Origin of the sequence: Flavobacterium silvaticum (assembly GCF_012911565.1) — a bacterium.
Lineage (GTDB): Bacteria > Bacteroidota > Bacteroidia > Flavobacteriales > Flavobacteriaceae > Flavobacterium > Flavobacterium silvaticum.
The window spans coordinates 57,672-115,342 of record NZ_JAAMPU010000101.1 but is presented as its reverse complement, the minus strand read 5'-3'; the positions used below and the strand labels follow the sequence as shown (position 1 = coordinate 115,342).

Annotated in this window: 50 protein-coding genes and 2 tRNA genes (2 of these 52 cut by a window edge); 17 read left to right on the top strand and 35 right to left on the bottom strand. The window is 45.2% G+C overall.

What is annotated here, in order from left to right:
* The 3 genes from G6047_RS05805 to G6047_RS05795 form a co-directional block, all read right to left on the bottom strand.
* On the bottom strand, positions 1-3,134 hold the 5' portion of the coding sequence (locus tag G6047_RS05805; protein WP_169526540.1) for a TonB-dependent receptor. It extends 130 nt beyond the left edge of the window; only the first 3,134 of its 3,264 coding nucleotides appear in the window; it begins with the start codon at positions 3,132-3,134; its stop codon lies beyond the left edge, outside the window.
* A 104-nt stretch (positions 3,135-3,238) separates the two neighbouring features.
* On the bottom strand, positions 3,239-4,426 hold the full coding sequence (locus G6047_RS05800; protein WP_169526539.1) for a FecR family protein: 1,188 nt from the start codon (positions 4,424-4,426) through the stop codon (positions 3,239-3,241).
* 725 nt (positions 4,427-5,151) lie between these two features.
* Positions 5,152-5,715, bottom strand: coding sequence for an RNA polymerase sigma-70 factor (locus G6047_RS05795; protein ID WP_169526538.1), 564 nt, complete (start codon positions 5,713-5,715; stop codon positions 5,152-5,154).
* Between the two features lie 429 nt (positions 5,716-6,144).
* On the opposite strand from G6047_RS05795, the gene G6047_RS05790 reads away from it, so the two are divergent.
* The 3 genes from G6047_RS05790 (at position 6,145) to G6047_RS05780 (ending at position 10,349) form a co-directional block, all read left to right on the top strand.
* Positions 6,145-6,663, top strand: a complete 519-nt coding sequence (locus G6047_RS05790) for a helix-turn-helix domain-containing protein (RefSeq protein WP_169526537.1) — start codon at positions 6,145-6,147, stop codon at positions 6,661-6,663.
* An 85-nt stretch (positions 6,664-6,748) separates the two neighbouring features.
* Positions 6,749-7,231, top strand: coding sequence for a DUF6252 family protein (locus G6047_RS05785; RefSeq protein ID WP_169526536.1), 483 nt, complete (start codon positions 6,749-6,751; stop codon positions 7,229-7,231).
* Positions 7,232-7,253: 22 nt separating this feature from the next.
* Positions 7,254-10,349, top strand: a complete 3,096-nt coding sequence (locus G6047_RS05780) for a T9SS type A sorting domain-containing protein (RefSeq protein ID WP_169526535.1) — start codon at positions 7,254-7,256, stop codon at positions 10,347-10,349.
* Between the two features lie 801 nt (positions 10,350-11,150).
* Here G6047_RS05780 and G6047_RS05775 read toward each other — a convergent pair.
* The 15 genes from G6047_RS05775 to mraZ all read right to left on the bottom strand — a co-directional run bounded on the left by G6047_RS05775 (position 11,151) and on the right by mraZ (position 27,992).
* Positions 11,151-11,222: transfer RNA gene (locus tag G6047_RS05775), tRNA-Arg, on the bottom strand.
* 23 nt (positions 11,223-11,245) lie between these two features.
* Entirely contained in the window at positions 11,246-11,695 is a 450-nt protein-coding gene (locus tag G6047_RS05770; RefSeq protein ID WP_169526534.1) for a GatB/YqeY domain-containing protein, read from the bottom strand.
* A 90-nt stretch (positions 11,696-11,785) separates the two neighbouring features.
* Positions 11,786-13,732, bottom strand: coding sequence for a cell division protein FtsZ (ftsZ, locus tag G6047_RS05765; protein WP_169526533.1), 1,947 nt, complete (start codon positions 13,730-13,732; stop codon positions 11,786-11,788).
* A 63-nt stretch (positions 13,733-13,795) separates the two neighbouring features.
* Positions 13,796-15,220: a cell division protein FtsA gene (gene ftsA, locus G6047_RS05760; protein WP_169526532.1), complete on the bottom strand. Its 1,425-nt coding sequence runs from the start codon at positions 15,218-15,220 to the stop codon at positions 13,796-13,798.
* An 8-nt stretch (positions 15,221-15,228) separates the two neighbouring features.
* Positions 15,229-15,951 carry a cell division protein FtsQ/DivIB gene (locus G6047_RS05755; protein WP_169526531.1) on the bottom strand — a complete coding sequence of 241 codons (723 nt, stop codon included), beginning with the start codon at positions 15,949-15,951 and terminating at the stop codon, positions 15,229-15,231.
* Positions 15,948-17,288, bottom strand: coding sequence for a UDP-N-acetylmuramate--L-alanine ligase (gene murC, locus G6047_RS05750; protein WP_169526530.1), 1,341 nt, complete (start codon positions 17,286-17,288; stop codon positions 15,948-15,950). Before murC ends, G6047_RS05755 begins: the two co-directional genes overlap by 4 nt.
* 74 nt (positions 17,289-17,362) lie before the next feature.
* Complete coding sequence (murG, locus tag G6047_RS05745) at positions 17,363-18,469, bottom strand: undecaprenyldiphospho-muramoylpentapeptide beta-N-acetylglucosaminyltransferase (RefSeq protein ID WP_169526529.1); 1,107 nt, start codon at positions 18,467-18,469, stop codon at positions 17,363-17,365.
* A 271-nt stretch (positions 18,470-18,740) separates the two neighbouring features.
* The gene (locus tag G6047_RS05740; protein ID WP_169526528.1) at positions 18,741-20,069 is read right to left on the bottom strand and encodes an FtsW/RodA/SpoVE family cell cycle protein; all 1,329 of its coding nucleotides are present in this window, start codon (positions 20,067-20,069) and stop codon (positions 18,741-18,743) included.
* A gap of 189 nt (positions 20,070-20,258) precedes the next feature.
* The gene (murD, locus tag G6047_RS05735) at positions 20,259-21,596 is read right to left on the bottom strand and encodes a UDP-N-acetylmuramoyl-L-alanine--D-glutamate ligase (protein ID WP_169526527.1); all 1,338 of its coding nucleotides are present in this window, start codon (positions 21,594-21,596) and stop codon (positions 20,259-20,261) included.
* Complete coding sequence (gene mraY, locus G6047_RS05730; RefSeq protein WP_169526526.1) at positions 21,593-22,825, bottom strand: phospho-N-acetylmuramoyl-pentapeptide-transferase; 1,233 nt, start codon at positions 22,823-22,825, stop codon at positions 21,593-21,595. The genes murD and mraY overlap by 4 nt, the downstream gene beginning before the upstream one ends.
* 3 nt (positions 22,826-22,828) lie before the next feature.
* Complete coding sequence (locus G6047_RS05725; protein ID WP_169526525.1) at positions 22,829-24,292, bottom strand: UDP-N-acetylmuramoyl-L-alanyl-D-glutamate--2,6-diaminopimelate ligase; 1,464 nt, start codon at positions 24,290-24,292, stop codon at positions 22,829-22,831.
* Positions 24,289-26,304: a penicillin-binding transpeptidase domain-containing protein gene (locus G6047_RS05720; RefSeq protein WP_169526606.1), complete on the bottom strand. Its 2,016-nt coding sequence runs from the start codon at positions 26,302-26,304 to the stop codon at positions 24,289-24,291. Before G6047_RS05720 ends, G6047_RS05725 begins: the two co-directional genes overlap by 4 nt.
* Complete coding sequence (locus tag G6047_RS05715) at positions 26,295-26,633, bottom strand: FtsL-like putative cell division protein (RefSeq protein WP_169526524.1); 339 nt, start codon at positions 26,631-26,633, stop codon at positions 26,295-26,297. Before G6047_RS05715 ends, G6047_RS05720 begins: the two co-directional genes overlap by 10 nt.
* A gap of 2 nt (positions 26,634-26,635) precedes the next feature.
* Positions 26,636-27,544, bottom strand: a complete 909-nt coding sequence (rsmH, locus tag G6047_RS05710) for a 16S rRNA (cytosine(1402)-N(4))-methyltransferase RsmH (protein WP_211165387.1) — start codon at positions 27,542-27,544, stop codon at positions 26,636-26,638.
* Complete coding sequence (gene mraZ / locus G6047_RS05705) at positions 27,519-27,992, bottom strand: division/cell wall cluster transcriptional repressor MraZ (protein ID WP_169526522.1); 474 nt, start codon at positions 27,990-27,992, stop codon at positions 27,519-27,521. Before mraZ ends, rsmH begins: the two co-directional genes overlap by 26 nt.
* Positions 27,993-28,328: 336 nt before the next feature.
* On the opposite strand from mraZ, the gene G6047_RS05700 reads away from it, so the two are divergent.
* Together G6047_RS05700 and yihA are read left to right on the top strand one after the other, a co-directional pair.
* Positions 28,329-29,093 carry an alpha/beta fold hydrolase gene (locus G6047_RS05700; protein ID WP_169526605.1) on the top strand — a complete coding sequence of 255 codons (765 nt, stop codon included), beginning with the start codon at positions 28,329-28,331 and terminating at the stop codon, positions 29,091-29,093.
* 60 nt (positions 29,094-29,153) lie between these two features.
* Complete coding sequence (gene yihA, locus G6047_RS05695; RefSeq protein WP_169526521.1) at positions 29,154-29,762, top strand: ribosome biogenesis GTP-binding protein YihA/YsxC; 609 nt, start codon at positions 29,154-29,156, stop codon at positions 29,760-29,762.
* A gap of 41 nt (positions 29,763-29,803) precedes the next feature.
* On the opposite strand, the gene gldC is transcribed toward yihA, so the two are convergent.
* Together gldC and gldB are read right to left on the bottom strand one after the other, a co-directional pair.
* Positions 29,804-30,145 carry a gliding motility protein GldC gene (gene gldC, locus G6047_RS05690; RefSeq protein ID WP_169526520.1) on the bottom strand — a complete coding sequence of 114 codons (342 nt, stop codon included), beginning with the start codon at positions 30,143-30,145 and terminating at the stop codon, positions 29,804-29,806.
* Entirely contained in the window at positions 30,138-31,106 is a 969-nt protein-coding gene (gene gldB, locus G6047_RS05685) for a gliding motility lipoprotein GldB (RefSeq protein ID WP_169526519.1), read from the bottom strand. Before gldB ends, gldC begins: the two co-directional genes overlap by 8 nt.
* A 61-nt stretch (positions 31,107-31,167) precedes the next feature.
* Here gldB and nadE point away from each other — a divergent pair, with 61 nt between their 5' ends.
* Both nadE and G6047_RS05675 read left to right on the top strand, forming a co-directional pair.
* The gene (gene nadE / locus G6047_RS05680; RefSeq protein WP_169526518.1) at positions 31,168-31,980 is read left to right on the top strand and encodes an NAD(+) synthase; all 813 of its coding nucleotides are present in this window, start codon (positions 31,168-31,170) and stop codon (positions 31,978-31,980) included.
* Between the two features lie 82 nt (positions 31,981-32,062).
* Entirely contained in the window at positions 32,063-32,692 is a 630-nt protein-coding gene (locus G6047_RS05675) for a LuxR C-terminal-related transcriptional regulator (protein ID WP_169526517.1), read from the top strand.
* On the opposite strand, the gene dnaG is transcribed toward G6047_RS05675, so the two are convergent.
* The 5 genes from dnaG to G6047_RS05650 all read right to left on the bottom strand — a co-directional run bounded on the left by dnaG (position 32,689) and on the right by G6047_RS05650 (position 38,305).
* A complete protein-coding gene (dnaG, locus tag G6047_RS05670; protein WP_169526516.1) occupies positions 32,689-34,665 on the bottom strand; it encodes a DNA primase in 1,977 nt (658 codons plus the stop codon). The two genes, G6047_RS05675 and dnaG, sit on opposite strands and share 4 nt — an antisense overlap.
* 226 nt (positions 34,666-34,891) lie before the next feature.
* Positions 34,892-35,935 (bottom strand): OmpH family outer membrane protein, encoded by a 1,044-nt coding sequence (locus tag G6047_RS05665; protein WP_169526515.1) that lies wholly within the window; start codon positions 35,933-35,935, stop codon positions 34,892-34,894.
* 33 nt (positions 35,936-35,968) lie between these two features.
* The gene (locus G6047_RS05660; RefSeq protein WP_169526514.1) at positions 35,969-36,652 is read right to left on the bottom strand and encodes a hypothetical protein; all 684 of its coding nucleotides are present in this window, start codon (positions 36,650-36,652) and stop codon (positions 35,969-35,971) included.
* Complete coding sequence (locus G6047_RS05655; protein ID WP_169526513.1) at positions 36,639-37,199, bottom strand: RNA polymerase sigma factor; 561 nt, start codon at positions 37,197-37,199, stop codon at positions 36,639-36,641. The genes G6047_RS05660 and G6047_RS05655 overlap by 14 nt, the downstream gene beginning before the upstream one ends.
* Before the next feature lie 128 nt (positions 37,200-37,327).
* Positions 37,328-38,305: a polyprenyl synthetase family protein gene (locus G6047_RS05650; protein ID WP_169526512.1), complete on the bottom strand. Its 978-nt coding sequence runs from the start codon at positions 38,303-38,305 to the stop codon at positions 37,328-37,330.
* A 139-nt stretch (positions 38,306-38,444) separates the two neighbouring features.
* On the opposite strand from G6047_RS05650, the gene G6047_RS05645 reads away from it, so the two are divergent.
* Complete coding sequence (locus tag G6047_RS05645; RefSeq protein ID WP_169526511.1) at positions 38,445-39,275, top strand: hypothetical protein; 831 nt, start codon at positions 38,445-38,447, stop codon at positions 39,273-39,275.
* Positions 39,276-39,325: 50 nt separating this feature from the next.
* On the opposite strand, the gene rlmN is transcribed toward G6047_RS05645, so the two are convergent.
* A complete protein-coding gene (rlmN, locus tag G6047_RS05640) occupies positions 39,326-40,372 on the bottom strand; it encodes a 23S rRNA (adenine(2503)-C(2))-methyltransferase RlmN (RefSeq protein ID WP_169526510.1) in 1,047 nt (348 codons plus the stop codon).
* Between the two features lie 97 nt (positions 40,373-40,469).
* Here rlmN and G6047_RS05635 point away from each other — a divergent pair, with 97 nt between their 5' ends.
* A complete protein-coding gene (locus G6047_RS05635) occupies positions 40,470-41,720 on the top strand; it encodes a T9SS type A sorting domain-containing protein (protein ID WP_169526509.1) in 1,251 nt (416 codons plus the stop codon).
* Positions 41,721-41,749: 29 nt separating this feature from the next.
* Entirely contained in the window at positions 41,750-42,391 is a 642-nt protein-coding gene (locus tag G6047_RS05630) for an O-methyltransferase (protein ID WP_169526508.1), read from the top strand.
* On the opposite strand, the gene G6047_RS05625 is transcribed toward G6047_RS05630, so the two are convergent.
* The 7 genes from G6047_RS05625 to G6047_RS05595 form a co-directional block, all read right to left on the bottom strand.
* Positions 42,350-42,964: a phosphatase PAP2 family protein gene (locus G6047_RS05625; protein ID WP_169526507.1), complete on the bottom strand. Its 615-nt coding sequence runs from the start codon at positions 42,962-42,964 to the stop codon at positions 42,350-42,352. The two genes, G6047_RS05630 and G6047_RS05625, sit on opposite strands and share 42 nt — an antisense overlap.
* The gene (locus tag G6047_RS05620; protein ID WP_169526506.1) at positions 42,964-43,287 is read right to left on the bottom strand and encodes a Sec-independent protein translocase subunit TatA/TatB; all 324 of its coding nucleotides are present in this window, start codon (positions 43,285-43,287) and stop codon (positions 42,964-42,966) included. Before G6047_RS05620 ends, G6047_RS05625 begins: the two co-directional genes overlap by 1 nt.
* Positions 43,288-43,430: 143 nt before the next feature.
* Complete coding sequence (locus tag G6047_RS05615) at positions 43,431-45,656, bottom strand: M1 family metallopeptidase (protein WP_169526505.1); 2,226 nt, start codon at positions 45,654-45,656, stop codon at positions 43,431-43,433.
* Positions 45,657-45,689: 33 nt separating this feature from the next.
* Positions 45,690-46,184: a DUF6702 family protein gene (locus G6047_RS05610; RefSeq protein ID WP_169526504.1), complete on the bottom strand. Its 495-nt coding sequence runs from the start codon at positions 46,182-46,184 to the stop codon at positions 45,690-45,692.
* Entirely contained in the window at positions 46,181-46,921 is a 741-nt protein-coding gene (locus tag G6047_RS05605; protein WP_169526503.1) for a carboxypeptidase-like regulatory domain-containing protein, read from the bottom strand. Before G6047_RS05605 ends, G6047_RS05610 begins: the two co-directional genes overlap by 4 nt.
* The gene (locus G6047_RS05600) at positions 46,908-47,654 is read right to left on the bottom strand and encodes a carboxypeptidase-like regulatory domain-containing protein (protein ID WP_169526502.1); all 747 of its coding nucleotides are present in this window, start codon (positions 47,652-47,654) and stop codon (positions 46,908-46,910) included. Before G6047_RS05600 ends, G6047_RS05605 begins: the two co-directional genes overlap by 14 nt.
* On the bottom strand, positions 47,641-48,396 hold the full coding sequence (locus G6047_RS05595; RefSeq protein WP_169526501.1) for a hypothetical protein: 756 nt from the start codon (positions 48,394-48,396) through the stop codon (positions 47,641-47,643). Before G6047_RS05595 ends, G6047_RS05600 begins: the two co-directional genes overlap by 14 nt.
* A gap of 133 nt (positions 48,397-48,529) precedes the next feature.
* Here G6047_RS05595 and pepE point away from each other — a divergent pair, with 133 nt between their 5' ends.
* The gene (gene pepE / locus G6047_RS05590; protein WP_169526500.1) at positions 48,530-49,237 is read left to right on the top strand and encodes a dipeptidase PepE; all 708 of its coding nucleotides are present in this window, start codon (positions 48,530-48,532) and stop codon (positions 49,235-49,237) included.
* 242 nt (positions 49,238-49,479) lie between these two features.
* Here pepE and G6047_RS05585 read toward each other — a convergent pair.
* Positions 49,480-49,552, bottom strand: a tRNA-Gly gene (locus G6047_RS05585).
* Positions 49,553-49,698: 146 nt separating this feature from the next.
* Between G6047_RS05585 and G6047_RS05580 the strand changes: the two genes are divergently transcribed.
* Both G6047_RS05580 and G6047_RS05575 read left to right on the top strand, forming a co-directional pair.
* A complete protein-coding gene (locus G6047_RS05580) occupies positions 49,699-50,136 on the top strand; it encodes a GNAT family N-acetyltransferase (RefSeq protein WP_169526499.1) in 438 nt (145 codons plus the stop codon).
* Between the two features lie 5 nt (positions 50,137-50,141).
* Entirely contained in the window at positions 50,142-51,716 is a 1,575-nt protein-coding gene (locus G6047_RS05575; RefSeq protein ID WP_169526498.1) for a L,D-transpeptidase family protein, read from the top strand.
* On the opposite strand, the gene G6047_RS05570 is transcribed toward G6047_RS05575, so the two are convergent.
* A complete protein-coding gene (locus tag G6047_RS05570; protein WP_169526497.1) occupies positions 51,705-52,403 on the bottom strand; it encodes a murein L,D-transpeptidase catalytic domain family protein in 699 nt (232 codons plus the stop codon). The genes G6047_RS05575 and G6047_RS05570 overlap by 12 nt on opposite strands.
* Before the next feature lie 265 nt (positions 52,404-52,668).
* On the opposite strand from G6047_RS05570, the gene G6047_RS05565 reads away from it, so the two are divergent.
* The 4 genes from G6047_RS05565 to map all read left to right on the top strand — a co-directional run.
* On the top strand, positions 52,669-55,065 hold the full coding sequence (locus G6047_RS05565) for a DUF5916 domain-containing protein (RefSeq protein ID WP_169526496.1): 2,397 nt from the start codon (positions 52,669-52,671) through the stop codon (positions 55,063-55,065).
* Positions 55,066-55,144: 79 nt separating this feature from the next.
* Positions 55,145-56,659 (top strand): 2,3-bisphosphoglycerate-independent phosphoglycerate mutase, encoded by a 1,515-nt coding sequence (gpmI, locus tag G6047_RS05560; protein WP_169526495.1) that lies wholly within the window; start codon positions 55,145-55,147, stop codon positions 56,657-56,659.
* A gap of 4 nt (positions 56,660-56,663) precedes the next feature.
* Positions 56,664-56,951: a hypothetical protein gene (locus G6047_RS05555; RefSeq protein WP_169526494.1), complete on the top strand. Its 288-nt coding sequence runs from the start codon at positions 56,664-56,666 to the stop codon at positions 56,949-56,951.
* Between the two features lie 136 nt (positions 56,952-57,087).
* A protein-coding gene (gene map / locus G6047_RS05550; protein ID WP_169526493.1) for a type I methionyl aminopeptidase crosses the window boundary here: on the top strand, positions 57,088-57,671 show its 5' portion. The gene runs 238 nt beyond the window's last position; 584 of the gene's 822 nt are visible here — the first part of the coding sequence; it begins with the start codon at positions 57,088-57,090; its stop codon lies off the right edge, out of view.

Genomic DNA, 57,671 nt, shown 5'->3' with positions numbered 1-57,671 from the left:
GCAAGATTGTTGGTTACCAGCGTAATTCGCAATGCTTCGAGATATTTGAAATCGCCAAAGTTGATATTGTATCCGAAAGTCATGTTCTCAAGACGAATAAAAGAACCATCCTCAAGCCAGTAATCTGAAGAATATGGAGACGTATAAATGCGATCCTGCGCTGCGCTTTGCAACAGATTCGATTTACCGATATTTTCCTCGTAACTCAAGGTCGCCCGGAGCCCGTTGTAAATTTTATTTCCACCCGACCCTCTCCACAACATAGAGAAGTCAACGTTTTTGTACTGGATCGTAGGGTTGAAGGAAAAAGTATAAGTCGGCAAAACAGAGCCTTTAAAGAATTTGTCGGGGCTGTCATTTCCCTGATCGATGATAGGCCCGCTTCCGTCTGCGTCGAGAACCGTTTCTTTTCCATTGTCATCCACTCCGGTATGGTGCAGGATGTTGAACGTGCCCAGCGGCTGGCCTTCTATCAAATAAGAGTTGAGACCCCAGCTTACATAATCTGTATTCAGGGCCAAGCCATTTACGGTGGCGTCGAGCGAAAGAATTTTGTTCTTAAGCAGCGACATGTTTCCGGCGAGCGTCACACGGGTATTTTCTGTCTTGACGATATCGTACGCCAGGGCGAGTTCCAGGCCTTTGTTTTCCATGCTTCCGCCATTCGTCTTCAAAAACTGATATTCGAACTGGTTCACGGACACTTCATAGGTCAACAGCAAATCGTCCGTCCTGGATCTGTACACATCGAACGAACCACGGAATCTGTTATCGAACATGGCAAAATCAAATCCCAGGTTGGTTTGTTTTTTCACTTCCCATTTCAAATCCGGATTCGGATTCTGGTTGCGTCCGAAATTGAGTATCGGCTCGCCACCAAAATACGTTTGTCCATAAGGCCCCACCAATCCAATCGAATTCAACGGGGTCAGGCCCTGTTGGTTTCCGGTTTCTCCATAGCCTCCACGGATCTTGAATTCATTGATGAATTTTACGTCCTTCATAAACGATTCGTTATGCACTTGCCAGGCAACGGATGCCGCCGGAAAATTTCCCCATTTGTGGTTCGCCCCGAAAACGGTAGATCCGTCTCGTCTTAAACTGGCTGTCAGTAGGTATCGGTCACCAAAACCGTAATTCACACGGCCGAGGAACGAAATGGCACGGCGGTCGTTTTTATAAGAAGCCACATCGCCAGGAAGCGAAGCCGAAGCATCGCCCAACTGCAACGCATGGTAAGCCGTAAGGTCATTTATAAAACCGCGTGCCTGGGCATACGTTCCGGTATACACCTGGCTTTGCCATTCGTAAAGCCCCAACAGGTTGACAGTATGTCTCCCGAAATTTTTTGTATAGGTAAGGCTCATGTCCATAAGCCTTTCGTTCTGCTTGCGGTTCCAGACGTTTGCAAAACCTTTTTGGTTGATGGCATTTGCATCTGTAGATTCGACAGGAATATAAAAACCTTCCATGCTGTTCGTCTTTCTCCAGCTTCCGAACCAGCTCGCCGTAAGCCCGGGCAACAAATCAAGTTCGGCCTTGAGGCTTCCAAGGAAGTTGTCGTTTTCGCCTTCGCCAATCGTGGTTTCGGCAACGGCGTATGGATTCAGGTATTGGAATAAATTAGGATCTGTAAAATAAGTCCCGTCTGTATTAAATACGGGATCTGTCGGTCGCATGACGTAAGCCTGGGAAATCAGGTTCGACGTAAATGCCGCACGCCCGATGGTTTGTACCATACGATTAGTATTACTGATTCCGCTGTTCATGTTGAACGTCAACCGCAATTTATCATCAAGTCCTTTTTGGGTCGCCTGGAAAGTCCCGATATATCGCTTATTGTTTGAATTGATCACTATTCCCTCCTGAAGTATTGCTGTTATGGCGGCACGATAACTGAATTTATCCGTTCCGCCTCCGAACGACAGGTTATAATTCTGGGTATAGCCATTTTGCGTCATGATATCGTACCAATCCGTATTCGCACCGTGGTTGGCCGAAGCAGGTACCCCAACCCGTTGTGCTTCGGCCCACCATTCGTCGGCATTCATCATATCTAATTTTTTGGGTATCTGATCGAAAGATCCAGTCGCATTGAATTCTATAGTCGTCTTTCCGGCTTTGCCTTTTTTCAGTGTCACGATGAGTACTCCCGGAGCGCCTCTGGATCCGTAAATCGCAGTTGCCGAAGCATCTTTGAGTACATCGATGGAAGCGATTTCGCTTGGAGGTATCGTATTCAAAAAGTCAAGGTCGCCCTGAATCCCATCGACAACAACCAACGGATCGGCCCCACCTATAAGCGATGAAACTCCGCGAATCCTTATGCTTGGCCGGGTTCCCGGTTCGCTTCCTGTCTGGGTCACCGAAACACCGGGTAATTTTCCGGCAATAAGCTGAAGCGGATCTGTAATAGCGCCTTTGTTCATGTCTTTTTCCTGGATGGAGCCTATGGCGCCGGTGACGTCCCTGCGCTTTGCCGTTCCATAACCAACCACCACGACTTCATTCAATGAATTGACTTCGGCCTTCAGTTTAATGACAGGCGGTTGCTGTCCAGCCGTAAACGAGAAGTTTTCGTATCCGATAAATGTTACGACTACGATGGAACTTTCAGTTTCTACGGTCAGCTCGAAATTCCCGTCAAGATCTGTCATGGCAGATGCTTTGGTCTTTTGGTCCATGACGGTCGCGCCCGGTAACGGCACTCCGTTTTCATCGACAATCTTTCCTTTTATCGGATAAGGCAACATGGACCAGCCGGAATTGACCGGAACATCGATTTTTTTGAGGATAATCTGATTGTCGCTGATCTTGAAGCTCGTGCCGGTTCCGCTGAACAGTTGGGACAGCACAAAATCGACCGGTTTTTCCTTTACGCTTATGGATACTGTCCGCGCTAAATCGATATCGTTGACATTATAAATAAAACGAAAGTCGGTGGTTTGCTGGATGCGTTCGATCACCTTTTCAATGGCGACATTATTCACATTCAGCGTTACACGGTTTTTCTGGGCGTAGGTGCTGGCCTGCAGGTTGAACATACAAGTCAGCAATAATAGTGTGGTTAGTTTCACTTTGAGATCAATGTGGAAGAACGGCCTTGACCGCCGTTTCTCTGATTTTTTTTCCATAAATTCGTTGGGTTGATTGGATTGGATTCTGGTTCAATCGATTGGATTCTAAATCGGGATTTGTTCGCAGCATTTCCCGGTTTTCTTTTTTGTGTAGTGCTATGTCATGGGTTTTTCTTTTTCTGGATGATTAGTTTGTTTCCGGATATGCGATACTCTATCGGACGGATTTCATTGAAATAGCCCAGAACCTTAAGTACAGGCACATCGCTGAACGATGCATTGAAGCGTTCCGAAGCCAGTTGCGCATCACGATTCTCGATCACTACATTGTACTTCCGCTCCATTTTACGGCAAATCTGGGCGAATGTCAGGTTGTGGAAATACAATTCTCCCCGCACCCAACTGATGTAGGTTTCGGTAGCCACCGGACTCGTCTGGATTTTTTTGGTCGCGCGGTCATAACTTCCTTTTTCGCCGGGTTTGAGTAACAGGTTGGTTTTCGGATCGAACGACTGGTCTTTGGTAAACATACATATTGATCCTTCGGCAAGGACGGCCTCGGTGTGTTCGTCTTCCGGATAATTCGAAACATTGAAATGCGTTCCCAGGACACCGATGTTCATATCGTCCGTATTCACAATGAACGGATGCTTCTTGTCTTTGGCTACTTCAAAATACGCCTCTCCTTCCAGATAGACCAAACGCTGTGCACCTTTGAAGTTGACCGGGTATTTCAGTGTCGTTCCCGCGTTCAGGTACACGAGCGTCCCATCTGATAATTGGAGTGAAAAACGCTGGCCATACGGAATCGTAAGTGTATTGTAGGCCGATTCCGATTCGTCCGAACTGTCGTAGACCAACTTCCCATCTTCCTGATTAGCGATCAGCTTTCCATTTGAATCGAGAACCGCCACGTTTTGGCCGGATTTGAGGATGTGGATTTTTCCATCGGCGGTTTTAAGCGTGATGGCATTTGGCATTTCGGGCTTTGCAGCTGATGTCCCAACGTTGTTTGCAGTATCGGTTTGCCGGTAGAGGAACCAGGCCGACGAAAGCACGACCAGGAAAATGGCGGCAACAGAAGCATATCTCACAAACGGATAGTGCTTTTTGCGATACAACGGGATGACCGGGGTTTCCTCTCCGACGATGTTCCTGAAAATCCTGTCGGCTGTCGCATCGTCTAAATCATCGGAAGAAAGCATGGCTTCGGTTTCTTCGACATTCGGAAAATCAGCTGTTAATTCCTGTTTTTTAAAATAAGTGATAACCTGTCCCAATTCCTCTTCGGAACATTCATTCCTGTAGAATTTTTCAAGAAGCTCCTTTATATCGTATTCGTGGTTCACGTGTTTTGTATTGGCGATTTGATATAATACAGCGCAAACGTGAAAGAGTACTACTCAATCGATGTAGATTTTTTTTTGAAGTTCGGGAGATGGGGAGAGTTTGAAAAGTCGGGAAAGTCCGAAAAGTCTGAAAAGTCGGGAAAGACCGGAAAGTCCGGAAAGTCTGGAAAGTCGGAAATGATTGGGAAAATTGAGACTTTGAACTCTGTCGGAACCAATTCAATTAAGCTAAAACAACCGAAGGAATTTAAACAAACCGGAACAAAACCAGGACAATTAAATCCAAAAGCGATAAACGATCTGCCGCATAAGACGAATAAAAAATAATTGATTGTGCCTCGCGATTTAAGTTTATCGATGCCTCTTTGAGAAAACGGTCGAAACCCAGATTAATTTATTGAACGTATGAACCACAAAAAATTAACATTTTATTGCGCTTTGCTCCATACAGTTCGGCTACGCCTCGGGTGATACAGAAAAAATGTATCTAACCTAAAATCGGATTTTGTAGGGATGGCATTGGCCCCTCCCCGGTTCAAAGCTACCATTCCATTCGATACACCGGGTACATAAAAAATGTAAAACCCGAGGCGCAGCCGAACTGTATGGAGCGAAGCGGGAATAAAATCTTAAAATCCACAATCAGAACCACATAAGCCGACTATCGAATTGTCGGACATCAAAAAAAAATCACCCCGAAAGGTGACAACAGAAAAGTCAACGAGCTAAACCGCCTGATCGTGTTCATGCAGAATCAACCGCATGGTTTCAAGTGCCTTGCTCATCTGGTTCCGGACCGTATGCACCGAAATCCCGAGTTCACGCCCAATCTCTTCATAGGTCATCCCGTCTTTACGCGACATCTTGAAAATCTGCCGGCGTTTTTCAGGTAATGCGTTCATAGCTTGTTTGCGCAGCGCCTTGCATTCGTCCTGACGGATGGAGTAATCGGCTTCCTGCGCCAATTCATGGCTCGCATAAAAAATCCGTTCGCGAAGTTTTTCGTCAGATGCCGCCTTTGCCAACACATTAAACGCCGTATTGCGCGCAATGGTGAACACAAATGCCTTGAATGATTTTTGAGGATCGAGTTTTTCGCGCATCTGCCAGATTTTCATAAAGACATCCTGGACATTTTCCTCGGCGGCTTCACGGGATTTGAGCAGATTCAGGCTATAGACGAAAACGGGCTGCCGATACCTGTCAAACAACTTACGAAAAGCTGCTTGGTCGTGCGATTTCAAAAGTTGCACGAGCGCCGTTTCGTCAAGTATCAACCCGGATGACATCAGATCCTGAATTTTTTATGTGCGTTATTACGAATATGGAATTTTTGCAACTGCAAAATTGAGATTAACAAATATATAAAATTTGTAATGCAGCAATCGATTTCGTAGATTTTTTGTTGGGACGAGCCGTATGCGGTATTTTGTGGCAATTAGTGAGATGGAGCTTAACGAACAGACTTGTGAAATGGAACAGTCGGCCCCGATCTTGCAACTTCGACAAATAGAAAATCGGTATGGGGTGAAGTTCGGTGCTCTGATCTTATTGGTTATTCGTGATTTTTTTTAGTCTGTTCCAACCTTTTTATAAACATTGGACTCTATATGTATGAGCTTTAGCATTAAAACAAATAGTCACACAAAATCCTGTGTGAACATTTTTGTGGGAAGAAAAACGCACACGAAAAAAAACAAACCTAAAAAAAATTTGAGATGAGAAAAAAATCAACCACATCGTCTGTCCTGGGATTGACCCAACTGGAAATGGCCATGCTTTTAAACATAAACCCAAGCCAATACTCCATGTATGAATCCGGTCTTCGGGAATTGCCGGTACGCGCCGAAGTCTTGCTTTACAAAATTGAAATCGGCACTTTATTAAATCAACAGAAGTTAAAAGAGATTCAGCTCAGCGTGAAAAAACAGGAGTATGCAAAAAAACGTCTTGAGAATTGGCTCATGGATAACACCAAAGAAATATACCGGACTGAAAGGAAAATCGCCCAACAGCAAAAGAAAAAAGAGATTGCTGAAAAACTCAGGCCGATGGCTCAGTATTTAAATAACGAGGAAAAGGGATTGGTAAGCGATGATATTCTGTCGATCATCAATTGGAAAAGTGAATGGGATGGATTTGAGTTGGAGCGGTTGGAGGTTAGACTGGAAACGTTGAGGGTTGAGAGGAAGGGGATGTTGGGAAATAAAAAAAAAATTGAGGAAAATTTTCTATAAATTGCTACGCATATCTGAATGACGTTAGAATAATAATTAATGAATACTATCCCTAAATTCAACAAAACCTACCTTGCAATATACTATGCAAAAATTAATCAGTTGCCTTATCTTACTCATTCTAGCAAGTTGTCAAAAAGACGACAGTCCTCAGAATCCCGTTGACCAATTACCGCCGATTACCCATAGTGGTGAAGACACTTTTGGATTCCTTCTAAACGGAGAACCTATTTCTGTAACGAACAGCCTGGGCATGACGGCAATCTATCAGGGAGGAGGTATTCAATTTGGAAGCAGGGGTGTCTATATTGTTGCGCTCGATCCTTTTACCGTCAACGTCCCATACGCTTTTTTAGACATAGGTCAGGGTACCGCACGAGCCGAATACACACAAAATCAGGCCTGTTATTATGACGAGGCTGATACCTTTGAAGGCTCAGTGACGTTTCTTCATATCAACACTGTCAATTATACTATATCCGGCACATTCGAATTTTCTACAGTAAATGATCAATGCGATACTGTCAGGATTACTAATGGCCGTTTTGATATGAGATATACTCCTTGAATACCAATTTAAACCAAATAGCATGAAAAGATTTTTACTGTTGACTATTATCTGTTCATTTTCCTTGTGTAGTAGCCAGAATACTGACTATTACAATCGGATGCAATACATTTTTGGCAATATCAGCACGAGCAAAGTAACCACGGGCTACCTGAAGGAATTCGGGGTCCGCTACACTGAAATAGAAGCGTATAACGGCGCCCTGAGTACGGTCAATTGGGTTGACAAAGCCCAGTGGAATTCCATTTACAGTTCACTTTATACAATGAGGGTCGGAAATGTTGCCGCAGGTATGGCTTCCGCATCAAGTGTTTATACTAATTTAAACACACAGCAGGCAGCGACGTCAGATATACTGATTGCGGCCCAATATTACCAATACCAGCAATATAAAACGAATGCTGTGGCTAATGGCGATGTAACCATCAGCAACGACCAGATATTTGACGTAGGCAAACGTGTGCCCTATGACACCAAGACCGTTTTTGCGGCTTTTCCGTTAAAATCCAGTTTAAGGGGAAATACATTTTCCTTCAAAGTGCCAAACGCATTGATATACCTGAAGCCAGGAGCTGTCTTAAATCAGATCCAGGTTGATTTTGGCAACGGGCAGGGATATCAGACATTAGCATTGAATACGGCCAAAAGTGTAACGTACTCTTCCGGTGGCGAAAAAGAAATAAAGATTAAGTTTGGTTTCAGCGGAGGCGTGACCGTTTACAGCCACTCAAAAGTCCGGGTCGATTACATTCCGGCGACTCCTCCGTCCATGGCGAGGTATAACGGTGAAGGTTTGTTATACAACAATTTTGCTGTCACCGGTGACGCATGGAACGGAAGTTCGGCGACCGGTTTGGTTACCGTGGAACTTGCACCCGGCCATAGCCAGATTACCAAACCTTTGATTGTTGTCGAAGGGTTTGATCCTGATAACAGCTATAATTACACGGACTTTATAACCAATCAGGGAGAAGAGGACGTCGTCTCAAGTGGGACGATAGATGTAAAGATTGATTTAGCAACTGGCCTTACGCTGAATCAAGCCATAGAAAATGCAGGATATGACCTGGTCTTTGTCAACTTTGCCAACGGCACGGATTATATCCAACGCAATGCTTACATGGTCAAAGCAGTGATAAATTGGGTAAATGGCCTGAAAACAGGAAATGAAAAAAATGTGGTGATGGGCATGAGTATGGGCGGCCTTGTTGCCCGTTATGCATTGAGGGACATGGAAATCCATAACCAGATTCACGAAACCAAATTGTATATAAGCCACGACGCCCCGCATCAGGGCGCTAACGTCCCGTTGGCATACCAGGCTTTGGTAAGGCATTTGGTCGGGGAACAAATAACCTATCCGGTCTTTTTTACACTCATCAACCAGCAGATACAAAATTTCACCGACGACAACCCCTCCCTACTCGAAGGGCTTGCCCTATTACAGACCCCGGCCGCACAGCAAATGCTTATTTATCAATTGGACGGAACCGGAACCAATATTTCCATCAGTAATAATGCATTGCGAAGCAGCTTTGCTACTGAATACAAAAACATGGGATATCCCCAACAGGATAATATTCGCAATATCGCCATTGCCAATGGGTCAGAATGCGGTACTTCATTAGGCTTTGCGCCGTATGACACCTTATTCGACATGAATGACACAACAGATTTTGGTTATTTATGGCACAATGTATTTCTGGAAGTTTTCTACAGTCTTACCGGAAATCCGCAACAATTTACAACACCTCTTTTGACCAATACAGATGTGAAAGTTGAATTTAACCTGAAGGCTCTGCCCGATAGGCAAACACAACAAATCTATAAAGGAAAAATTTACATAAAGAAAACAATTCTTTGGGTGATTCATGTGGAAGAACAATTGATTGGGCAAAAAACATTGCAATCAGCGAATACAATGCTTGCCATTGATAACACTGGCGGAGGAATATATGATCTTGAATCCTTAAATTATAACCTACCACCGGATTATGAAGACAATGTATTGGAAACCCAATTTAATTTTGTACCTACGTACAGCAGCTTGGATATCGGATCAGGAAATCAACCCATTCTGTACACTGACCTATCAAGAACATACAGCCCATTGTCCCCACCCTTATCACCAAAAAACAGCCCGTTTGCAAACTTTTTTACAAACCCTTTAGCAAGTGAGAAACATATTCAGTTTACATTGAACAATGGCAATTGGCTGCTTAAAGAATTACAGGGAAATCCTGTCCTATATTCATGTGTATCATCATGTGAGGCTGCGAGTTTGCCACTCAAAATAAATGGAGTCAGCCAAATTTGTAACAATAGCACACAAACTTTTACTATTTCGAATCTGAATTCCAATTATAATGGCACCATAACCTGGTCTGTAAATCCGTCTGGTGCAGTATCCAATATCATTCAAAACGGAACTTCCGTAACTATAACATCATCTGGGAATTTAAATGGAAATGCAACGCTACAGGCATCCCTTACTACGGATTGCGAAAGTAAAACCATAAATAAAACCATATACATCGGAGCCCGAAGACCTCGCTTACTAGACGAAAATGGAGAAGAGGTATTCGGTGTTCAGGGATATACATCAATTTACTATAATGTAAATTTTGAAGTTCCGACAGGTGCATTGGAATGGGAATGGCGACAGATATCGGGAAATTACAACTTACTGAACGTAGCTAATAATCATGCGACTATTTATAGTTCGCAACCTGCCTCCGGAATATTCGACGTCCGGACACGAGATGCATGCGGATGGAGCCCCAGAACAATGATTACAGTAAATATTACAAATAACAATAATCTGATGACCACTCAGGAAAACTATGTTGCCTTTCCAAATCCGGCAACAAATGTCCTTAATATTCAGGAGGCATCAAATTATGAGAATGAGAATTCAAATTTACAAAGTGAAGATTTAAATAGCCTCTCAGAGAATAATTCGTCTTCATCAACCTTATATGATTTTAGTGGCAACCCGGTAAAGAATATCTCTCCGGCAAACGGGCAAATGGATTTACAGGGATTGCCAGCAGGGCAATATATTCTGGTAATCATTTACGGAAGTAACACCGAAAGCCATCAGATTGTTATACAGTAGAATTACAATTCAATTATGCTGACTTTAGATGAAAAGAAAGATGGTATATTAAATCGTTTACCGGTTGGCGTTTCGTGCGAACATTTTCGTGTGAAAATTTACACTCACAAAAAAACTCACACGAAATTCCGTGTGAGTTTTTGAATTGGCAGAAAATGTCGCACAAGATCTAAGTAGTTGCAAGTTGGATGATGAAATATTTCTGTCATCAGAATTATAGTTGAATGGGATTGCGTTACGCTGCGACACATTCGCCTTTGCAAGCTTGGCACTATCGCTTACAACCATTCATAAGCTCACGAATGGGATTTACTTCGTACAGTTCGGCTGCGCCTCGGGTGCGCCGACGGGCGCCATCCCTCAAAGCTCCGCACTGAAAGAAGAAATCCCGAGACCAAATGCTCAAGCAAGCTGGCCAGACCGCTTACAACCAGTTATGAGGTCACGAATGGGATTGCGCAAAAAGGCGCCATCCCTCAAAGCTCCGCGCTGAAAAAGAATAACCGCAAATAAAATGCTCAAGCAAGCTTGGCCTGGCCCGCTTACAACCAGTTATGAGGTCACGAATGGGATTGCGCAAAGGGGCGCCATCCCTCAAAGCTCCGCGCTGAAAAAGAATAACCGCAAACAAAATGCTCAAGCGGAGCTTGGCACGACCGCTTACAAACAATCATAAGCTCACGAATGGGATTGCGCCAAGGGGCGCCATCCCTCAAAGCTCCGCTTTGAGAATAGCATCCAAAAGAAAAAATGCGCTCAAGCAAGCTTGGCGCATTTTTTCTTTTGGATGCTATTCATTCGTGACCTCATCGGGATTCGAACCCAAATCTTCAGAACCGGAATCTGAAATTCTATCCATTGAACTATGAGGCCGGAGGGGAAACTATAGGGGCAATTTATGCCAGTAGTTTCTTTACTATGGTGGAAATGGTCTTTCCGTCGGCTTTGCCTGCAAGTTCGGCGCTGGCAAGGCCCATTACTTTGCCCATGTTGGCCATTCCCGATAAACCATTATCTGAAATGATTTTGGAAACGGCGGCTTCGATTTCGGCTTCACTGAGCTGGGCCGGAAGGAATTTTTCTATGATGGCAGCTTGTGCAATTTCCGGTTCGGCCAGGTCGGGACGTTTTTGTTCGACATAAATGGCCGCGGCATCCTTGCGCTGTTTTACAAGGCGCTGGAGCAGTTTTATTTCTTCGTCAGCTGACAATTCCTCTTTGGCGCCGGTTTCGGTCTGCATCAATAAAATAGCCGATTTGACAGCCCGTAACGACTCCAAAGCCAAGGTGTCTTTGGCGCGCATGGCGTTTTTGATTTCTTCGTTTATTTCTATCAGCAGACTCATGATTTCCGTTTTTAAATGGGTGCGAAGATAAATAAAATAACCCGAAAACACTTGCGTATTTTCGGGCTATCTTAAGAAAAAATGGTTGAGTTAGTCTACATTGTCATGTAGAAAAGAGTTGTTGGAACGCAATTGTAAATCGTCGTTGCTGTCGGTTCCAAGTGAAAGTCTTGAATTCATGTTCGTAGCCGGATTCGATGTGATGTCGATACCTGATCTTTTGTAGGCAGGCTCTTTCTCGATCTCATCGATACGCGACGGGCTGTTGTGGAATTTATAGTTGAATTCCTTCAGCTTGCGGCGACGCTCATCGGCACGGTACTTCAGTGTTTCTTCGATTGACATTTCCAAAGGTGAAACTTCTTCGAATGCCGGAGAGAAATTAGAAACCGGTTCGTCGATTTTCTTCATCGTGATATTGAGTTCTTCCGCAATTGGTTCCGCTACCTGTTGCACCGGTTTTGAACTCATCAGGTCGTTTTCGATCTCCATGTATTCTTCAAGAGAATATTTGACAACGCCTGTCTCGTTGAGTTCGGTCATCGGGACAACCTGAACCGCTTCGTTTACTTTGATATCGCGGGTTTCCTGAGTCAGCTCAAACAAGATACGGTCTTCGTTGACTGCAGGCTTTGCAGGAACCGGAATATCGAAACTGAACGTCGGTTGTTCCTGTTGAACATACGTCGGTTGCTGTACTTTGATTTCCTTTACTTCAGGAGTCGTGATGAAAAAGTCAATTTCATTCACGGCCGAGATCACTTCAAACGTCACATCGAGGTTTTTGATGAATTCCGATGTAGGAACCAAATCCATCTCAGGAAGTCTCACTGGCGCAGGTACGACTGCAACAGGTGCAGGAATGGCAACCGGCTCGGCCTCGGTCAGTTCAAAAATTATTTTTTCTTCTTTAGGCGCCGCCGTCTCCTGAACCGGGGCCAACTGAAAAGCCGGAACTTCCTTGTTTTGGCTCAGGTCGTGCTCGAGTTTGTGCTCGCCGTCAAGTGAATGGATGATTTTTTTAGGTTCGGTATTGACGATATGTGTCTGCTGGTCTGTATTGAAACCGGTCGCGATAATTGTCACAGCGATAGAATCGCCAAGGGTTTCATCTTCGCCCACACCCATGATGATGTTGGCATTGTAGCCCGCTTCACTCTGGATATAGTCGTTTATTTCACCTATTTCGTCAATCGTGATCTCGCTGCTTCCGGAAACGATCAATAGCAATACGTTCTTGGCTCCCGAGATTTTATTGTCGTTCAAAAGCGGAGAATCAAGAGCCGCCATGATGCCTTCTTTCGCACGGTTTTCGCCAATGGCAGTCGCCGATCCCATGATGGCGGTTCCACTGTTCGAAAGCACCGTCTTGGCATCTTTCAAGTCGATGTTCTGCGTATAGTGGTGCGTAATGACTTCGGCAATTCCACGTGATGCGGTAGCAAGCACTTCGTCTGCTTTTGAGAAACCGGCCTTGAAGCCAAGGTTCCCGTATACCTCACGTAGTTTGTTGTTGTTGATGACAATAAGCGAATCGACCTGTTTGCGCAATCTTTCGATTCCCTGCAACGCCTGGTCCAGACGCACTTTTCCTTCAAACTGGAACGGCATGGTAACAATACCTACAGTCAGGATGTCTTTTTCTTTGGCAAGCTGGGCGATTACAGGAGCAGCACCGGTTCCGGTTCCGCCGCCCATTCCGGCCGTGATGAAAACCATTTTGGTGTTGCTGTCTAGCATCTTCTCGATTTCCGGGATGCTTTCGATAGCCGACTGCTGCCCTACTTCGGGATTTGCACCGGCACCTAAGCCTTCAGTAAGGTTAACACCCAACTGGATTTTGTTCGGAACAGCACTGTTCTGAAGCGCTTGTGAATCGGTGTTGCAGACAATGAAGTCTACGCCTTTGATTCCTTGTTTGAACATGTGGTTGATGGCATTGCTTCCGCCTCCGCCTACGCCTATTACCTTGATTACGTTCGACTGGTTTTTGGGCAGGTCGAAGGAAATGCTACCAAAATCTGAGTTGCCTGTCATACTGTCTCGAATTGAATTTTGCTTGCTATTGTCTTTGTTTTGTCTGTCTTTTCTGGTACGCGATTACTCTGCGTTGTCGAGGAATTCCTTGATCTTGTCGACGTATTTGTCGAAGAACGAACGCCTGATTTTCTGTTCGGTCGAATTCATCTCGCGTTTCGGCTCCGTTTTGAAAGTCACTGTTTCGGCCACTTCTTCTTTCTGGACTTCAGGCTGTGCAACTGCAACCGGTTCCGGCGTACGAATAGGTTCCGGTTGGGCAACCGGCTGTCTGTTATACACGGGCGGCGCAACCGTTTCCACATGCATCTTTACGGCACTATGTGTCTTGTTCGCCACACTGTTCATCACCAATCCTACTGCGGTTGCATATAAAGGACTTGAGATTTCCTCGTCTGAATTTCCTGCCAAATGTTCGTTCGGATACCCGATGCGCGTATCCATTCCCGTGATGTATTCCACGAGTTGCTTGATGTGGTTGAGTTGGGAACCGCCACCCGTGAGTACAATACCGGCAATCAGTTTCTTGCGCGGATCTTCATGCCCGTAGGATTTGATTTCGGCAAAAACCTGCTCGATGATTTCCACGACACGGGCATGGATGATCTTTGACAGGTTCTTCAATGAAATCTCTTTCGGCTCACGACCGCGAAGCCCCGGAATCGAAACAATCTCGTTGTCTTTATTTTCACCAGGCCAGGCCGATCCGAATTTCACTTTAAGCAGTTCCGCCTGCTTCTCGATGATGGAACAACCTTCCTTAATATCTTCTGTAATGACGTTTCCGCCGAATGGGATTACCGCTGTATGACGGATGATGCCGTCTTTGAAAATGGCCAGGTCCGTAGTTCCGCCACCGATATCGATAAGGGCAACCCCGGCTTCTTTTTCTTCCTGGCTCAACACCGCATCGGATGAGGCAAGTGGCTCTAGCGTCAATCCGGACAATTCGATGCCTGAACTCTGGACGCATCTGCCCACATTCCTGATGGATGATGCCTGACCGACAACGACATGAAAACTCGACTCCAATCGCCCGCCGTACATACCGATAGGTTCCTTGATTTGGGATTGCCCGTCAATCTTGAATTCCTGTGGAAGCACGTGGATGATTTCCTCGCCCGGCAACATAGCCAGTTTCCCGACCTGGTCGATCAGTTGCTGGATGTCTGCATCGCCAATCACTGCGTCTGCATTCGGACGGCTGACGTAATCGCTGTGCTGGATGCTGCGGATATGCTGGCCTGCAATCCCGACGACTACGTCTTTGATTTTGTAACCTGAATTGTTTTCGGCTTCGATTACAGCCTGCTGGATCGACTGGATCGTCTGGGTGATGTTGTTCACCACGCCACGCGCCACGCCAAGGCTTTTTGACTTTCCGACACCCAGTATCTCAAGTTTGCCATATTCGTTTTTCTTCCCGATCATGGCTACGATCTTGGTGGTCCCGATGTCTAAACCTACTCCGATATTCTCTTTTTCCATATTCGTTGTTATTTGGTGCAAACTACTTGTTGTGTAAACCTGAGATTGATCTTTTTATATTTCTTAATCGTACTGTCCTGCGCGGCTTTCTGGAAGAAGGCCTTGTAATTCCGGAACTTGCGTTCAATGTTGATCGGCTTGCCGAAATCAATCACGTAATCAAAATTCCGATTGCTCATTTCGAGGCTTCCCGACGGATTGACCTTTATGCCAACGATGTTCTTCTTCAAAAAATCATCATCGTGGACAGATCGGAAAACTTCGTGAAGGGCAGCACTGTCTTTTGCCATCAAATCACCGGTCACCAATGGCACACGAGCCGTATGCAATGTGGAAAGCGGCATTTTTTTCCCTTCGTAATCAACATAAAAAGAACCGGTTTCATCAAACACTCTCACAACAGGTGTTTTTTGTTTCACCATAGCTCTCAATACACCATCCACGCTCACGAAAATTTGTGACTTTTCCACCATTTCATGGGCATTGACGGCCTTTTCGAGCTTGTTCAAATCTAAATTTTCTTTTGCAACGGTTCCGGAAGGGCTATTTTTTTCTATTAACAATTTATTAACCGATTCAGGGCTTATGAACAGTTCCGACGGGTTGTCGAAAACGACTTCGGCCTTTTTGATTTTCCGGTGTGCATTACGCTCGGAACTGAATGCGTATAAAAAAATCGCAAGCCCAAAAACAAGCAGCAGCCTTATGTTTATCCAGTTAAAAATTTTCATGATAATGCTTTTTTTATTTCACCCACAAGTTCACCTATGTCACCTGCGCCTATTGTCACGAAAATATCGGCATCGGAGTTTATCAATCTTGGAATCAGGGCCGATTTCGAAATCAGCTCCTTGTTCGGGTTTTCAATTTTCGACAACAGCCATTCAGAGGTTATTCCTTCCATTGGAAGTTCTCTGGCCGGATAAATATCGAGCAGCAACACTTCGTCAAATTGGGACAGGCTTTTGGCAAATCCATCGGCGAAATCTTTGGTGCGGCTGAACAGGTGCGGCTGGAAAACGGCAAGCACTTTTTTACCCGGATACAGTTCACGAACAGCCTGGTGCACCGCATCGATTTCGGTCGGATGATGGGCGTAATCGTCAATATAAACGCGGGAATCTGTTTTTATCTGATAGGAAAACCGTCTTTTGATTCCTTTGAATGAAATAAGTGCATTGCGGATTTTTTCAGCAGAAAGACCGAATGTACGAGCCATCGCCAAGGCCATTAAGGCATTACTCAAATTATGATGACCCGGAAGCGCAAATCGCAAATCAGGGATTATTTCGTCCGGCGTCCGGACATCGAACACGTATTCCGAATTGATGACGCGAATGTTGAACGCCTTGAAATTGGCATCTTTGTTCACTGCAACCGTTTTTCCTTCCAATGGTAATCCGTCGGCGATGAACAACATGCCTTTATCTGAAACCTTATCGGCGAACTCGCGGAACGAAGCTTCAATCGTAGCAACATCTCCGTAAATATCCAGATGATCGGCATCCATCGATGTTATACAGGCAATATCCGGATGCAGGTGAAGGAATGACCGGTCGAATTCATCGGCTTCCACAACTGTAATCGATGTTCCATTTCCGATCAGGTTCGAATCGTAATTCTCCACGATACCACCAAGAAAAGCAGTCACATCGGCACCGCTTTCAAATAAAATATGACCGAGAATGCTCGAAGTAGTCGTCTTTCCATGCGTTCCGGCAACGGCAAAACAAAACGTGTCTTTGGTGATGATGCCAAGCACTTCTGCCCGTTTCTTCACTTCATATCCATTCTGTAAAAAATAATTCCATTCCGAATGATTCTTCGGAACCGCCGGTGTAATCACAACAAGCGTATTTTCCTTTTTGAACGATTCGGGAATCAGGCTCAAACTGTCTTCAAAGTGAATGTCGATGCCTTTTTGCTGAAGCGCGAAGGTTAGTTCCGTAGGTGTCTTGTCATAACCCGCAACGTTTTTTCCGGCGTATTTGAAATAACGGGCGAGAGCGGACATCCCGATGCCTCCGATGCCGATGAAATAGACGTTATGGATTTGGCCTAAGTTCAAAATTATTATTTATTGTTATTTTATTATTTATTGGATCAAATTGAACATATCGTTTCTTTTGCCCCACTTAACTGTTAACCGTTAACTGTTAATCCTATTAACTTCTCGATTTCATCGGCTATGTCGTTCGTAGCATTGACCTTAGCGAGTTTCAAAATGTTTTCGCTGAGTTCGCTTTGCAAATCTTCGTCATTAACCAGGTTACTGAAAGTCGGTTCGAATTGGGTATCGAGTTCACTTTCGCGCATCAGTATCGCACCTTTTTTATCTGCGATAGCTTTTGCATTTTTTGTCTGGTGGTCTTCGGCCACATTCGGTGAAGGAATAAAGATTACCGGTTTGCCAACGATGCAAAGTTCAGATACTGACGACGCCCCGGCTCTTGAGATCACGACATCTGCGGCAGCGTAAACCAAATCCATACGGTCGATGAACGACAACACGGACACATTCGGTTTTTCATCGAAATGCTTGTACTCTTCAAAATACAACTTCCCACATTGCCAGATGACCTGAACATTCTGTGCTGTAAAATTCACCAACTCTTTTGCGATAAGTTGGTTGATGCGGCGGGCACCTAAACTCCCGCCTAACACCAACAACGTTTTTTTATCGGGGTCGAGGCCGAAAGCGGTGATTGCTTCCTTTCTCTTTCCGTGTAAATCTATAAGGTCGCTGCGGACCGGATTTCCGGTGAAGACGATTTTATCTTTCGGGAAGAAACGCTCAAGGTTATCGTAGGCGACACAAATCTTCGAGGCTTTCTTGGCCAGCATCTTATTCGTTATTCCCGGGAAGGAATTTTGTTCCTGGACAACAATCGGGATTCCTGCGTTTGCCGCTACCTGTAATAAGGGGCCGCTTGCAAATCCGCCGGTACCAATGGCAATGTCGGGTTTGAATTCGCGGACGATTTTTCCGGCGTTAATTAAACTTGACATTAGTTTTATCGGAAACATCGCATTGTCAATCGACAACTTGCGCTGCAACCCAGAAATCCAAAGGCCTTTGATGGCATAACCGGCTTGCGGAACTTTCTGCATTTCCATACGGTCTTTGGCACCAACGAAAAGAAACTCCGCATCGGGGAAGCGTCGTTTCAGTTCATTGGCAATGGCGATCGCGGGGTAAATGTGTCCTCCGGTTCCGCCGCCTGATAGTATGAATTTATAGGGTTTCAATTTTTTTTGATTGTTGGATTAACTGCGTTTTGCTTCGTTTAGTTCGGCTGGCGCCTTGGGTGGTGGATTATCGAACTGCTTGAATTTGTGATTGAGTTTTATGTTTTTGAACTTGAACTTTTGAAACTTGAGATCTTTACTTTTAACTTTTTGTACATTTTTTATGTAATCGACGTATTTGCAGGATCATTAACTTGCCACTGGGGAGGGGCCAATGGTGTTCCCTACAAAATCCCGAAATAGCTTGATTACATTTTTCATGTAACAATTGTTAAATTTTTCCGCGTACGGCATCCATTGGATTACTTCTGTCTTCTATTGAAAAACCTGCAACGGCAAGTTCCTGCTCTTTTAATGCATTTTCGGCGGCTTCTTCTCGCTTGATTTGTTGGTCGATCATACGTTGAAGTGCTTCGTCCCTTTTTTGTTTGTCTTCTAAATCCTGGGCGATTTCTTCTTCTTTTCTGGTTACTCCAATGATAATTCCAAGGGCGATACACGTCATCCAGATCGAACTTCCCCCACTTGATATCAAGGGCAACGTCTGGCCTGTGACCGGCAATAAATTCACGGCAACCGCCATGTTGATCATCGCCTGGAAAACAATCGGAAAGCCAAGGCCGACGACTATAAGTTTTGCGAATCGCGAAGTGGCTTTGTGGGCTGCGACGATGAATCTGAAAAACAACAACAGATATAGAAACATAACGCCTAATCCGCCAACGAGTCCGTATTCTTCAACAATAATGGCGTAAATAAAATCGGAAGACGATTGCGGCAAAAAGTTTTTCTGGACGCTTTTTCCGGGACCGAGACCGTAGACTTGGCCTGATGCAATGGCTATCTTGGAGAGGTTCGTCTGATAGTGCTCGTCATCTGTATCCTCATCTTTATCTGTCGCCTTGAAACTGTCGAGACGTGCTTCCCAGGTATGGACACGATTGAAGAACTTCGCTTCGGGGAATGCTTTTCCAATCAGCACGAACAAAGCCAAGGCGGCGATTCCGCAACCGATGATGATGCCTATATATCTTAACGGATATTGTCCGACGAAAACCAACATAATGACCATGGCGAACATCAAGGCAGCTGTGGAAAAGTTGGCCGGAAGGATCAGCATTACGGTAATAAAAACGGGAAGCCACAATTCAAACAACGACGATTTAAATGTCATTGGCGTTTCGCGCTTTCTGGATAGATAGTGGGCAACGTAAACCATCAGCAGCAATTGGGCGAACGTAGATGGCTGGAAGGTAATGCCGACGAATGGGATCTGTATCCAACGACTCGCATTCGCACCGCCAATCGTTGTTCCTTTCAATAAGGTAAAGAGCAATAAAGCCCACGCTATCGGCAATACGAAAATCATTCCGCGGATCAATGTGTTGGGAAGTTTGTGTACCCAATAAATCATGCAGAAACCTATGAAAATATGAGCGAAATGCTTAATTAGGAAACTTATCGTATTTCCGGTTCCGTGGTTTGCATACGCCAGGTTGCTGCTCGCCGAAAACACCGGCATGAATGAAAACAGCGCCAATAAAGCGACGAAAGCCCAGATGACTTTATCTCCTTTTAAATTATATAGTAGCTGTTTCATTATTTTGGACGCGCTGCGCTTTTGGATTATTGGACTTTGTTATTCTGGAATTTTACAATCAACAGAATTTTCAGATTTACCGTATTGGATATATTGAACTCTATTTATCTCTCGGTGTTTTCCGGCTTTTCCGACTTTCCGGACTTTTCCGGCTCAGTCTTCCAAACTCCCGAACTCCCGATCTACAAACTATAAATTATGTACCGCGTTCTTAAACTGTTTCCCCCTATCTTCATAATTCTCAAACAAATCGAAACTCGCGCAAGCCGGTGACAACAAAACACTGTCGCCTTTTTCCGCCAGTTTTTGGGCTGTACGGACGGCATCGGTCATGTTATCGACTTCAACCATCATATCCACGATATTCCCAAAGGCATCGATGATTTTTTTATTGTCAAGCCCGAGGCAGATGATCGCCTTTACTTTCTCATTCACAAGCGGCATCAGCTCCTCGTAATCGTTTCCTTTATCGACACCTCCCACAATCCATACAGTCGGGGCGGTCATGCTGTCAAGTGCGTAGAACGTCGCATTGACATTCGTCGCTTTCGAGTCGTTGATATATTGGACATTCTGGATTTTGAGGACTTTTTCCAGACGATGCTCCACGCCCTGGAAATTCGTCAGGCTTTCACGAATCGTCTCTTTTCTAATCTGCATCAGCTTGGCCACCGAAGCAGCCGCCATCGCGTTCTTCAGGTTGTGCTTACCTTCAAGCGAAACCGCATCGGTCTCCATGATGAACTCTTCTTCGTTGATGTTGATTTCCATTTTGTCGTTGTTTAAGTAGGCTCCGGTTTTCAAGGTCTTGGTCAGGGAAAAAGGTATTAATTGTGCTTTTGTTTTGTTTTTGGACAACCAGTCCGTAATCGCTTCATCGTCGGCGTCATAAATCAGGTAATCGGTTTTTTTCTGGTTCATCGTGATGCGGAACTTGGCATCGATGTATTTTTCGTATTTATAATCGTATCGATCCAAATGATCGGGACTGATATTGGTGATGACTGCAATATGCGGTGCATAATCCACGATTCCGTCAAGCTGGAAACTACTCAGTTCAAGCACGTAAGAATCGTAATGATCTTCGGCGACCTGCCAGGCAAAGCTCTTCCCGATGTTCCCGCCGATACCAATGTTCAATCCGCCGGCTTTGAGCAAATGGTGCGTCAGCATGGTAGTTGTCGTCTTTCCATTGCTTCCGGTAATGCCGATGGTGACTGCTTTGGTGAACTTATTGGCGAATTCGATCTCAGAAATAACCTCGATCTTTTTCTTGTGCAGCTTCTTTACGATGTCGGCTTTATCCGGAATTCCGGGGCTTTTCATGACGATATCGGCATTGAGCACTTTATCTTCGGTATGCCCGCCGTCTTCAAATTTGATTTTGTTGATGGCAAGCACTTCTTTGTAATAGTCTTTGATCGGGCCGAAATCTGACACGAACACATCGAATCCTTCTTTCTTTCCAAGGATTGCCGTTCCTACCCCGCTTTCGCCTCCGCCAAGTATGACCAGTCGCTTCTTCATCGGAGTTTCAGGGTTACGATGGACAGAATGGCTAGCAAAATCCCGACGATCCAGAAACGGGTCACGATCTTACTCTCGTGATAGCCTTTTTTCTGGTAGTGATGATGCAATGGCGACATAAGGAAAATCCGTTTGCCTTCGCCTGTGCGTTTCTTGGTCCATTTGAAATAACTCACCTGTAATACGACCGATGCATTCTCGACAATGAAAATCCCGCACACCAATGGAATCAGCAATTCTTTCCGGACGGCAATAGCCAAAACCGCTATGATTCCACCAATCGTGAGACTTCCGGTATCGCCCATAAAAACAGCCGCGGGATACGAATTGTACCAAAGGAAACCAATGAGCGCACCCACGAAAGCCGCTATGAAAACCGTCATTTCCCCCGAATTCGGGATATACATGATATTGAGGTAATTCGAGAAGATGATGTTACCCGAGACGAAAGTGAAAATCCCTATCGCCAACACCGATATCGCCGATGTTCCCGCTGCCAATCCGTCGATTCCGTCAGTCAGGTTCGCCCCATTTGAAACCGCTGTGATAATGAAAATCACTACCGGGATAAAGATCAGCCACGCATAATCGCGGTAATTCCCGCCGAAAGGTTTGAGCACTTCTGCATAATCGAGCTCGTTGTTCTTGAAAAAAGGAATGGTTGTAGTAGTCGATTTTTCTTCAATCGGCGCCGCATAAACCACTGGTGTTTCGGTTTGCTGGCGTGCAAAGACGTTGGTGTATTGCGTATCGGTTCGAACGGTAACACCCGGATCGAAATACAGCACGATTCCCACAATCAGCCCAAGTCCTACCTGACCGATTACTTTGAAAACCCCCTTTAAACCTTGTTTGTCTTTCTTGAAAATCTTGATGTAATCGTCAATGAAACCAATCGTCCCCATCCAGAGCGTGGTCACGATAAGCAAAACGATGTAGATATTGTCGAGTCGTGTCAGCAACAGAACCGGAATCAGCGTGGCGAAAATGATGATCAAACCACCCATTGTAGGCGTTCCCGCTTTTTGGTTCTGGCCTTCGAGACCTAGTTCGCGTATGGTTTCCCCAACCTGCTGATTACGCAAAAAGTTGATGATCTTCTTTCCGTAAATCGTCGAAATCAAAAGCGACAGCAACACCGCAAGGCCGGATCGGAACGTGATGTACTGGAACACCCCGGTTCCCGGAACGTTCATCTTATTCAGATATTCGAAGAGATAATACAGCATCGTTTATTTGTTTAATTGATCCAACAGTTCGCGCACGGTCGCCATGTCGTCAAAGTCATAGCGCACGCCTTTGATTTCCTGATAGGTTTCGTGTCCTTTTCCCGCAATCAGGATGATATCATTACCGGATGCGAGCTGACAGGCCGTTTTGATAGCTTGTTTCCGATCTGTAATCGCAATGGTCTTTTTGTAATTCTGGGGTTGTACACCGGCTTCCATTTCAGAAATGATTTCATCCGGGTCTTCGCTTCTCGGATTGTCCGACGTGAGGATGACTTTGTCGCTCAATGACGTCGCGATGTCAGCCATAATAGGACGTTTCGTTTTATCCCTATCGCCTCCGCAGCCAACCACAGTAATCAATTGTTCGTTTCTCGTGCGGATGTCGTTGATGGTTTTGAGCACGTTTTCCAAAGCATCGGGCGTATGTGCATAATCTACTATAGCCGTGATTTTTCTTTCGGATACAATGAATTGGAATCGTCCTGAAACGCTTTCGAGCTCACTCATCAACCGAAGCACCTCCAATTGCTCAAGGCCCAGATTGACCGCGGCCCCATAAATCGCCAGCAGGTTATACGCATTGAAAGTTCCGATCAGACGAACCCAAAGTTCATTGTCGTTGATCTTCAAAAGCAAACCTGACAATTGGTTTTCAAGGATAGTCGCCCTATAATCGGCATATGTCTTTAAAGCGTACGTCAGTTTTTTGGCACCCGTATTCTGTAACATCACAAGACCGTTCTTGTCATCTATGTTCGTCAATGCAAAAGCTGTCCGTGGTAAATTATCGAAGAACGATTTCTTGACATCGCGGTATTCGGCGAACGTGGCGTGATAATCCAGATGGTCGTGTGACAGGTTCGTGAAGATGCCGCCTGCGAAGTGCAAGCCTTCCGAACGTTTTTGATGAATACCGTGTGAAGACACTTCCATAAAGCAATAATCTACACCCGTATCGACCATTTCACGCAGATACCTATTTATGGTTAGTGAATCCGGAGTCGTATGCGTCGCTTTGTATTCAGTATCATCGACAAGGATTTTTACCGTCGACAACAATCCCGATTTGAAGCCCGCTTTTTTAAACAGCTGATACAGCAAAGAAGCAATCGTAGTTTTTCCATTTGTCCCGGTAATCCCTACAAGCTTGAGATCGTTTGACGGATTTCCATAAAAATTGGCCGCGATGTATGCCAGTGCCTTGTTTGTGTCTTTGACCTGGACGTAAGTGATTCCGCTCACGATGATTTCCGGAAACGTATCACAGATAATCGCAGTCGCGCCTTTGTTGATCGCTTTTTCTATAAAATCGTGACCGTCCGAAACCGTTCCGCGAATAGCAACGAAAACATCGTCTGCCTCAATCTTTCGCGAATCGAAATCAGGTTGACGCACTTCTATTTCTGTCGATCCTTTGACCGCTTCGATAGACACTTTGTATAATAAGTCCTTTAACTGTTTCATGAGGATAAGTCAAGGATGATGACATCGTCAGGCGAAATGGAGCGGCCTGCTTCAATCGATTGTTTTTTCACTTTTCCGGTACCTTTCACTTTTACTTTGAGGCCCATGTTTCCGAGCAGGGCAACGGCATCCATTCCGGTCATTCCTTTTAAGTTCGGAACCGTTCCGGGCTTTACCTTTTGGGTTTCTGCGTAATAATCGTTGAAATTCTGCTCCTGGATTTTGTTTTTGGAATCGATGTTTTTGATTGAATTCATCGACGGTGCGTCCGTATAGATTTTTTGGGCGATACGTTTGAAAACCGGTCCGGCGACATCGGCTCCGTAGTAATTGTTTTTCGAAGTATTTGGTTCGTGGACGACCACGATGCACGAATATTTAGGGTCGTTTGCAGGAAAATAGCCTACAAAAGATGATACGTAATGTTTTTCCGTTCCATCTTTTTTATTGTAGTTCGCTGCTGCGGTCCCCGTTTTTCCGGCCATCGGAAAATTCTTTGAATACAACTTCTTGGCGGTTCCGTTCTTCACGACATTCTCGAGACAGGCGCGCAGTTTTTTGGTGGTTTCGTCCGAACAGACTTTCGGGTTGATGACCTTTTTGTCGTATTTCTTGATAGTCCGGTTCCATTCCCTGATTTCCGAAACGAACTGAGGCTTCACCATTTCCCCATTGTTCGCCACGGCATTGTAAAAGGTCAGGGTTTGCAGAGGCGTAATCGAAACCCCGTAACCAAAAGCCATCCAAGGCATTGCGATGGCGCTCCAGTTGCGTCCGCCTTCCTGTGGAATGAATGGAACGCCTTCGCCTTCAAACGGCAATCCCAGTTTTTTATCGAGTCCGAAATGCTTCAAATGATTGACGAACTGCATCGGATCTTCCTTATAGGCATTGTAAACAGCCTGGACGAGAACGGTATTCGATGAAACTTCGAATCCGCGTCCGAGTGAAATCTTCCCGTAACCGCCTTCATGGGAATCGCGAACATGGCGGCCGCGAATGGTGAAATCGCCTCCACGACTGTCGTAAATATCGCTTGTATCTGCTTTTTTGTCTTCGAATAACGCCATCAAATCGGCGAGTTTGTAGGTCGAGCCCGGTTCGTGCGATTCAGAAACTGCGTAATTGACGCGTTCGTAATAGGTGCTGTCTTCCTTTTTATCGCGTCCAAGGTTAGCAATCGCCTTAATGTAACCGGTTTTGGTTTCCATTACGACGACGCAACCGTGATCTGCATTATATTCCTGCAATTGCTTTAGAAGTGCATGATGAGCGATATCCTGTATATAGACGTCGATTGTGGAAATGATGTCATAACCATCCTGCGGATCAACCTCATTCTGGTCGCGGATGGGTTTCCATTGTCCTTTTGCAATTTTTTGTTTGAGGACGCGACCGTCCTTTCCGTCGAGGTATTTTTTGTACGCGCCTTCGATTCCTTTGGCGTAATGCTTTCCATCGGGACGGATGATGTCATAACCGATAGTCCGTTTGGCAATCATCCCGATCGGATGCTCACGTATGGTATATTGCTCCACGATCAATCCACCTTTGAATGCACCTTTGCTGAATAACGGGAAGGTTTTTATACGGACATATTCGGTATAACTGAGATTTCTCGCGATAAGGTAAAACCGGTTTTTTGTTCCGCGGGCACGGCGCAATCCGGCATCGTAATAGGATGACGGTTTACCAAACATAAGCCCTAAAGAATCGGCCAAAGCAGAAACATTGGCATTGAAATCTTCAGATTTAGGCGCGACGGCATCGAACCGGATGTTGTAATTCGGGATTGAGGTAGCGAGCAAGCTTCCATCTGCGGAATACACATTGCCTTTATTTGCCGGAATGACAAAATTCTTGACTGTTCGCTCTTTTGCCAGCTGTCGGTAATGATCGCCTTCGACCCATTGGATATTGCACAATTTGACCACAATGCCAATCGCCATCAGGAAAATCCCGACGGCAACGAGGTAAATGCGGTACGATGTGTTTTTTTCTTCTACCATAATTTTGAAAAGAATCCTTTTTCCTCAGGCTTGCGGACTGTAATTTTTTGTGGCGGGACCGACGACGGGAATATTTTCCTGGCTTCCATGGTCTTTGAAACCGTCGATTCCATTTTGAGCTGCATCAGTTCCGATCTTCTGTCCACGAATTCAGACCGCAATTCCTTGACTTCACTCGTAAGTGCCACAATCTTGAATACCTTTTTGTCATACCATTGCGTGTTGGCGATCATGATGATGGCCAGGATGATCAAAAAAACGATGAAGCGCCAGTTACGTGTCGCATCTTCGTTGATCAGGTATCTCGCTTTCAGTATGCTGTATACGTTCATAGTCAGAGTTTTTCGGCGATTCTCAGTTTGGCGCTGCGGGCGCGGTTGTTCTCGCGGATTTCATCTTCGGTTGGAATAACGAGTTTGCCAACGGCCTGCATCGGAACAGAAAACCGTCCGAAGACGTCGCGCTCCGGTTCACCTTCAAACATTCCGTTCTTGATAAAGCGTTTGACAAGGCGGTCTTCGAGCGAATGATACGAGATCACGCTGAGCCTGCCGCCTTCGACAAGCACTTCAAGCGATTGCTGTAAAAAATCACGCAGCACATCCATCTCACGATTGACTTCGATCCGGATGGCCTGATAAATCTGGGCGAGTATTTTATTACTCTTATGGGCGGGCAAAAAGCGGTATAAAACAGTTTTTAGCTGAACCGTATCTTTGATTGGAGCCTGGATCCTGGCTTCGATGATGGTTCGGGAAAGTGCGGCTGCATTTTTCAATTCACCGTATTCTGAGAATACGTGGCGCAATTGGGCATCGTCATAGGTATTGACAACCTGATAGGCATCAAGCGAATCCGATTGGTTCATGCGCATATCCAAAGCACCTTCAAAACGGGTCGAAAATCCGCGCTCGGGAACATCGAATTGATGTGATGAAACACCTAAATCACCAAGGATTCCGTCTACCTGGCGCACACCGTGAAAGCGCAAAAAGCGTTTCATCAATCCGAAATTTTCATTGATGAGTGTGAACCGTGAATCGTCGATAGCATTTGCCAAGGCATCTTTATCCTGGTCAAATGCGTACAATTTTCCGTTCGGGCCAAGGCGTCGCAGGATTTCGCGCGAATGTCCGCCACCGCCAAAAGTCACATCAACGTAAGTTCCGTCAGGCTTTATATTGAGCCCGTCGACGCTTTCGTGAAGCAGCACCGGATTATGATATTCCATTATCGCCGTCATTTACATTTCCCATTACATCTTCGGCCAGGTCGGCAAAATCTATTTCACTGTTGTCGAGGGATTTCTCATAAAGATCCTTATCCCAGATTTCCACGATGTTGACTGCCGATGACAGCACCACATCTTTATCGATACTCGCAAACGACACTAAATCTTTAGCGATCAAAAGCCGTCCGAGGTTATCGATTTCGACCATTTTCACACCGGCTGTAAACCTGCGGATGAAGTCGTTGTTCTTTTTGACGAATCGGTTGAGCTTGTTGATTTTCTGCATCATGGCATTCCATTCGCTCATCGGATACAACTCCAAACAAGGCTGAAACACAGAACGTTTGAGCACAAAGCCATCCTGAAGCGCACCCGAAAGTTGCTTCTTCAGAGGCGCCGGGATCATCAACCGACCCTTTGCGTCTACTTTGCATTCATATGTTCCAACAATAGCTTCCAATTCCCACTAATACTAAGAATGTAGCAAAAATAAAAATTATTTACCACGATTTACCACTTCCTACCACTTTGTTGATAAGTTTAACCGATTCGTACTGAACGCGCAAGCTATCAGCACGTTTGGCCGCATAGGCATTGGAATGATTAGAAATGACTTTGGTGGGAGATAATTTTCAGGCAGATAGATTATAAAAACAAAATGAAAGAAGTTTCTGATTAACAACTTATTGAATATCCAATTCAGGCCTCGCTATAAGTTTCATCTCAAGTCGCTTAAAATTAATCCTGCCTGATGGTAAATTACCTATCTTTGCGCCATCTATTGCAACACAAATTCATGGAACAAGACCTGATTAAAGAAGGAAAATATAAGTATTCCGAATTTGGAGAAGGTACGCCGATTGTAGTTTTACACGGCTTGATGGGCGGCCTGAGTAATTTTAGCGGTGTCGCCGAATATTTCCCACTTCACGGATACAAGGTCGTGATGCCCGAATTACCACTTTATACCCAAAACATCCTAAAAACAAACGTCAAGGCTTTTGCGCGTTGGGTAAAGGATTTTATCACTTACAAAGGTTTCGATCGTGTAATCCTTTTAGGAAATTCATTGGGTGGCCATATTGCCTTGTACCACGCCAAGATGTATCCAGAGAAAATGTCTGGGTTGATCTTGACCGGAAGTTCAGGGCTTTACGAAAGCGCGATGGGAGATTCGTACCCAAGACGCGGCGACAAAGACTACATCCAGAAAAAAGCCGAAGAAGTTTTCTACGACCCAAAAATCGCGACCCCTGAACTCGTTGACGAAGTATATCAGGTAGCGAACGACCGACTTAAGCTGGTCAAGACACTGACAATCGCAAAAAGCGCCATCCGTCATAATATGGCGAAGGACTTACCTAAAATGCACATCCACACCTGCCTGATCTGGGGCGCGAACGACAAAGTGACACCGCCTGAAGTTGCAGAAGAATTCCATCAGCTATTGCCGAATTCAGATTTATATTGGATCGATAAATGCGGACACGCCGCCATGATGGAACATCCGGACGAATTCAACCGGTTGATGCACGAATGGCTTAAAAAGATGAAACTCTGAAAAAGTTCCGTCAGCCCCGACTTTCGGACTTTCCGGACTTTTCGGACTAATACAAACCTCATGAAAATCAACACAGCCGAATTTATCGTCAGCAACTCCGATGCATCGCTTTGTCCAAAGGAAATGCTCCCGGAATATGCGTTCATCGGACGATCCAACGTAGGTAAATCGTCGTTGATCAACATGATTACGAATCATAAAAAGCTGGCAAAGACATCTGCAAGACCTGGAAAAACACAGCTGATCAACCACTTCAAGATCAACAGCAACTGGTTTCTCGTCGATTTACCGGGTTATGGATTTGCAAAAGTTTCGAAATCGACCAAAGCGACCTTCCAGAAATTCATCACGGAATATTTTGAGAAACGTGAGCAATTGACGTGTGCTTTTATACTGATCGACATTCGGCTCGAAGCGCAAAAAATCGATTTGGAATTCATCAATTATTTAGGGACAATCGAAGTTCCGTTCTGTATCATCTTTACCAAAGCCGACAAAATCGGGAAGACAAAAATCGATGCGGCGGTTGCGGCTTACCGGAAAGCATTGCTTGCCAACAATTGGGAAGAGATGCCGCAACATTTCGTGACTTCATCAGAAACCGCGTTGGGCAAAGACGAACTGTTGCAGTTCATTGACGACGTGAACCACGAGGTTTTCAACTCTTGATTTTATCCTCGGGATTTCATCTGAAAACCTGAAAAATTATTTTAATTCGTCTTTTTCAATTCCATCTTTTCGGCGAAATAATCGCAAAAGTCACGCATGGAACCCGACATTTTTTCATCGTCGGTGGCACGCTCGAACGTATCGGCCATCGCTACTAGGGTCTGATGGAAGAATTTTTTCATTTCGTCTACCGGCATATCCTTGGTCCACAAATCGATGCGAAGCGTTTCCTGCTCCTTATGGTCCCAAAGGGCGAGCATCATGGCTTTTACCCGTTCGTTTACGATTCCCCCGTCCTGGGCGCTCCAATAGAGTTTGTCGGGAACGCGGTTTTCATCAAGGGCAACGGTGATTTTTATTTCGGAAGTAGTGGTCTTACTCATCTGATTTTTGTGGTTTGTAACGTGATTGCTCAAACAATTGCTTACTGTCGAGCAATAACAATTGCTGAAGGTTTGTTTTATTGTTTTCCATATATGACCGGACGATCTGCCAGCCAATGAATTCCCCTATCCTTCCCGGCGACTCATTGTCTATTTCCAAATAGAATTTTGAAAAAGGTGCCGGCATGAGGAATCGTTGGGCGAGTTTCTGGTCCGTGCTATACAGCAGGTTGTTTTCGAGGAAATTGCGCCAGATCTCATATTCGTTGGCCTTGCTCCAGGCGAGTTGTTCGGGTGAATAATTGATCTTGTCTTCGTCCGATGTTTCAGGCGTCAGTACATCTTTCATGTATAGTTCTTTCCCGGCACGTATCATCTGCGATAGAAAATCATTTTCTGCCGGCGGGATTTTGGTGTTGGCAAAAGCCGATACGACATCGGGCAGCAATTGTTTTTCGTCGAACCCGCGTCTCTGGTAATCGGGAAAATCGTTCACATAGAATTTATGGTCTTTGCCCAGATACAATTCAAGCGAAAGTATCAATGTATCTTGTGCATAGAAGACTTTATTGTTGTAATCCATCTGGCCTATGATGGTATAGGTGACCGGTGTTTTCGTCCTTGGGAAATAATATTTAAGGTGCTTGAACAAGTCTTCCAATTCAGATTCCTGTTTGGAGAAATTGCCGAATTTTTTCTCGACTTCCGTAAACACTTCCCGCCACAATGGATTCTGCATTTTATTGGTCCAGACCGAATCCGGTTCATTGCCACGGAAGAAAAACGGATATTCCATTTTCAGATCCTGAAGATCAGCTGGCTTGGCTTCATAGAAGTCTTTATCAAACCTGTGTACTTCCATTTTCACAGGGATTTCCTCTACTTCTTTCTCGACTTTCGATTTTTTGTCGCAGGATGCAACCGTAAGAATAATGAAGAATGGGATTAGCAGTTTTCTCATTTGTTAGTTAACTTTAGCGAAAAGTTTCCGGTGTGCAAATATACCGGTTTAATCACTGATTATGCGCCAAAACAAAAAAAGCAGCCTGCAGGTCGAAAAGACGGCGGCTTACATTTCAGAGTGGCTGAAAGATTACGCCAACAACGCAAAAGTATCAGGTTTTGTTGTCGGTGTTTCCGGCGGGATCGATTCCGCGGTGACATCAACCCTGTGTGCACTGACCGGAATGAAAACCATCTGTTTCGAACTTCCCATCCATCAGCCGTCAAACCATGTATCTCGTGCGCGGGAACATATCGACCAGCTTTCAAAAAGATTCCCGAATGTGTCACGCGGTATTACAGATTTGACTGAAACATTTGAAACCATCAAAGCTGCCTTTCCAAATGACGGAGATGAAGCTACCTTGCATCTTGCCTTAGCCAACACCCGCGCCAGATTGCGAATGACGACATTGTATTTCCACGCCGGCGTGAATCATTGCATCGTGGCAGGAACCGGAAATAAAGTGGAAGATTTCGGGGTCGGGTTTTATACCAAATACGGCGATGGTGGAGTCGATGTAAGCCCGATAGCAGATTTGATGAAGTCCGATGTCTATGCGTTGGGACAATATCTCGGAGTTCCCGACAGTATCTTGAATGCCGTGCCTTCAGACGGCTTGTTCCATGATGACCGCACTGACGAAGATCAGCTTGGTGCCTCCTACGACGAACTCGAATGGGCTATGGAACAGCTTGAGGCAGGGAAAACGCCAGACGATTTTGAAGGCCGCCAAAAAGAAGCATTCACCATATTCACAAGGCTGAACAGAGCGAATAAACATAAGATGGATCCTATACCGGTTTGCATGATTCCCACATCTTTGAGATAAATCGATGTAGAACGGTGGAACTTTGGCAAAAATTCCTACCTTTACTTATATACGCAATGCTAACTACTTAAATACCAGCATTATGATTAATGTTTGTTTGGCCGATAATTTTCCTGTAGTCCATTTTGGGGTAAGATCTTATTTTAAGGATCACCCGGATATCAATATAGTTTCCAACGTAGGTAACTTCTTTATGATACCGGAAGCACTCAAGAATAAACCAATCGATGTGTTGCTCATGGACCTCGAACTCGAGGGGCTAAACAGTATTTACGAAGTGAAGGCTATCATCAAGAACAATCCGAATACAAAGGTCATTATTTTCACGAGCCTGTCGGAACAGATTTATGCACCTAATGCCATCAAATCCGGTGTTTCGGGCTATGTGCATAAGTCATCCAAACTGGAACAACTGGGCGTTACGATCATGAAAGTGCATTCAGGGAATATCATGCTCAGCGATACGATCCGCAAAAACCTCGCGCTGATCGCCAAACAAAACAAAAGCGAACGTTTATACCGCAAATTATCGAACCGTGAAATCGAGGTGCTTCGTTATTTGAGCGACGGCAAGAAGAACAACGAGATTTCCAAAATACTCAACCTCAACGAGAAAACAGTCAGTACCTATAAACTCCGGTTACTTACCAAACTTAATGTGACGAACCTGGTCGATTTGGTCAATAAGGCCAAAACGTTGGATATTGTTTAATGATAACGCGACATCACGCGGCCGAGTTTATTTGAAAACGAATTGATCAACTGACCGTAATCCATAGCAGCAGAAAGCGTTTCAGAATTATCAGCATCGGGCTCACTGCTGAGTTCGCCTTTTAAAGACTGGATAATCGCATCTACCAGATACCAACGCATGGTAAGGATTGTTTCCGTTACATATTGACCGACGCTTTGGTCTTTTAATTTGACGATAATCTGCTGTGATTCCCAATTATGTAGCGCCTCGCGTTCTTCGTTCATGAGAATGTCCGATATGACCGGTTGGAATTCCTGAGGCAATTGAATCATATACTTATCCAATTCAAAACCTTCTTCAGACTGGAAATTCTCCATCAAGTTCGAATAAATGTCACGGAAAACCGGATTGGCCAATTCTGTTTCATCTTCCTGCAGACTGAGGAAAATCCTATTATACACGGGAACTTCCTTTTTTTCTGAAACCAGTTCCAATTCACCTTCGGCATTGGCCTTGTAAAAGCTGTCTTCGAATTCCTCCACGCGGGTTCCGTACAAAAGCAATATCGAAATCAACCGTCTTTCAAGTTCGTCAAGCACATTGATGCTGACCTGTCCCGATTCTTCGTTTCGGACAACCTCAAAAGCCTTTTTCTCCTCACGCAGTTTCGCATCAGCGTCCTTGACTTCCTTTTGCATGATCTGGGCGAGCGAACTCACCAAGACCTGTTCAGAAATATCCATGATCCGTGAACATTCCTGAATGTAGATCTCACGTTGGATCCTGTCTGGGATTTTAGAAATACTAACGACCATATCACGGATCAAACCAGCTTTTTTAACCGGATCGTTAGCCGCTTCGTCCATCAAAAGCGATGCTTTGAAGCGGATAAAATCGACGGCATTCTTTTCAAGGAAAGCCACCAATTCTTCGTGAGGCGTCTTTTTGGCGAAACTATCCGGATCTTCTCCGTCTGGGAACGTACAGACCTTGACGTTCATGCCTTGTTCAAGTATCAGGTCGATTCCGCGGACAGAAGCCCGTAAACCGGCGGCATCACCGTCAAACAGCACTGTGATATTTTTTGTAAGCCGATTGATAAGCCTAATCTGGTCCGGAGTCAAAGCCGTTCCTGACGATGCGACCACGTTTTCAATCCCGGCTTGCTGGAACTGGATCACATCTGTATAGCCTTCGACGAGATAGCAATTATCGAGTTTCGCAATGGCCTGTTTCGCCTGGAATATTCCGTACAGGACTTTGCTTTTGTGGTAGATTTCGCTCTCTGGTGAATTGAGGTATTTGGCTACTTTTTTTTCGTTCGTCAGAATACGTCCGCCAAAACCGAGGACTCGCCCCGAAAGCCCATGTATCGGGAACATGACTCGACCGCGGAACCTGTCTGCCATACGCCCGTCTTCGCGAACGATGGTCAAACCTGTTCCTTCTAAGAATTCGAGCTGATAGCCTTTACCGAGTGCTTCTTTTGAAAACGCTTCCCAGCCTTCAGGCGAATAACCGAGCCCGAACTTCTTGATGGTTTCCATCGTAAAGCCACGTTCTTTGAAATAACTGAGGCCTATCGCCTGGCCTTCATCTGTGCGTAACAACGTATCGTGAAACCACTTTTGGGCGAATTCAGAAACCAGGAACAGGCTCTCGCGGGCGTCGATAGCTGCCTTTTCCTCATCGGTCTTTTCGGTTTCCTCAAGTTCGATGTTGTATTTTTTGGCGAGATAACGAATGGCTTCGGGATAACTCAACTTTTCGTGTTCCATAAGGAAAGCAACGGCATTGCCACCTTTTCCCGACGAGAAATCTTTCCAGATTTGCTTTACGGGTGACACCATGAACGAAGGCGAACGCTCATCTGTAAACGGACTCAATCCTTTGAGGTTGGAACCCGAACGTTTGAGCTGGACGAAATCGCCGATGACCTCCTCGACGCGGGCGGTTTCAAAAACGGTATCGATGGATGCTTTTGAGATCATGATTTGCGAAGATACAAAGGTAACTTTTTCAACCGATGCTTCTGAACGACAATTCGGCTTTCAACTTTGACCGACAAATTCATCTTCAGGAATCATTTTGTCGGCAGTGTGCGACTAATGGTGTGCGACAAAAAAAATCGTCGCAGAAATTTTGTCGGTGAATCCAAAGAAAAAAAAAAACGCCTCCGTTTCCGGAAGCGCTTCAAGGTAACTACTCAAATAAAATTTAATTCCAGTCAAAACGGACACCGAAAGAAATGTTGTTCTGATCTATGGCATTGTCCGTAAAGAACGGTTGCAGGTCATATTTGGCGAACAGCGATACATCTCCATACCCCACGTAGGCGCTTAATCCGTAGACAAAATCGTTGACATTGAAATCGCCTTTTTCCTTGCTTTTGACCGTATTGCCTGCCTCGTTGTCGTATTTGGTGAACTGGCGGTTTCCAAGGTTCGCCCCTGCATAGCCGCCCAACCCGACGCGGAACGAATCGTGCGTCTTGAAAATCTTTTTATCGCCATCCATTTTAGGTTTGGTAAAATCGAATTCCAAATGAACCGGAACCACCATGTTTATCGCTTTGAAACGCGTGTCGCGCATGCCAATTCCGGGATTGACCAGATTGGTCTGGTTTCCGTCGACCTCAAAGACACGTTTGTTGGTAGACCTCAGATTGTTGAGCTGGACGGACAATCCGTAGGTAAGGTGGACCAGGTTGTGGTTTTTGGCCAACCGGGTATTCAAGGTAAAACCATATTCATAATAATGTGAACCCCAAATGCGGTAATCGGAATGAGCCAAAGCGCCATCGGTGAGCAAATTATTGAGCCCGAAAGCAAAAACAGCCTGTGATGTGGTGCGTGACTCGGAATGTGGAATCGTATCCTTTTTCTTGTTGTTATTGTTGTACGAAATCTTAAAGCCGCCTTTTTCGGCCACTACTTCAGACGCGACCTGACCGTCAACTTTTTCCTGTACCAGCTTGCGCAATTCATCCTGGGCTGCAGCCGTGCGACGTTCGATATTGTTGGCGCGGAATTGGGCGAAGTCAATTTTTTGCTGATCGGCCTGTTCCGGGCTTATGGTTCCTTTTTCAAGGTTTTCGTTGACGCGGTCGACTTCGCCTTTGAGTGCGTCTTTCTCCTCTTTGGTGATCTGTTCGATCTTGTCTGCTATGATGCGGGCTTTGGCTTCAAAGGTTTCCTGGGCGACTATTTTGCTTGTGAAAAGGCATAGCAAAGCCGCAACGTAAAAAATAACGTTCTTCATGATTTTAAGGATTTAATGATTGGTGTTGATTGATTAATGACTCTCTTCGAGGTTCCTGTTCTCGACGGCAACCTTTACATTCTGGACCGTCCGGAGGAAACGCTGGCGTGTAGTAAGTTCCTCCTGTTTATCTACGTTCTCGAGCAGGCTGCGGGCATCCACTTTCACGACAGATGTCTTTTGGGCTTCGGTTTTGGATTTGATCGCGGCCAGAAGTGATTCGGGAATTCCGGAATTATTGTTGTTCACCGTCTTTTCTACAGGCGCTGTGATTTCACGTTGAACCGGTGCTTCTGGCTTTTCCGGATTTTGGATCACGGCAAGCATTTCCTTTTGATGACGCGGTTGCAAATGAACTCTTTTATTTTGCGAAGGTTGGTTTTTGGTTTCAGACGGAACCGTTTCCGCAACCTGGATTGCAGGCGTATCCATTGAATCCGATGCTTTCCCATCCGGAACCGATTCTGTTTTGGCTACTGCAGACGATCCGCCATCAATAGTTTGGACGGCATTCCCTTTCGGAAAAAACAAACTGGCAAACAAAGCAATTCCAACAACTGCTGCGGCTACAAAGAACCAATACTTACGACGCGGTCTCTTTTGCGCTTCGGCTGTAGCCAACATGGCATCCAATCTGTCCCAGGCCGCAGCACTTGGGTTTATTTCGCGGGTGGAAAGCTTTTCGCTGAACTCCCTTTCTAATTTATTCCGTCCCATAAATATAATTTTTTTGTTTCTCCAGGTTATCCTGGAGCATTTTCCTGGCGTGTGACAATTGTGATCTCGATGTGCCTTCATTGATTCCAAGCATGTCGGCAATTTCCTTATGCTTGTAACCTTCTATGGCGTAGAGGTTGAAAATCATTCGATACCCTTCGGGCAATTCGTCTATGAGTGATTGGATATCGTCTACACTCAAGCCGCTTTCGATATTGTTGAACGATTCTTCCGGATGATAGCTGTCTTCAAGGAAACTCACTTTCTTTTGGGCCCGAAGCCACGAAATGCTCTCATTGACCATGATCCGCCGGATCCATCCTTCAAAACTTCCCTTGTTCTCGAAATTCCCGAGGTTGGAAAACACTTTCATGAACGCAGTGATCATTACATCTTCGGCGTGGTGGATGTCTTTGGTGTACTGACGGCACACCGAAAGCATCTTAGGCGCAAATTTCGAATAGATTTTCTGTTGGGCGTGGCGGTTGTTGCGGCACGCTTCGGCTATCGTTTCGTTTAAATCCTGATGTAGTGAAATGACTTTCAAAACCGGTTATTAAGTATTTTCAAAAGCATAGACGCAGGCTTTTGGATTTTCGTTGTAGCAAAGTGCAAAAAAGGAAGAAAATAATTTTTAATCAATTATTTTACAGAAACTTACAGAGATGAAAATAATTATTTTTTTCTTTCGATGACGTAGTTGACCATAAGTTCGAGAGCCGATTTGTATTCAGATTCCGGGAAGCTTTTAAGGCATTCCAGTGCCTTTATGCGGAATTCTTCCATCTTGTTCTCGGCATATTCCAAACCGCGGTTGTTCTTTACAAAAGCGATTACTTCTTTGACACGCTTCTTATCCTTATTGTGGTTTTTGATGGAATTGATGACCCAATCCTTATCTTTTTTGGAAACGGAATTCAACACATGAATCAGCGGCAATGTCATTTTTTGTTCCTTGATGTCGATTCCGGTTGGTTTACCGATGACTTCATCCGTATAATCAAAAAGGTCGTCCTTGATCTGGAACGCCATTCCGATGAGTTCACCAAAATTGCGCATGTTTTCCACGACCGATGCATCTTCTGAAACAGATCTGGCTCCAAGTGCACAACACGAAGCAATCAACGTTGCGGTCTTTTTTCGAATGATGTCGTAATACACATCTTCTGTAATATCAAGCCGTCGTGCTTTTTCAATCTGCAATAATTCCCCTTCGCTCATTTCACGCACGGCAACGGAAATAATCTGAAGCAGGTCGAAATCACCGTTGTCAATAGAAAGCAATAATCCTTTCGACAACAGGTAATCGCCAACAAGAACAGCGATTTTATTTTTCCAAAGCGCGTTGATGGAAAAGAACCCGCGTCTTTGGTTACTGTCGTCGACCACATCATCGTGGACCAAAGTAGCCGTATGGATGAGTTCGATTACAGATGCGCCGCGATACGTTCGTTCGTTCACTCCCGAGTCTGAAACCATTTTGGCGACAAGGAAAACAAACATCGGCCGCATCTGTTTGCCCTTTCGGTTTACGATATAGTACGTAATGCGGTTGAGCAGCGCCACATGAGACGTCATGGACTGATAGAACTTCTTTTCGAAGAGTTCCATTTCGGCCTGAATCGGCTGCTTGATTTGCGCTGTGATGTTCATTGAAGCCCAAAGATAACAGTAACCTCACTATTTTTTTTATACCATTGTAAACCTTTTGTTAAAGTGTTCATCTATTGCCCGCTCGGGCCACAGGTAAAACCCAAAAGCGACCCGAAATAACATCTAAAACCTCAGCCTTATGAAAAGAAAATTGCTAATTGCCCTGATCGCACTCGGACTATTCGCGACAGGTTGTAACCGGGACGATGAAGACCGGTTCAATTCAGAAGATGCACGTGTCAATGCCGAAATGGACGGAATAAGCGACGACATCAGTACCATTGCGGAAGATCAATATCGCGTCCAGCTCGCGGCAACCGGACGTTCGGCAGCCGGAGCTTTCCAGAGCATCCTTCCCAATTGCGCCACCGTTTCAACAACATTTACAGCCACTTCCTGGACTTCGGTCATTACGTTTGGGGAAGGTTGTACACTGAACAACGGCAGTTCGGTTTCAGGTACGATCACAGTGACCGGAAGCACCGATTTCAGTTCCGAACCTTATGTAATCGATTACACGCTGACAGATTTCTATCACAACGACCGACTTGTAGAAGGCAACCGCAACCTAAGTTTCACCAACCAAAGCACAACGGCCCAACCTGAATCGCATACCGTGGCCGATATCGACTTTAATTATGTAGTCACCTACCCGAATGGGAATGTCTACACCAGAAACGGCCACCGCGTGCGCGAATTGATTGCCGGTTACGACACACCCTACTGGCTTGACAATGTGTACCTGGTTTCCGGAAGCTGGACAACGACTTTCCCATCAGGCACGCAAACATCCACAGTAGGCACACCACTTCGGTTTGAAATGACATGTCCGCACATCGTAAGCGGAACGCTGAATATAACCCGTGGGGAAAATTCCGCCGTACTTGATTACGGAAACGGACAGTGCGATGCCAATGCAACACTCTCGATAAACGGAGGTTCGGCAATCGCAATCACTCTGGGATATTGATACTTTTTTGATCTATGCCTGAAGACGTTCCGGGAAACCGGGGCGTTTTTTTATGCCTCTTCCTTATTGGCAAGCTGGCCACACGCTGCATCGATATCTTTTCCGCGGCTACGGCGCACTTTGGCTACGATATCATTGTTTTCGAGTGCTTTGATGTAGGCATCTATGGCGGCATCGTCGGCTTGCTGGAATTCATCGTCACCTATGGCGTTGTATTCGATCAGGTTGACCTTGCAAGGCACGTATTTGCAGAATTTCACCAACGCATCGATTGACTTTTTATCGTCGTTGATTCCTTTCCAGACCACATATTCGTAGGTAACACGGCTTTTGGTTTTCTGATACCAGTATTGCAGCGCGTCACGCAGATCCGTCAACGGGAAATTCTTGCTGAAAGGCATAATTCTATTCCGGGTTTCTTCAACAGCCGAATGGAGTGACACGGCCAGTTTGAATCTGACGCCATCGTCAGCCATTTTGCGGATCATTTTCGGAATGCCCGAAGTGGAAACCGTAATGCGTTTTGGCGACATTCCCAAACCTTCTTCCGAAGTGATTTTTTCTATCGCAGACAATACATTGTTGTAATTCATCAACGGTTCGCCCATTCCCATAAAAACAATGTTCGACAACGGACGGTCGTGATACAGGCGGCTTTCTTTATCGATCGCGGCAACCTGGTCGAAGATTTCATCCGGATTCAGGTTTCGCATACGCTTGAGTTGGGCCGTCGCACAAAAATTACAATCGAGGCTACAACCTACTTGAGAAGATACACAAGCGGTCGTCCGGGTTTCGGTCGGGATCAATACACTTTCTACGAGCAAACCATCGTGAAGCCGAACCGCATTCTTTACGGTTCCGTCTTCGCTTTGCTGCATCTTATCGACCTTGATAAAATTGATGACGAAATTTTTCTCGAGAAGCTCGCGTGTCGATTTCGACAAGTTGGTCATATCTTCGAACTTGTGGGCGCTCTTGCCCCAAAGCCATTCATAGACCTGGTTTCCACGGAAAGACTTGTCGCCCTGGGAAACAAAAAAATCCCGGAGCTGGTCTTTTGAAAGTGCGCGAATGTCCTTCTTTTCCAATTGCATCGGGCAAAGGTACGTTAAAATGGCTTTTTTGAAAAATACCGACTAAACCATTGAAGGCTATATCAGTCAGGGAAACCGTCACCTCTAAAAAAACAGCATGAAATATCTTTGGCTCTTTCTTCTCGCACCTGTTATTTCAGTTGCACAATTCCAAGGCCCGGTTCCAGCCATTTCTTCAGGTTATGGAGCCGACGGGAATCATCCCGTAAGCCACATCGACATCACAAACGATCATTGGGATGCCAATCATCCGATTTCTGTTTTCTATCCGTCAGATTACACCTCAGCCGTACCGACTATTTTCTATTCGCACGGTTATGCTTCCACCGACACCTTGTATCATATCGAAAACATCCGCCATCTTGTAACCCGCGGATACGCCGTAGTTTTTGTCCCGTATAAAACGGTCGGCGTCGATATTCCGGAACGCTACAATACACTGTTCGACGGATTTGAAAAAGCGGCCCAGCTTCATCCGGAATTCATTGATACGAGCCGCGTCGGTTTCTTTGGACAATCGTTCGGAGGTGGTGCTACGCCTCGCCTCGCCTATCGCGCGTTTACCGAAAACAATTGGGGAAGCAACGGCAAATTCATTTACTGTTCGGCACCTTGGTATTCGTATGAGTTGGGTTCGGATAATTTGCCGCAATATCCTGTCGATTGCAATATGCTGACGGTTTTGTACGATGACGACACCACAAACGACCACCGTATGGGCATGGATATTTTCAACCACATTGCCATTCCGGCATCGCATAAAGATTGCCTGATTGTGCATTCGATTACGGTCGACGGATACGATTATGTGGCCGATCATACGCTTCCGGCACAATACAGTGACAGCGGTGAATTCGATGCGCTTGATTCTTATGTGACGTTCCGGCTCATGGATGCGCTCGCCGATTATTCGTTCACCGGAAATACGACGGCCCAGCAAATGGCATTGGGCAACGGAAGCACGGCACAAATCAATATGGAAAGTTTGGGGAATCTGACCTGGACAGATGCACCGTCGCCAACGCATTTGCAAAGCACGTATGAATTTCCGTGTTCGGCCGATGTGAACGAAAGAGGTGAATTCTGCCAGGAAATCTTATCGGTCGCCCAAAACCAGGTTGAAAAGATACTGGTGTATCCGAATCCGGCTTCCAATGTGTTGTCGATCCAAAATCTGCCGCAGGGAAATCCCGAAATCCGCATCGTCAATAATCTTGGTCAAGTCCTCAAAACCGAACGAAATGCCACTTCGATCGATGTATCTGATTTGAAAATGGGTTCATATTTTCTGCAGATCAATTTCGATAATCAAAAAACATCGGTACCATTTATAAAATCATCGCGCTGATTCCTGTTATTTTTGCATAAAAAGGTATCATGCATTTCATTTCCGAAGCACTCGAAAGCTATTCTGAAAACCATTCGCAACCCGAACCGGAATTGCTGGCAAAACTGAATCGCGAAACACACCAGAAGATTTTACAGCCCCGAATGCTCAGCGGACATTTGCAGGGACGTGTTTTGAGTATGATTTCGAAAATTTCAAAACCGAAAAATATCCTTGAAATCGGGACGTATACCGGTTATGCAACACTTTGCCTTGCCGAAGGTCTGGCTACGGACGGAAGCATCGACACCATTGACAACAACGAGGAATTGTTCGACTTCCAGCGTAAGTATTTCGATTTGTCCGAACACGGAAACCAGATTATACAACACCTTGGGAATGCGCTTGAAATCATTCCGATGATCGATAAAAAATACGATTTGGTTTTTATAGATGCCGACAAGGAAAACTATTCGAATTATTTCGACCTCATCGTTCCCAAAATGAACAAAGGCGGACTGATTCTTTCAGATAACGTACTATGGAGCGGAAAAATCCTTGAACCCGTAAAGCCAAACGATAAAAGCACCATCGCGCTTCTCGCCTACAACGAAAAAATAAATTCAGATGCCCGTGTGGAAACGGTCTTGTTACCCATTCGTGACGGGCTCACTGTTAGTCGGGTGGTCTAGGTTTTCTTTTTGGTCCGGAAAAAACCGGTTGCGCAGATAGGCGTAAAGACGAAGCAACAGCCAGCCGGTAAAAATCCCATACGCGTACCCACAAAGAATATCTAGCGGATAATGCAACCCGAGGTAAATGCGGCTATAAGCAAATATAAGCGGCCACAGGAAAAAGAAACCCAAATACTTTATATACGGTTTCATCACGTGGTACACAAAAAACGCAACCGCCATGGAGTTGGACGCGTGTCCGGAAATAAAGCTGAACGATTTACGTGTCTGTACAATCCGCATGAGCTTTGCGAGCTCAGGATTATTTCCGGGCCGTAATCGCTGGACCGTATATTTGAAAAGATTGGTGGTTTGGTCTGTCAGCAATAACAATAAGGCGATACAGACGATAATCAGCACGGCGTGTCTCCATCCGAGCCTTTTGAAAGTCAGGTATAGGATAATGGCAAAAATCGGGATCCAACTCGTGAATTTCGTGATGAGTAACCACAACGGATCAAAAGTTTCGGAGCCGAGGTTATTCAGCCACAAAAAAACTTCGCGATCTATTTCAAGCAGCTTTTCGAGCATTATCTCTGGCGTTGGATTGGACCTGACGTAATATCTTCAATATCCTGACGGGACTGTTCCAAAGATTCCGAGTGTCCACCGATATTTTCTTTCGCCTTCTCGATTTCGCGGTTGATACTTCCTTTTATATCCAAAAGCGATTTATCGAGACCGTTGGCTTCGGCCCCTTTCTGGATTTCAGATTTGATATCGTTGGTGGCATCTTTCAATTGACGCATTCCCTTACCGAGCGCCCTTGCCATTTCAGGGATTTTATCTGACCCGAATAGCATCAGTGCTATAAAGATGATGAAGATCATTTCTCCTCCGCCGATTCCGAACATAAGTAGTAAAATTAATTTTCCAAAGTTACGAAGTTGCCTGCCGTCGCGGTTTGGATGTTAACAAATTATTCGATGAATGTGTTACGCAAAAAGCTGTTACTCAAAATCGCGTAACAGGAAATCGCGTAACAACATTTTTTTCATTAATCGAATTTAGATTTTTGTGCAGAAGACGGCCATTGGTTATTCGACGTATCGATGTCGGCTGTCTCCAATTTCGGGTCGAGCTCGATTTTCTTGATTTTCTTGTTTACGGCAAAAACACGGCTCACGGTTTCATCGTTCTTTCTCCAGATCTGGGCAGGGAATGTCTGTGTTTCGACAGAATCATCTTCGTAGGTAATCGCGACGATGATTGGCATGACCAAACCTCCGGGCTTCACGAAATCGACCTGATAGAAATATTTAGGGTCGCTGAGTTTCTGGCGTTCTGCCTCGGTAAAGTTCGCTTTGACGTATTCATCGAGCGTACTGACCTGTGAAATCGCAAATGGTTTTTTATCAGATTCAGGAAGATCCGAATCAGCGGTAAGATACACGAGCGGGCCTGACATCTGGCGGCGATTCCGGCGATTCACTTCCGGCGCTTTGTAACCTGCCGGTGCTTTGTCGCTGACGAAATACTGTTTTACTTCCTTGATCCCGATGTCACAGAAATCTGTCGTATAAAACCAACCGCGGAAAAACCAGTCCAAATCTGTCGCAGACGCATCTTCCATCGTCCGGAAAAAATCGTCGGGCGTGGGATGTTTGAATTTCCAACGGTTCGCATACATCTTGAACGAATAATCGAAAAGCTCATGGCCCATGATGGTTTCGCGAAGCATCATCAAGCCAGTTGCCGGTTTTCCGTACGCATTATTGCCGAATTGCTTGATGCTTTCCGAATTGGACATAATTGGTTCAAGCCCGGATTGCGCACCGCTCATATACGGAACCACTAATTTCGGCAAACCTCTGTCAAGCGGGAAGTTCGGGTCGAATTCGAGTTCGGCCAACGTTTCCAAAAAGGTATTGAGGCCTTCATCCATCCACGTCCATTGGCGCTCGTCCGAATTGACGATCATCGGGAAAAAGTTATGCCCTACTTCATGGATGATGACACCGAGCATTCCGTATTTGGTCCTGTCGCTGTATTTCCCGCCTTCATCGGGACGACCGAAATTCCAGCAGATCATTGGGTATTCCATTCCCTGGTCCTGGGCGTTGACAGATATGGCCTTTGGATACGGATAATCGAACGTCTTTGCGGAATACGATTTCAACGTGTGGGCAACCGCTCTCGTAGAATACTCTTCCCACATCGGGTTTCCTTCTTTCGGATAGAGCGAAACCGCCATCACGTCTTTGCCGCCAAGTTTTACGGCCATGGCATCTGAAATGAATTTTCTTGAAGTCGAAATCCCAAAATCACGTACGTTTTCTGCTTTGAATTTCCAGGTTTTTTTCTTGTCGGAAAACCCTTTTTCATTTTTTTCGGCTTCAGCCTGGGTGATGATGACGACAGGTTTATCGTATGATTTTGTCGCCTGCTCGTATCGTTTGATTTGTTCGGGTGTGTAGACTTCATTCCGGTTCTGCAACACTCCGGTCGCATCGAGGAAATGATCGGCCGGAACGGTAATATCGACTTCGAAATTACCGAACGGCAACGCGAATTCTCCCGAACCCCAGAACTGCATGTTCTGCCAGCCTTCCACATCGTTGTAAACGGCCATCCGCGGATAGAACTGCGCGAGGACGTATAATCTGTTACCGTCTTTTGGGAAATATTCGTAACCCGAACGGCCGCCGTCTTTCATATAATTATTGATGTTGTACCACCATTTGACCGAAAACGAAATGGTTTCGCCACCTTTCAAAGGCTGGGGCAGATTGATACGCATCATGGTTTGGTTGATGGTGTACGACAATGGTTTTCCTGTGGCATCTTTAACCGATTCGATCTTGAAACCTCCATCGAATTTCTCTTCAAGGTATTGACGTGAAAAACCGGAAGCGCCCATGGCCGGAGTAAGACCATTACTTTCAGCCAATGGACTCAGCGAAGTACGCGACTGTTGGTTCTGGTCGAGCTGCATCCATAAATATTCAAGCGGTTCCTTGGCGTTGTTATGATACGTGATAGTCTCTGTTCCGGAGAGTTTTGCATTTTTATCGTCAAGCTCCACGCTCATTTTGTAATCGGCCTGCTGCTGGTAATATTCCGGGCCCGGTGCACCTGAAGCCGTGCGGTACATATTCGGCGTAGCGAGCAAATCATACATCTGGCGGAATTTGTTGACATCTGGATGTCCCTGTTCCTTTGGCTTTTCCTGTGCAAAACAAGGAATTACGACCAGGCTAAGGAGTGCAAAGATTTTCTTCATAAAAGGTAAAAATGCTAAAATAAGTGATTTGCGTCAGAATTCGGCGCTATCGACAGGTTCATCGGGTGTGAGCAGTAAATTCTTTTTTTGTTTGCCCACTTTTATCTGTATGATATTCTGCTGACTCGTTACAAAATCGAACAGTATCGTATTGCTGACCTCAATTTTTTTGACAGATTGTATCGCATTGGCTGACAGATAGGAAATAAAGACACCATTTTCGAATTCGGCACTTTTAAATTCCATGGCCGCAGGTTTTCCATTTACTTCGATACTGAACTTTTCCTTCAGGTAGGATTGCCATTGCGCCATTTCCTGCTTGTCTGATTTCCCGTCGGCAAAATGAAACGGATGTTTGTACTTTTTTTCAAGTGCCTTATCAAGGTCGTCGGCAAAAATACGACAGGTAATTTCGAGCCGGCTTTTGGAGGCATTGTGTTCTATCTGGTAAATCCCGACATAAAACTTATGTACAAACGAGCACAAAATCAGGAACAACGGAAGCAGCAAAACAAGACTTTTTTTCATTCTTTTCCGGGCTTTTCTTTTGGCATCGCGGTTTCCGTTTCGTTTATGATCTTGACATATTCGGCAGAAAGTTCGGCCAATGCCAGCGAAGTCCGGATTTTGTTATTGAGCTCGACCGCTTCCGCCACATCCTGGAATTCGACGCAATAGTAGCGGAAACCGTCGATATAATCTGCCGGGATATGCAACTGCTTCTCGTAATAATCGTCGGGGAACATGGCATCGAGTTTGGCCAGAAGCCGTTCTTTTTTCTCGGTCGCGACCACTTTACGCGCCATTTTGATACGGCCGGAAAGCGTATTGATCAAAAGATCGAGCGGGCCACTTTTGGCTGCGTAGAGTTTTTTCTCGGCCGGCGTATTTATTTTCTGGCCTTTCGGGACAATTCCGAGCGATTCCGGATTAATATTCTGCAATACCACGACTTCCTCCAACTGTTCCGGTTTTTTGATGAGCTTCAGATTGAATTCTCCGGTAGCATAATCGTTATGGGTGATTGTATATCTTTTGTATTCGTAGGCGACGGATGGAAATATGATCAGGTCTTCTTCTTTTGCCGGAATTTCAAAATAGCCGTTTCCGTCTGAAACCGCCGTTTTTTCATTGACCAGATTCATGACCTGGACGCCAATTGCGATGCCTTCATCTGAAAATACTTTACCGCGTATCATCTTTTCCTGGGCATTTCCCAAAAAGACACAAAAAACGAAAAGTAAAATCAGACTAACCTTTTTCATTGGAAACGAGTTCATTGAAAACTGCCGAATCAGCCGCCATGATAAATTCCATCTGGGCTTTGTTTCCTCCATCAAGTGCCTTTAAAAATTCCGGATTGTAGATCATATAATATTTGAATCCCTGAATATATTCCGGTTGGATTTTGAGGCGAGAGACAAAATAATCGTCAGGGAAAAGTTCTCCCAGTTTTTTAATGTACAATTCCTTCTTCTCGACCGCCAGTTCTTTGGTAAGCAATTTGGACCTTCCGCTTATGGCATTGATGATCGGGTCGATTGAAAACGCGACAAAAGGCACTGGAAAAAGGATAAACACCGGATTAAAATGAGTTGCCGCATTGTGCTTTCTCTCGGCAGGCGTATACTTCTTTTTTCCGGCCGGAATGCCAAGCGATTCGGGGCTGATGTCATGATAGACGACAACCTCGTCGAGTTTTTCCACTTTCGGGACCAGTGTTATGGAGATTTTTCCGGCAGATAAATCTTCGGCTTCAATGATGCGTCTTTTGTATTCGTAATTGACCGATGAGAAAATCAATAATTCACCTTCCGATACTTTAATCGAAAAATTCCCGGAATCATCAGAAACCGTCACCTGTTCCGTCACCAGGTTCATCACTGAGATTCCTGCCACCGCTTTGCCCGAAGACATTATATTGCCCTGCAGGACTTGCTGTGCCTGGACAAATGACAAGGAGAAAAGCCATAAAAGAATCCAGTTATTTTTGCCCATCTTTCAGGGTGTTGAGATATTTCGGGGCGAGCTTGCTGAGTTCAAAATCGATGTCCTCATCATTTCCGGCTTCTACGATTTTGACGAATTTGGGATCTTCGGCCGCATAAAATTGAAAACCTTTGACATAATCGACCGGTATTTTGAGCGTTTCAGTGTAGTAATTTTCCGGATGCATTTCAGAAAGCTTTGCAATAGTGGCTTCCTTTTTTTCTGTGGCGACTTCTTTTTTGGCATCAGATGTCTGGCCGGATATCGCGTTGATGACACGGTCGGTGGAAATGGCCGTATAGGCTTTATCCCCATCGCGCTGAACTGCCGAAGTCGTGGAAGACTTGAGTTTGCGTTCGGCTTTGGAGTATTTCTTTTTATCGGCAGGTTCGATTCCAAGCGATTTTGAACTCGGGATTGACTCTACCGTTACCTGGCTCAATTGGGTTGCGCCTGTATTTATTTTAAGTTCGACCAGATCCTGGTTCATGTCGAGCGCACTAAGCACATATTTTATGGCCGGAAATTCATTGCTGGTGATGTAAAGTGTATCGGCGGCTTTTGCCTGGATTGTAAAATAGCCACCATTTGAAGTGGCAGTCGATTTTTTGGTCTGAAGGTTACGGATATTGACCTCGTCATTAGTCGCGACAAGCGTCCCTATAGTGATTCTTCCCTGGACAGGTTTCCTCGATTGGGCAAAAATAAAAAGGCTGAAAGTAAGTAGTAAAAAGGTAAAGATCGATCTCATTTTGGCAGTATTCAGGTTGTCGCAGTAAATGTATTGGAAGAATCGCAACGATTCTTTGACGATGCTTGTAAAGTTATGTTAATATGAAAGTTTGGGGATTGCTATCTTTGAGGCCAATGAAATGAATGCGTTTATGAAAAAAATGATCATTGCAAGCACCTCGACTTTGCATGGCGGACAATATCTGGAATATATCAAAGATCAAATCGCTTCACTTTTTGAAGGACGGAAATCTATTTTGTTTGTCCCATTTGCACGTCCCGGTGGAATTTCGTGGGACGATTATACATCTCGTGCCGCTACTTTTTTCAGGACTTTAGGAATCGACGTACGTGGATTGCATGAATTCGAAGACAAAGTCGAAGCCATTTCACAAGCCGAAGGAATTTTCACCGGCGGCGGAAACACATTCGTCCTTGTCAATGAACTCTACCGACATAACCTGATGCCCGTTTTGAAAGAAGCTGTGAATTCAGGCACGCCTTATTTGGGAAGCAGCGCCGGAAGCAACATTACCGGCTTATCGATGCAGACCACGAATGACATGCCTATAGTGCAGGTTCCGGATTACCGGACAATCGGGGCGATTCCGTTCAATCTAAACCCGCATTATCTTGATCCCGATCCGGAAGGAAAACATATGGGTGAGACACGTGAAACCCGGATAAAGGAATTCCATATATATAATTCAGTTCCGGTTTTGGGATTGAGGGAAGGAAGCTGGTTGAATGTTTCCGGCGATAAAATTACGCTTGAAGGCGGTTTGGAAGCGCGGTTGTTCCGTCAGGGAAAAGAAGCTACGGAATTGGAAAGCGGTTCCGATTTGTCCGGATTGCGTTAGTACCCGAGACTTTAGCCGAATTGGCGAAGCAATGCGAGTGAAAATCCTTTTGCAGCGTTCTTTCGCGCAAAAGATTAGCTCACCAAAATTTATTTTTTTGATTGTGTTCGCTCAGTTCGCTGTGCTCGGGTGGAACGGGTCAGCCCGGCGTCGGCCACAATTTGTTTACTTTATACATTAAAGTTTCCGGCCGACGCAATGTCCGTAAAATAAAAAAAGCCCCAGAAAAATCTGAGGCTTTGAGCGGAAGACGAGGCTCGAACTCGCGACAACCAGCTTGGAAGGCTGGAGCTCTACCAACTGAGCTACTTCCGCAATGCGGGTGCAAATATAAGGCATAAGTTTTTTCAGATGCAAATTTTTTGAATGAAAAATCGAAGTTTTTTTTGCCGGCCTGACTCGGGAAACGACACCACATTTATCCTCAAAAAGTTATATCTTTAAAACAAACCAAAATCACGATGCCCCAAATACGCCCGATTCACTCCATACAGACCTATGCCGTCCGCCATCCGGTTTTGCGGCCGGGAAAACCGGTAGAAACCTGTGTATTTGACGGGGACGATTTGAATTCCACTTCTCATTTCGGGCTGTTCGACAATTCGGAACTGCGTGGCGTGGCTTCTTTGTTCCGCAATAACCATCCCGGCTTTCGCGAAGAAAGACAATTCCAGTTGCGTGGCATGGCGGTGCTCGAAGAATACCAGGGTTTTGGTTACGGACGCCAGTTGGTGCAAAGCTGTGAAGACGAAACCCGTCGACGTGCAGGCGAACTGCTTTGGTTCAATGCACGCGAAGGCGCTGTTGGATTTTATGAAAACATGGGCTACAAAATCACGGGTAAAGCTTTTTTGATAAACGGGATTGGCATGCATTACGTCATGTTCAAACGAATTTGAGTGGCATGAAAAAGTTGTTGTATTGGATTGCGATTGGCATTCTCGCTGTCGGATGCAAAAAAGAACCGGAGAACGATGCTGTTTCCTCACCGAAAACTGTAGTCCGCACGGTTGGCCCGATTGCATTCGATTCTTCTAAGGTAATCCGTTACAAATACAAACCATTGCTCAATTTCTATCGGCTGAACGATTACCATACTTTTTGGGAAAACGAGGCAAAAAGAAAAAATGCATTATTGGTTTTGGCCGATTCATATAAACTTGGCTTTGACCCCGAATTCTATGGGATAACAAGATTGAATTCGTTTGAAAAAAGATATAAAACATTGATTGATGCCGAACGTGTCACCTATGATATCTTGCTTACCTATTCACTCAGGAGCTACTTAGCCCATGTTTACGAAGGCCAGTGCGATGTTCGGAAACTGAATTTAAACTGGGCGATTTACCGTCATACCAAACCAATTACAGATTTGATGCTTGGCGGGATAAAAGGCGATTCATTGTCAAAAGTAATCCGCTTCCTCGAGCCGAAGCATCCGGTTTATAAAGGCCTCATCAAAGCGTTGGCGATGATTGATGCATTGCCTGCTTCCGATTTCAAAACCATCAGGATTGACGGAAGAATAAGACGGGGCGATTCTGTCGCCGTGGTATCAGAAGTAAAAAAACGATTGATATTTTGGGGCGATTTATCTGCGAAAGCGAATACATCGGCATTTTTCAATTCCCAAACCATCCGTGCCTTATGGCGTTTCCAGAAAAGACACGGATTACCGGTTACAGGTTCGCTGACAAAAGCGACGGTCGAGGCGTTGAACTGCAAGCCGTCGGTCCGCAGAAAACAAATTGTGGTGAACATTGAGCGCTGGCGTTGGTTTCCGCACAGTATGGACGGGCAATATGTAATTGTAAATATTCCCGATTATTCGTTGTATCTCATAAAAGACAAAGACACCTTGGATTCCAGGAAAGTCGTGGTTGGCAAAGCCGAAAGAAGCACACCGGTACTTACATCGACGTTCAATGAAATCATCCTGAACCCTACATGGACGGTTCCGCCCACAATCATCAAGGAAGATCTTGGACCCGATGCCGCCAAGGATACGAATTATTTCAAAAACCATCGGCTGACCATTTACGACTGGAAGAAAAAACTCGTTTCACCTTCAAAATGGGATGCGACAAAACCAAATGATTACTATTACGTCCAGGATCCGGGAAGCGATAATTCACTCGGAAATGTCAAGTTCAACTTCCCGAATAATTTCATGGTGTATCTGCACGATACGAATCACCGCGATTATTTTTCGTATCACAAACGCTCGCTGAGTTCAGGTTGTGTACGCGTTGAAAATCCGTTGCCGCTCGCCCAGCAATTGATCAACGACGAACAATGGACGCTGGACAAAATAAATGAGGTGGTCGTCACCAAGGAAACCACCTCTGTAAAATTAAAAGACAAAATAAAAATCTATCAGTTGTATTGGACGGCCTGGCTCAATAACAAAGGCCAGATTGAATTCCGGGAAGATATCTACAATCTTGACGAGCCGCTATACGCCGCCTTACGAAAATAACTTTGAAAAGCTGGAGTCGCCGGAAGGATGATAAATAAACAGGCAGGATTTCCCTTTGATGGTTCCGATTATATCTTTCACCAATTCCTGTGGAATGGCCGGGCAACCCTGGCTGCGGCCTAACCTGTGGTGGTTTTTGATGAAGGAATCGCAAACATAATCGGCTCCGTGCATTACGACTGCACGTGATCTGGCGTGATCATTAAGACCTTTCTGGAGACCGTCGAGTTTAAGCGACATACCGTGTTTTCCTCTATATACTTCACCTGTGGTGAAAAACCCGAGGCTGCTCATATTCGATTCGCCTTTGTTTGAAAAATTCAGGGCGAACTCATCACCGGAATTACGTCCGTGTGCCACAAGCGAATTAAAAAGTACTTTATTGGTTACCAGATCAATGACCCACAACCGTTTTGAGTTGGAAGACATGCTGAAATCTACAAGCGTAAGGATGTCCTTTGTGACTTTTCCTTCTGCTTTCAATTTGTAAAAACCTTGCAGGGCTTTAAAGAAACTGGCTTTTTGGGGAAGTGCCGATGATCCTGCATCAAGATGCGAATACACGTTTTCGAGCTGGGCTTCGACCGTGTTGGTTGCAATAGCCGTTTTAGGTGCGTTTAATGCCTTTTCAGCAGGACTGAAAGACAATACCAGTAAAAGCAGGGCGGGAAATAACTTGTAAATCATTGATATTCTTATAGGTTAAACTTAGATTGGGGACGGCAAATCTAACTAACCACTTTGGTTCCACCAAAATTTTTAAGGGTTTTTTATCGTTGAAGTGTTCGATTTAATCGACGAAAACGATATAATTCCCTTTTCCGCCGTGCCATCCACATCATCTTTTTCATTTACAGCGGATTGTTTAAACGAGCGTAGTTTCAATTTATTGTAAACAAATTGCAATATTCCCATTATTAGTTACATTTGTGCTGAGTGACGACCCCAATCGATGAGCCTGATAAAACGGATAATTCCCTGTATTTTATTGATTTCCGGCGTTTGCTATTCGCAGAAAAAAAGTCTTCGCGCCGAAACTGTCACATCTTCCATTTCAATTAACGGAAAACTCGACGATCCTGACTGGGAAAATGCTCAGGTAGCTTCTGATTTTGTCATGTACATGCCGGACAACGGCAAACCTGAAAATCCCGGAACAAAAACCGAAGTTCGCGTCCTGTATGACAATAATGCCATATATATCGGGGCCATCCTATATGATAACGAACCTGGAAAAATCCTGAAAGAAATTACGGATCGTGACGATTTTGGAACTTCAGAACATTTTGGTGTATACCTCAACGGTTTCAATGACGGACAACAGGATTACCGTTTTTTCGTAAGCGCTTCTGGCGTACAGATGGATTGCCTTGCTACTGAAACAGATGAAGATTTTTCATGGGATGCCATTTGGAACTCAAGTGTTTCCATCACAGATTTCGGATGGGTAGTCGAAATGCGTATTCCCTACGCAGCTTTGCGTTTCGGAAACCAGAAAGACCAAACCTGGGGCTTAAACTTTTACCGCGAACTCAGGCGTTACCGGCAGAAATTCACCTGGAGTTTCATAGACACAAACATTGGTGCCGTAATGACACAAGCCGGTTTACTCGAAGGCATCCATGACATTCATCCGCCAACACGGCTGTTCTTTATCCCTTACTCTTCTTACTACTACGATTATACGGGTGGCGTTGCAGACAACAAGATCAAAGTAGGCATGGATATAAAATACGGCATAAGCGATTCGTTTACGCTGGATGCCATACTGGTTCCGGATTTCGGTCAGACCAAATTCGACAATGTGGTACTGAACCTCACACCTTTCGAACAGCAATTCAATGAAAACCGTCCTTTTTTTACAGAAGGCACAGACTTGTTCAACAAAGGAAATTTACTGTATTCCAGACGAATCGGCGGTCCTCCGTCAACCTATCCGGTAACGGCAGACAATGAAGTAGTGAGTCAATACCCTAACAGTGTAGATCTCTTAAATGCCATAAAAATCAGCGGACGCACCAAAGGCGGTCTTGGAATTGGCGTATTGAATGCGGTGACGGAAGAAACCACAGCGAACGTAACCAATACAGATACCGGGCAATCGCGCCATGTAATCGTGGAGCCACTTACGAATTATAACCTCACGGTTCTTGACCAACGTTTCAACGGGAACTCATCCGTGTCGTTTGTCAACACCAATGTGACACGCAACGGAAGTTATCGCGACGCCAACGTCTCGGCTTTGGTTTGGGATTTGAATACTAAAGGAAATACATACAAACTCGCCGGAGATTTCAAATACAGTTACATCAACGACGCGAAAGATTACGACGGATTCAAGACCGCCCTCAATTTGATCCGGACACACGGAAATAACAGGTTCGATATACTTGCCAAATACATATCAGGCGGTTACGACATCAATGACATGGGGATTGCCTTTATCAATAACTATTATAGTTTCTACGCCAATTATAGCTATCGCATCCTGAATCCGACCGAACATTTCAACACCTTCAAATACAGTTCGTCGACTTCGATAGAAATACAGAATTCCACCGGAAAAATCCAGGATTATTTCTGGAACGCGCGTTTTGATTTTACACTTAAGAAAAACGATTCGTTCAACATTGGCATGGAAATGCGGCCGGTCGAGACCTTCGATTTTTACCAACCACGCGTTACCGGAAGATATTCGTATAATCCGAGGAGTATGCTCGCCTACTCGATTTTTTCATCGAACTACAACCGCAAGTTTGCCATAGATGCGAATCCGTCAATGGACGCCTCTTATGAAAAAGGCCGCTACGGATATGGTTTTTATCTGAGCCCACGTTACCGGATAACCGACAGGTTGTTGTTTTCGGCATCATTCGATCTGTACAAAAAATTCAACGACAGAGGTTATATTGACCAGGACGACACCAACATTTACTATGGACAGCGTGACCGCAAAACCATAAGTACCGAACTGACGGGCCGCTACTCCATCAACAACAAAATGACCATTAACCTCACCGCGCGTTATTACTGGTCTTATGCCGATTATGAGCGTCTGTTCACGTTAAATGACGACGGCTATCTGACAGATTTCACCGCGTCCCAACAAACCATAGACAGTTACAACCAAAACCTCAGCCTGTGGAATTTCGACTTGAGTTATAACTGGTGGTTCGCGCCTGCAAGCCAGATTTCAGTCCTGTACCGAAACAATTCCGAATATTACAGCAGCCTTGTCGATCCGCGGTTCGGACACAATACCAAAAACGTTTTGGACACTCCACTGAATACAGTGCTTTCGGTCAGCGTCAGGTATTATATCGACTACAACGTTTTCAAGTCAAAATAGTCATAAAGATAACCCTCCTATCCTTCAATCGGTTTCCCAATTGCCTATCTTTGATACCCGAGATTAAAATCTGTAAGACATGAACAAAAAAGTGATCCTCATGATCCTTGACGGATGGGGAATTGCGCCGGACAAAAAAGTTTCGGCACCAGACAATGCCAACGTTCCTTTCATCAATAGCCTGTACCAGAAATACCCGACGGCCCAACTGCGGACTGACGGTTTGAATGTAGGTTTGCCCGATGGACAGATGGGAAATTCCGAAGTCGGACACATGAACCTCGGTGCCGGACGCATCATTTACCAGGATCTTGTCCGTATAAACCTCGCGGTTGAAAGACACGAACTCCAGCATGAAAAGACACTTACAGATGCGTTCCAATATGCCAAAGACAACAATAAACCGGTGCATTTGCTCGGATTGCTGTCAGACGGAGGCGTGCATTCCCACATCAATCACCTTAAAGGACTTGTAGATGCGACAACAGCCGCCGGGCTTCACGATGTTTTTATCCATGCCTTTACGGACGGACGCGACGTCGACCCGAAATCAGGTGCCGGTTTTGTAGCAGATTTAGAAAATTTCCTTACAGACAAACCGGCCAAACTGGCTTCCGTCGTGGGCCGATACTATGCCATGGATCGCGACAAACGCTGGGAACGCGTCAAAAAAGCATATGACCTTGTCGTAAATGGAGTGGGAACACCGTCGACCGATGCCGTAAAAAGCATCAATGAGAGTTATGATAAAAACATCACTGATGAGTTCATTGATCCGATTGTAATGACTGAAGGCGACCATCCGATAGCAACCATCAAACCGGACGATGTAGTCATTTTCTTCAATTTCCGTACAGATCGCGGACGCCAACTGACCGAAGTGCTTTCCCAATGGGATTGTGAGGAACAAGGTATGCACAAAATGAACCTGTATTACGTGACGATGACCAATTACGACGACACGTTCAAAGGCATCCACGTAGTTTACGACAAAGACAATATCACAAAAACACTTGGCGAAATCGTATCATTGGCTGGAAAAAAACAAATCCGCATGGCCGAAACGGAGAAATATCCGCATGTGACCTTTTTCTTTTCAGGCGGACGCGAAGAACCTTTCGAAGGCGAAATGCGAATCCTCAAGAATTCACCCAAAGTCGCAACCTATGACCTGAAACCGGAAATGAGCGCATATGAACTTGCCGACGCACTGGTTCCGGAACTCAATGCAAAATCAGCCGATTTTGTCTGCCTCAATTTTGCAAACGGAGATATGGTTGGTCATACCGGCGTTTTTGAAGCCGCCATAAAAGCCTGCGAAGCCGTGAACAACTGCGCCGAAAAGGTCATCAATGCCGCTTTGGAAAACGGATACACGACACTCGTAATCGCCGACCACGGAAACTGCGAAACCATGATCAATCCGGACGGAACGCCAAATACGGCCCACACGACGAATCCGGTTCCTTTGGTGATAGTAGATCCGGAAATCAAAACCATCAATAACGGAATCCTCGGCGACATTGCCCCGACTATATTGCATTTGATGGGCATTCCACAACCCGAAGAAATGACACAACATTCATTAGTCTAAAAACATGAGCAAGACATATACAGCTTCACGTCTTTCAGAAGGCAACAAGGTTTTCCCGGCTTCGATTACGGTCGAACAAGGCGGATTGACCATCAAAATTCCGGGACTTTGGAAAAATGAGGAAACATTCCTTGGCTATAAGGACATTGCCGGAGTTTCCATCGACACACCGCTGATTGGCTATTCCACTATTGAATTCAACGTACAGGGAAATGTGATCTCGGCCCACGGCTTCAAGAAAAGCGAAGTGCGTGAGATCAAGGAAGCGATCCATAAGGGAAAGAATTCCTGAAATCTTAAAACCTAATCAAGGCTGTCTCAAGAGGCAGCCTTTTTTATTTTGACCAGATGGCAAAACCAAAAACTCAGTTAACCTACAGATTTATTTCCATTGGAAATCTGTATTTTTGCGCCCTAAATTCGTCCAGATGATAATCCAGAAAACAGCCGAAGAAATCGAACTCATGCGAGAAAGTGCCTTGCTGGTTTCCAAAACCCTTGGTATGATCGCTTCAGAAATCAAGCCCGGTGTAACCACGCTCCAGCTTGATAAAATGGCTGAAGCTTTTATCCGCGATCACAAAGGCGTTCCCGGATTTTTGGGTCTGTACGGTTGTCCGTCAACGCTTTTGACCAGTGTAAACGAGCAGGTCGTACATGGTTTGCCTACGGACAGGCCAATCGAAGACGGCGATATCGTATCTGTCGACTGTGGTGTTTTCATGAATGATTTTTACGGAGACCACGCCTACACGTTTGAAATTGGCGAAGTCGATCCAAAGACGAAAAAATTACTTGAAGTCACCAAAGAATCGCTCTACGTTGGAATCCGCGCGTTCAAAGCCGGAAACCGCACAGAAGATGTTGGCAATGCCATCCAGACTTTTACCGAAGCCCATGGTTACGGCGTAGTCCGCGAACTCGTCGGTCACGGATTAGGCCGCAAAATGCACGAAGACCCGGAAATGCCGAATTACGGAAAACGAGGTCGCGGAAAACTATTCGTAGAAGG

Excerpts from the sequence above, each read along its gene's own strand:
- G6047_RS05795 (WP_169526538.1), bottom strand. The coding sequence starts at position 5,715 with ATGTCATCCGGGTTGATACTTGACGAAACGGCGCTCGTGCAACTTTTG.
- G6047_RS05790 (WP_169526537.1), top strand. The coding sequence starts at position 6,145 with ATGAGAAAAAAATCAACCACATCGTCTGTCCTGGGATTGACCCAACTG.
- G6047_RS05785 (WP_169526536.1), top strand. The coding sequence starts at position 6,749 with ATGCAAAAATTAATCAGTTGCCTTATCTTACTCATTCTAGCAAGTTGT.
- G6047_RS05780 (WP_169526535.1), top strand. The coding sequence starts at position 7,254 with ATGAAAAGATTTTTACTGTTGACTATTATCTGTTCATTTTCCTTGTGT.
- G6047_RS05770 (WP_169526534.1), bottom strand. The coding sequence starts at position 11,695 with ATGAGTCTGCTGATAGAAATAAACGAAGAAATCAAAAACGCCATGCGC.
- ftsZ (WP_169526533.1), bottom strand. The coding sequence starts at position 13,732 with ATGACAGGCAACTCAGATTTTGGTAGCATTTCCTTCGACCTGCCCAAA.
- ftsA (WP_169526532.1), bottom strand. The coding sequence starts at position 15,220 with ATGGAAAAAGAGAATATCGGAGTAGGTTTAGACATCGGGACCACCAAG.
- G6047_RS05755 (WP_169526531.1), bottom strand. The coding sequence starts at position 15,951 with ATGAAAATTTTTAACTGGATAAACATAAGGCTGCTGCTTGTTTTTGGG.
- G6047_RS05740 (WP_169526528.1), bottom strand. The coding sequence starts at position 20,069 with ATGAAACAGCTACTATATAATTTAAAAGGAGATAAAGTCATCTGGGCT.
- murD (WP_169526527.1), bottom strand. The coding sequence starts at position 21,596 with ATGAAGAAGCGACTGGTCATACTTGGCGGAGGCGAAAGCGGGGTAGGA.
- mraY (WP_169526526.1), bottom strand. The coding sequence starts at position 22,825 with ATGCTGTATTATCTCTTCGAATATCTGAATAAGATGAACGTTCCGGGA.
- G6047_RS05725 (WP_169526525.1), bottom strand. The coding sequence starts at position 24,292 with ATGAAACAGTTAAAGGACTTATTATACAAAGTGTCTATCGAAGCGGTC.
- G6047_RS05715 (WP_169526524.1), bottom strand. The coding sequence starts at position 26,633 with ATGAACGTATACAGCATACTGAAAGCGAGATACCTGATCAACGAAGAT.
- rsmH (WP_211165387.1), bottom strand. The coding sequence starts at position 27,544 with ATGACGGCGATAATGGAATATCATAATCCGGTGCTGCTTCACGAAAGC.
- G6047_RS05700 (WP_169526605.1), top strand. The coding sequence starts at position 28,329 with ATGGAACAAGACCTGATTAAAGAAGGAAAATATAAGTATTCCGAATTT.
- yihA (WP_169526521.1), top strand. The coding sequence starts at position 29,154 with ATGAAAATCAACACAGCCGAATTTATCGTCAGCAACTCCGATGCATCG.
- gldC (WP_169526520.1), bottom strand. The coding sequence starts at position 30,145 with ATGAGTAAGACCACTACTTCCGAAATAAAAATCACCGTTGCCCTTGAT.
- gldB (WP_169526519.1), bottom strand. The coding sequence starts at position 31,106 with ATGAGAAAACTGCTAATCCCATTCTTCATTATTCTTACGGTTGCATCC.
- nadE (WP_169526518.1), top strand. The coding sequence starts at position 31,168 with ATGCGCCAAAACAAAAAAAGCAGCCTGCAGGTCGAAAAGACGGCGGCT.
- G6047_RS05675 (WP_169526517.1), top strand. The coding sequence starts at position 32,063 with ATGATTAATGTTTGTTTGGCCGATAATTTTCCTGTAGTCCATTTTGGG.
- dnaG (WP_169526516.1), bottom strand. The coding sequence starts at position 34,665 with ATGATCTCAAAAGCATCCATCGATACCGTTTTTGAAACCGCCCGCGTC.
- G6047_RS05665 (WP_169526515.1), bottom strand. The coding sequence starts at position 35,935 with ATGAAGAACGTTATTTTTTACGTTGCGGCTTTGCTATGCCTTTTCACA.
- G6047_RS05660 (WP_169526514.1), bottom strand. The coding sequence starts at position 36,652 with ATGGGACGGAATAAATTAGAAAGGGAGTTCAGCGAAAAGCTTTCCACC.
- G6047_RS05650 (WP_169526512.1), bottom strand. The coding sequence starts at position 38,305 with ATGAACATCACAGCGCAAATCAAGCAGCCGATTCAGGCCGAAATGGAA.
- G6047_RS05645 (WP_169526511.1), top strand. The coding sequence starts at position 38,445 with ATGAAAAGAAAATTGCTAATTGCCCTGATCGCACTCGGACTATTCGCG.
- rlmN (WP_169526510.1), bottom strand. The coding sequence starts at position 40,372 with ATGCAATTGGAAAAGAAGGACATTCGCGCACTTTCAAAAGACCAGCTC.
- G6047_RS05635 (WP_169526509.1), top strand. The coding sequence starts at position 40,470 with ATGAAATATCTTTGGCTCTTTCTTCTCGCACCTGTTATTTCAGTTGCA.
- G6047_RS05630 (WP_169526508.1), top strand. The coding sequence starts at position 41,750 with ATGCATTTCATTTCCGAAGCACTCGAAAGCTATTCTGAAAACCATTCG.
- G6047_RS05625 (WP_169526507.1), bottom strand. The coding sequence starts at position 42,964 with ATGCTCGAAAAGCTGCTTGAAATAGATCGCGAAGTTTTTTTGTGGCTG.
- G6047_RS05620 (WP_169526506.1), bottom strand. The coding sequence starts at position 43,287 with ATGTTCGGAATCGGCGGAGGAGAAATGATCTTCATCATCTTTATAGCA.
- G6047_RS05615 (WP_169526505.1), bottom strand. The coding sequence starts at position 45,656 with ATGAAGAAAATCTTTGCACTCCTTAGCCTGGTCGTAATTCCTTGTTTT.
- G6047_RS05610 (WP_169526504.1), bottom strand. The coding sequence starts at position 46,184 with ATGAAAAAAAGTCTTGTTTTGCTGCTTCCGTTGTTCCTGATTTTGTGC.
- G6047_RS05605 (WP_169526503.1), bottom strand. The coding sequence starts at position 46,921 with ATGAAAAAGGTTAGTCTGATTTTACTTTTCGTTTTTTGTGTCTTTTTG.
- G6047_RS05600 (WP_169526502.1), bottom strand. The coding sequence starts at position 47,654 with ATGGGCAAAAATAACTGGATTCTTTTATGGCTTTTCTCCTTGTCATTT.
- G6047_RS05595 (WP_169526501.1), bottom strand. The coding sequence starts at position 48,396 with ATGAGATCGATCTTTACCTTTTTACTACTTACTTTCAGCCTTTTTATT.
- pepE (WP_169526500.1), top strand. The coding sequence starts at position 48,530 with ATGAAAAAAATGATCATTGCAAGCACCTCGACTTTGCATGGCGGACAA.
- G6047_RS05580 (WP_169526499.1), top strand. The coding sequence starts at position 49,699 with ATGCCCCAAATACGCCCGATTCACTCCATACAGACCTATGCCGTCCGC.
- G6047_RS05575 (WP_169526498.1), top strand. The coding sequence starts at position 50,142 with ATGAAAAAGTTGTTGTATTGGATTGCGATTGGCATTCTCGCTGTCGGA.
- G6047_RS05570 (WP_169526497.1), bottom strand. The coding sequence starts at position 52,403 with ATGATTTACAAGTTATTTCCCGCCCTGCTTTTACTGGTATTGTCTTTC.
- G6047_RS05565 (WP_169526496.1), top strand. The coding sequence starts at position 52,669 with ATGAGCCTGATAAAACGGATAATTCCCTGTATTTTATTGATTTCCGGC.
- gpmI (WP_169526495.1), top strand. The coding sequence starts at position 55,145 with ATGAACAAAAAAGTGATCCTCATGATCCTTGACGGATGGGGAATTGCG.
- G6047_RS05555 (WP_169526494.1), top strand. The coding sequence starts at position 56,664 with ATGAGCAAGACATATACAGCTTCACGTCTTTCAGAAGGCAACAAGGTT.